At 70.8% G+C, this 56,328-nt stretch carries 51 protein-coding genes, 4 pseudogenes and 1 riboswitch (2 of these 56 only partly in view); of the genes and pseudogenes, 26 read left to right on the top strand and 29 right to left on the bottom strand.

Translation table 11 applies throughout. The features are described from left to right. A protein-coding gene (locus IF67_RS0119880; RefSeq protein WP_030987468.1) for a DUF6421 family protein crosses the window boundary here: on the bottom strand, window positions 1–798 show its 5' portion. The gene continues 600 nt to the left of window position 1, outside the view; only the first 798 of its 1,398 coding nucleotides appear in the window; its start codon is at window positions 796–798; the stop codon falls past the left edge of the window. Between the two features lie 519 nt (window positions 799–1,317). Between IF67_RS0119880 and IF67_RS0119875 the strand changes: the two genes are divergently transcribed. The 4 genes from IF67_RS0119875 to IF67_RS0119860 all read left to right on the top strand — a co-directional run bounded on the left by IF67_RS0119875 (window position 1,318) and on the right by IF67_RS0119860 (window position 4,773). Then, entirely contained in the window at window positions 1,318–2,001 is a 684-nt protein-coding gene (locus IF67_RS0119875; RefSeq protein ID WP_030987467.1) for a glycerophosphodiester phosphodiesterase, read from the top strand. A gap of 182 nt (window positions 2,002–2,183) precedes the next feature. Further along, window positions 2,184–3,065: an ABC transporter substrate-binding protein gene (locus IF67_RS0119870; RefSeq protein ID WP_030987465.1), complete on the top strand. Its 882-nt coding sequence runs from the start codon at window positions 2,184–2,186 to the stop codon at window positions 3,063–3,065. Window positions 3,066–3,079: 14 nt separating this feature from the next. Then, entirely contained in the window at window positions 3,080–3,964 is an 885-nt protein-coding gene (locus IF67_RS0119865) for an amino acid ABC transporter permease (RefSeq protein WP_030987462.1), read from the top strand. Further along, window positions 3,961–4,773, top strand: coding sequence for an amino acid ABC transporter ATP-binding protein (locus tag IF67_RS0119860; protein ID WP_063754364.1), 813 nt, complete (start codon window positions 3,961–3,963; stop codon window positions 4,771–4,773). The genes IF67_RS0119865 and IF67_RS0119860 overlap by 4 nt, the downstream gene beginning before the upstream one ends. A gap of 72 nt (window positions 4,774–4,845) precedes the next feature. Here IF67_RS0119860 and IF67_RS0119855 read toward each other — a convergent pair whose 3' ends face one another. Then, window positions 4,846–5,379, bottom strand: coding sequence for a GNAT family N-acetyltransferase (locus IF67_RS0119855; RefSeq protein ID WP_030987458.1), 534 nt, complete (start codon window positions 5,377–5,379; stop codon window positions 4,846–4,848). 140 nt (window positions 5,380–5,519) lie between these two features. Between IF67_RS0119855 and IF67_RS0119850 the strand changes: the two genes are divergently transcribed. The 5 genes from IF67_RS0119850 to IF67_RS0119830 all read left to right on the top strand — a co-directional run bounded on the left by IF67_RS0119850 (window position 5,520) and on the right by IF67_RS0119830 (window position 9,351). Further along, window positions 5,520–5,906, top strand: coding sequence for a VOC family protein (locus IF67_RS0119850; protein ID WP_030987456.1), 387 nt, complete (start codon window positions 5,520–5,522; stop codon window positions 5,904–5,906). Between the two features lie 235 nt (window positions 5,907–6,141). After that, entirely contained in the window at window positions 6,142–6,801 is a 660-nt protein-coding gene (locus IF67_RS0119845; protein ID WP_030987454.1) for a DUF5134 domain-containing protein, read from the top strand. A 139-nt stretch (window positions 6,802–6,940) separates the two neighbouring features. Beyond that, entirely contained in the window at window positions 6,941–7,876 is a 936-nt protein-coding gene (locus IF67_RS0119840; RefSeq protein ID WP_030987453.1) for a M56 family metallopeptidase, read from the top strand. A gap of 48 nt (window positions 7,877–7,924) precedes the next feature. Continuing rightward, window positions 7,925–8,656: a phosphatase PAP2 family protein gene (locus IF67_RS0119835; RefSeq protein ID WP_030987452.1), complete on the top strand. Its 732-nt coding sequence runs from the start codon at window positions 7,925–7,927 to the stop codon at window positions 8,654–8,656. After that, entirely contained in the window at window positions 8,653–9,351 is a 699-nt protein-coding gene (locus IF67_RS0119830) for an HAD family hydrolase (RefSeq protein WP_030987451.1), read from the top strand. The genes IF67_RS0119835 and IF67_RS0119830 overlap by 4 nt, the downstream gene beginning before the upstream one ends. Before the next feature lie 31 nt (window positions 9,352–9,382). On the opposite strand, the gene IF67_RS0119825 is transcribed toward IF67_RS0119830, so the two are convergent. Together IF67_RS0119825 and IF67_RS0119820 are read right to left on the bottom strand one after the other, a co-directional pair. After that, window positions 9,383–9,781, bottom strand: a complete 399-nt coding sequence (locus IF67_RS0119825) for a VOC family protein (protein WP_030987450.1) — start codon at window positions 9,779–9,781, stop codon at window positions 9,383–9,385. Between the two features lie 331 nt (window positions 9,782–10,112). After that, window positions 10,113–12,332: an NADP-dependent isocitrate dehydrogenase gene (locus tag IF67_RS0119820; RefSeq protein ID WP_030987449.1), complete on the bottom strand. Its 2,220-nt coding sequence runs from the start codon at window positions 12,330–12,332 to the stop codon at window positions 10,113–10,115. 557 nt (window positions 12,333–12,889) lie between these two features. Between IF67_RS0119820 and IF67_RS0119815 the strand changes: the two are divergent. Then, window positions 12,890–13,225, top strand: a pseudogene (locus tag IF67_RS0119815) (SDR family NAD(P)-dependent oxidoreductase); the annotation flags it as partial. 149 nt (window positions 13,226–13,374) lie between these two features. On the opposite strand, the gene IF67_RS0119810 reads toward IF67_RS0119815, so the two are convergent. The 3 genes from IF67_RS0119810 to IF67_RS0119800 form a co-directional block, all read right to left on the bottom strand. After that, window positions 13,375–13,923 (bottom strand): hypothetical protein, encoded by a 549-nt coding sequence (locus tag IF67_RS0119810; protein WP_030987446.1) that lies wholly within the window; start codon window positions 13,921–13,923, stop codon window positions 13,375–13,377. Between the two features lie 154 nt (window positions 13,924–14,077). Beyond that, window positions 14,078–14,893, bottom strand: coding sequence for a DUF3761 domain-containing protein (locus IF67_RS0119805; protein WP_030987444.1), 816 nt, complete (start codon window positions 14,891–14,893; stop codon window positions 14,078–14,080). 195 nt (window positions 14,894–15,088) lie between these two features. Then, entirely contained in the window at window positions 15,089–15,673 is a 585-nt protein-coding gene (locus tag IF67_RS0119800) for a hypothetical protein (protein WP_234341189.1), read from the bottom strand. A 424-nt stretch (window positions 15,674–16,097) separates the two neighbouring features. Here IF67_RS0119800 and IF67_RS0119795 point away from each other — a divergent pair, with 424 nt between their 5' ends. Both IF67_RS0119795 and IF67_RS0119790 read left to right on the top strand, forming a co-directional pair. Further along, a complete protein-coding gene (locus tag IF67_RS0119795) occupies window positions 16,098–17,390 on the top strand; it encodes a sensor histidine kinase (protein WP_078889514.1) in 1,293 nt (430 codons plus the stop codon). Beyond that, entirely contained in the window at window positions 17,387–18,043 is a 657-nt protein-coding gene (locus IF67_RS0119790) for a response regulator (protein ID WP_030987439.1), read from the top strand. The genes IF67_RS0119795 and IF67_RS0119790 overlap by 4 nt, the downstream gene beginning before the upstream one ends. A 30-nt stretch (window positions 18,044–18,073) precedes the next feature. Here the strand turns inward: IF67_RS0119790 and IF67_RS0119785 are convergent, their stop codons facing one another. Together IF67_RS0119785 and IF67_RS0119780 are read right to left on the bottom strand one after the other, a co-directional pair. Continuing rightward, the gene (locus IF67_RS0119785) at window positions 18,074–18,880 is read right to left on the bottom strand and encodes an ABC transporter permease (RefSeq protein ID WP_051818271.1); all 807 of its coding nucleotides are present in this window, start codon (window positions 18,878–18,880) and stop codon (window positions 18,074–18,076) included. Window positions 18,881–18,921: 41 nt separating this feature from the next. After that, complete coding sequence (locus tag IF67_RS0119780) at window positions 18,922–19,839, bottom strand: ABC transporter ATP-binding protein (RefSeq protein WP_030987435.1); 918 nt, start codon at window positions 19,837–19,839, stop codon at window positions 18,922–18,924. A 630-nt stretch (window positions 19,840–20,469) separates the two neighbouring features. On the opposite strand from IF67_RS0119780, the gene IF67_RS0119775 reads away from it, so the two are divergent. Beyond that, the gene (locus IF67_RS0119775; RefSeq protein WP_234341188.1) at window positions 20,470–21,411 is read left to right on the top strand and encodes a hypothetical protein; all 942 of its coding nucleotides are present in this window, start codon (window positions 20,470–20,472) and stop codon (window positions 21,409–21,411) included. An 83-nt stretch (window positions 21,412–21,494) separates the two neighbouring features. Next, window positions 21,495–23,015: an amino acid permease gene (locus tag IF67_RS0119770; protein WP_078889513.1), complete on the top strand. Its 1,521-nt coding sequence runs from the start codon at window positions 21,495–21,497 to the stop codon at window positions 23,013–23,015. A gap of 208 nt (window positions 23,016–23,223) precedes the next feature. Here the strand turns inward: IF67_RS0119770 and IF67_RS0119765 are convergent, their stop codons facing one another. Next, window positions 23,224–24,360 (bottom strand): substrate-binding domain-containing protein, encoded by a 1,137-nt coding sequence (locus IF67_RS0119765; protein WP_030987431.1) that lies wholly within the window; start codon window positions 24,358–24,360, stop codon window positions 23,224–23,226. Between the two features lie 559 nt (window positions 24,361–24,919). Between IF67_RS0119765 and IF67_RS39345 the strand changes: the two are divergent. From IF67_RS39345 to IF67_RS0119735, 6 genes and pseudogenes are all read left to right on the top strand, one after another. Next, window positions 24,920–27,489 (top strand): annotated as a pseudogene (locus IF67_RS39345) (ATP-binding protein). Next, the gene (locus IF67_RS0119755; protein WP_030987430.1) at window positions 27,470–27,946 is read left to right on the top strand and encodes a roadblock/LC7 domain-containing protein; all 477 of its coding nucleotides are present in this window, start codon (window positions 27,470–27,472) and stop codon (window positions 27,944–27,946) included. The pseudogene IF67_RS39345 and the gene IF67_RS0119755 overlap by 20 nt, the downstream one beginning before the upstream one ends. Window positions 27,947–28,105: 159 nt before the next feature. Next, a complete protein-coding gene (locus IF67_RS0119750) occupies window positions 28,106–28,522 on the top strand; it encodes a DUF742 domain-containing protein (protein ID WP_030987429.1) in 417 nt (138 codons plus the stop codon). After that, window positions 28,470–29,084 carry a GTP-binding protein gene (locus IF67_RS0119745; RefSeq protein WP_030987428.1) on the top strand — a complete coding sequence of 205 codons (615 nt, stop codon included), beginning with the start codon at window positions 28,470–28,472 and terminating at the stop codon, window positions 29,082–29,084. Before IF67_RS0119750 ends, IF67_RS0119745 begins: the two co-directional genes overlap by 53 nt. Window positions 29,085–29,383: 299 nt before the next feature. Then, complete coding sequence (locus IF67_RS0119740; protein ID WP_030987427.1) at window positions 29,384–30,055, top strand: DUF4142 domain-containing protein; 672 nt, start codon at window positions 29,384–29,386, stop codon at window positions 30,053–30,055. Between the two features lie 158 nt (window positions 30,056–30,213). Continuing rightward, a complete protein-coding gene (locus IF67_RS0119735) occupies window positions 30,214–30,735 on the top strand; it encodes a MarR family transcriptional regulator (protein ID WP_030987426.1) in 522 nt (173 codons plus the stop codon). A gap of 101 nt (window positions 30,736–30,836) precedes the next feature. On the opposite strand, the gene IF67_RS0119730 is transcribed toward IF67_RS0119735, so the two are convergent. From IF67_RS0119730 to IF67_RS0119715, 4 genes are all read right to left on the bottom strand, one after another. Beyond that, window positions 30,837–31,691 carry an alpha/beta fold hydrolase gene (locus IF67_RS0119730; RefSeq protein WP_030987425.1) on the bottom strand — a complete coding sequence of 285 codons (855 nt, stop codon included), beginning with the start codon at window positions 31,689–31,691 and terminating at the stop codon, window positions 30,837–30,839. Between the two features lie 207 nt (window positions 31,692–31,898). After that, entirely contained in the window at window positions 31,899–33,809 is a 1,911-nt protein-coding gene (locus tag IF67_RS0119725; protein ID WP_199812749.1) for an FAD-dependent oxidoreductase, read from the bottom strand. 447 nt (window positions 33,810–34,256) lie between these two features. Next, window positions 34,257–34,772, bottom strand: coding sequence for a putative immunity protein (locus IF67_RS0119720; RefSeq protein WP_030987423.1), 516 nt, complete (start codon window positions 34,770–34,772; stop codon window positions 34,257–34,259). Window positions 34,773–34,990: 218 nt separating this feature from the next. Next, a complete protein-coding gene (locus IF67_RS0119715) occupies window positions 34,991–35,362 on the bottom strand; it encodes a VOC family protein (RefSeq protein WP_030987422.1) in 372 nt (123 codons plus the stop codon). An 80-nt stretch (window positions 35,363–35,442) separates the two neighbouring features. On the opposite strand from IF67_RS0119715, the gene IF67_RS0119710 reads away from it, so the two are divergent. Continuing rightward, complete coding sequence (locus tag IF67_RS0119710) at window positions 35,443–35,904, top strand: MarR family winged helix-turn-helix transcriptional regulator (protein ID WP_030987421.1); 462 nt, start codon at window positions 35,443–35,445, stop codon at window positions 35,902–35,904. Window positions 35,905–36,249: 345 nt separating this feature from the next. Beyond that, complete coding sequence (locus IF67_RS0119705; protein ID WP_051818269.1) at window positions 36,250–37,347, top strand: PP2C family protein-serine/threonine phosphatase; 1,098 nt, start codon at window positions 36,250–36,252, stop codon at window positions 37,345–37,347. 227 nt (window positions 37,348–37,574) lie between these two features. Here the strand turns inward: IF67_RS0119705 and IF67_RS45015 are convergent. Then, window positions 37,575–37,912: pseudogene (locus IF67_RS45015) on the bottom strand (VOC family protein). A 344-nt stretch (window positions 37,913–38,256) separates the two neighbouring features. Then, window positions 38,257–39,663: a peptidase C39 family protein gene (locus IF67_RS0119695; RefSeq protein WP_030987412.1), complete on the bottom strand. Its 1,407-nt coding sequence runs from the start codon at window positions 39,661–39,663 to the stop codon at window positions 38,257–38,259. Between the two features lie 204 nt (window positions 39,664–39,867). Here IF67_RS0119695 and IF67_RS0119690 point away from each other — a divergent pair, with 204 nt between their 5' ends. Together IF67_RS0119690 and IF67_RS0119685 are read left to right on the top strand one after the other, a co-directional pair. Continuing rightward, the gene (locus tag IF67_RS0119690) at window positions 39,868–40,452 is read left to right on the top strand and encodes a uridine kinase family protein (protein ID WP_030987410.1); all 585 of its coding nucleotides are present in this window, start codon (window positions 39,868–39,870) and stop codon (window positions 40,450–40,452) included. A gap of 475 nt (window positions 40,453–40,927) precedes the next feature. Then, window positions 40,928–42,823 carry an AAA family ATPase gene (locus IF67_RS0119685; RefSeq protein WP_030987408.1) on the top strand — a complete coding sequence of 632 codons (1,896 nt, stop codon included), beginning with the start codon at window positions 40,928–40,930 and terminating at the stop codon, window positions 42,821–42,823. Between the two features lie 77 nt (window positions 42,824–42,900). Here IF67_RS0119685 and IF67_RS45010 read toward each other — a convergent pair whose 3' ends face one another. From IF67_RS45010 to ribD, 12 genes and pseudogenes are all read right to left on the bottom strand, one after another. Continuing rightward, window positions 42,901–43,128: a hypothetical protein gene (locus IF67_RS45010; protein WP_051818267.1), complete on the bottom strand. Its 228-nt coding sequence runs from the start codon at window positions 43,126–43,128 to the stop codon at window positions 42,901–42,903. 98 nt (window positions 43,129–43,226) lie between these two features. Continuing rightward, a pseudogene (locus IF67_RS46300) lies at window positions 43,227–43,799 on the bottom strand (serine hydrolase domain-containing protein); the annotation flags it as partial. A gap of 117 nt (window positions 43,800–43,916) precedes the next feature. Beyond that, window positions 43,917–45,044 carry a hemolysin family protein gene (locus IF67_RS0119675; protein ID WP_030987403.1) on the bottom strand — a complete coding sequence of 376 codons (1,128 nt, stop codon included), beginning with the start codon at window positions 45,042–45,044 and terminating at the stop codon, window positions 43,917–43,919. Continuing rightward, window positions 45,041–46,414 (bottom strand): hemolysin family protein, encoded by a 1,374-nt coding sequence (locus tag IF67_RS0119670; protein ID WP_030987401.1) that lies wholly within the window; start codon window positions 46,412–46,414, stop codon window positions 45,041–45,043. The genes IF67_RS0119675 and IF67_RS0119670 overlap by 4 nt, the downstream gene beginning before the upstream one ends. Window positions 46,415–46,588: 174 nt before the next feature. Then, window positions 46,589–47,041, bottom strand: coding sequence for a PH domain-containing protein (locus tag IF67_RS0119665; RefSeq protein WP_030987398.1), 453 nt, complete (start codon window positions 47,039–47,041; stop codon window positions 46,589–46,591). A 58-nt stretch (window positions 47,042–47,099) separates the two neighbouring features. Next, window positions 47,100–47,948 carry an ATP phosphoribosyltransferase gene (gene hisG, locus IF67_RS0119660; protein ID WP_030080817.1) on the bottom strand — a complete coding sequence of 283 codons (849 nt, stop codon included), beginning with the start codon at window positions 47,946–47,948 and terminating at the stop codon, window positions 47,100–47,102. A gap of 54 nt (window positions 47,949–48,002) precedes the next feature. Continuing rightward, the gene (locus tag IF67_RS0119655) at window positions 48,003–48,275 is read right to left on the bottom strand and encodes a phosphoribosyl-ATP diphosphatase (protein ID WP_030080818.1); all 273 of its coding nucleotides are present in this window, start codon (window positions 48,273–48,275) and stop codon (window positions 48,003–48,005) included. A gap of 82 nt (window positions 48,276–48,357) precedes the next feature. Continuing rightward, window positions 48,358–48,843 (bottom strand): 6,7-dimethyl-8-ribityllumazine synthase, encoded by a 486-nt coding sequence (gene ribH / locus IF67_RS0119650; RefSeq protein WP_030987396.1) that lies wholly within the window; start codon window positions 48,841–48,843, stop codon window positions 48,358–48,360. An 80-nt stretch (window positions 48,844–48,923) separates the two neighbouring features. Further along, window positions 48,924–50,294 (bottom strand): bifunctional 3,4-dihydroxy-2-butanone-4-phosphate synthase/GTP cyclohydrolase II, encoded by a 1,371-nt coding sequence (locus tag IF67_RS0119645; protein ID WP_030987394.1) that lies wholly within the window; start codon window positions 50,292–50,294, stop codon window positions 48,924–48,926. Continuing rightward, window positions 50,291–50,944: a nicotinamide mononucleotide transporter family protein gene (locus tag IF67_RS0119640; protein ID WP_030987392.1), complete on the bottom strand. Its 654-nt coding sequence runs from the start codon at window positions 50,942–50,944 to the stop codon at window positions 50,291–50,293. The genes IF67_RS0119645 and IF67_RS0119640 overlap by 4 nt, the downstream gene beginning before the upstream one ends. After that, entirely contained in the window at window positions 50,941–51,576 is a 636-nt protein-coding gene (locus IF67_RS0119635) for a riboflavin synthase (RefSeq protein ID WP_030987391.1), read from the bottom strand. Before IF67_RS0119635 ends, IF67_RS0119640 begins: the two co-directional genes overlap by 4 nt. Before the next feature lies 1 nt (window position 51,577). Then, entirely contained in the window at window positions 51,578–52,705 is a 1,128-nt protein-coding gene (gene ribD, locus IF67_RS0119630; protein ID WP_030987389.1) for a bifunctional diaminohydroxyphosphoribosylaminopyrimidine deaminase/5-amino-6-(5-phosphoribosylamino)uracil reductase RibD, read from the bottom strand. Between the two features lie 150 nt (window positions 52,706–52,855). Beyond that, window positions 52,856–52,986: riboswitch (FMN riboswitch) on the bottom strand. A 174-nt stretch (window positions 52,987–53,160) separates the two neighbouring features. On the opposite strand from ribD, the gene IF67_RS0119625 reads away from it, so the two are divergent. Continuing rightward, window positions 53,161–53,931, top strand: a complete 771-nt coding sequence (locus IF67_RS0119625; protein WP_030987387.1) for an SDR family oxidoreductase — start codon at window positions 53,161–53,163, stop codon at window positions 53,929–53,931. Window positions 53,932–54,137: 206 nt separating this feature from the next. On the opposite strand, the gene IF67_RS0119620 is transcribed toward IF67_RS0119625, so the two are convergent. Then, window positions 54,138–55,403: an ROK family transcriptional regulator gene (locus IF67_RS0119620; protein WP_030987385.1), complete on the bottom strand. Its 1,266-nt coding sequence runs from the start codon at window positions 55,401–55,403 to the stop codon at window positions 54,138–54,140. A 70-nt stretch (window positions 55,404–55,473) separates the two neighbouring features. Between IF67_RS0119620 and IF67_RS0119615 the strand changes: the two genes are divergently transcribed. Beyond that, a protein-coding gene (locus tag IF67_RS0119615) for an MFS transporter (RefSeq protein WP_030987383.1) crosses the window boundary here: on the top strand, window positions 55,474–56,328 show its 5' portion. The gene runs 372 nt beyond the window's last position; the window shows 855 of its 1,227 coding nt (coding positions 1–855); its start codon is at window positions 55,474–55,476; the stop codon falls past the right edge of the window.

Here is a 56,328-nt window from a genome sequence, read left to right as displayed (position 1 = left end):
CGGGTCGAACGGCAGGTCACCGTGGCTGTGGGTGCGGTCGTGCACCATGTCCCACAGGACGAACGCCTCCTGGCAGCGCTCCTGGTCGTCGAGCATCTCGCGGATGTCCTCGGGGAGTTCGACACCGAGGGTCTCGATGGCGGCCTCGCTGACCCGGCGGAAGCGGGCGGCCTCGCGGTCGCAGAAGATACCGCCCCAGCTGAACCGCTCGGGGGCCTCGCGCACGGCGATGGTCTCCGGGAAGAGCACGGCGGAGTGGGTGTCGTAGCCGGCCGTGAAGTCCTCGAAGGCGATGCCGCAGAAGAGGGCGTTGTCGTAGCGGGTGCGCTCCAGCTCGGCGAGCCAGTCCGGCCAGACCATCCGCAGGACGACGGCCTCGAAGTTGCGGTCCGGGTTGCCGTTCTGGGTGTACATGGGGAACAGCACGAGGTGCTGGAGGCCGTCGGCGCGCTGCTGGGCGGGCTGGAAGGCGAGCAGGGAGTCCAGGAAGTCCGGCACGCCGAAGCCGCTGTCGGCCCAGCGGCGCAGGTCGGCGACGAGCGCCTGGTGGTAGGCGGCATTGTGCGGCAGCAGCGGGGCGAGCTCCTCGACGGCCGAGGCCATCCGGTCGGCCTCCGCGCGGACGGCGTCGGCGGTGGGCGCGCCCGCCGCCTCCAGGTCTATGGAGCCGTCCTTGGACTGCCAGGGGCGGAGGGTCTCGACCGCGTCCTTGAGTACGGACCACGCCGGGTGCTGGACCACACTCTCTGCGGTCGTGGTGGCCCCCCGGACACCCACAGGCGAAAGAATTTCCGTCATGACTGCCCTCCGGCGGTAGATCGTGTTGTCGGAACACGGTAACCAGCCAAGGATCGCCCGCTCAAGTGCGCCAGGTGAAAATTATTCTGTCAGCACCCCGCGCTTACGCAGGTTTTTCCTGTGGGTGACGGCCTGGGCGAGACTTCCTGCCAGTATTGCCAAGGGTTTCGGCGGTTTCTCCGGTACTGCACCGGCAAGGAAACCTCCTGAGCATGTGGCATATGCCATACGGCCGGCGAGGGGCCGGCGCCCCGACCGGCCCCGGCGTCGGCAGCGCCCCGGCGTCGGCACCGGTACACCGTCAGCGCCGCGAGGACTCGCCCACGCGAGGGTGAGGCGGTCTGAAGCCGGATATGGCGGGTACCCGTACTGGACACACCTCGGCCCCGTCCGGCAGCCCGTTTTCCGCCGGTCGGTCCCGTTAGGCTGTGCGCCATTTCGTAGCGCCGTTGCCGCCAGCCGACGGTCGACACCGATACGAGCCGACACCAGCACCGAGCCGACAGAAGCGAGGCAGCCTTGTCCTTTCTCACCATCGGACACCGCGGGATCATGGGCGTGGAGCCGGAGAACACCCTGCGGTCCTTCGTGCGCGCCGAGCACGAGGGCCTCGATGTCATCGAACTGGATCTGCATCTGAGCAAGGACGGCGCGCTCGTGGTGATGCACGACGCGGACGTGGACCGGACCACCGACGGTGCCGGGCCGATCGTGGAGCGCACCCTCGCCGAGCTCCGCGAACTCGATGCCGGCCAGGGCGAGCGGATCCCCGTCTTCGAGGAGGTCGTGGACGCGGTCAAGGCACCGCTCCAGGCCGAGATCAAGGACGTGGCGGCCGCGCAGGCGCTGGCGGAGGTGATGCGCTCGCGCGATCTGATCGGCCGGATCGATGTGATCTCCTTCCACGACGAGGCGCTGGCCGCGATCCGTACCCTGCTGCCCGGCGTACGCACCGCGCTGGTCGGCAGCCGTTACGGCGCCGATGTCGTCGACCGGGCACAGTCCGTCGGCGCGACGATGCTCTCGCTGAACATCCGCCGGCTCACCCTGGAACTGGTCGAGCGCGCGCATGCCGCGCATCTGAAGGTCGTGGGCTGGACGGTCAACACCCACGATCAGCTCCGCCTCGCCCGCGGGCTCGGCCTGGACGGTGTGGTGACCGACCAGCCGGAGATCCGGCGGGCGGTCCGCTTCACGGCGTGAGGCGGCGCTTTCACGGCGTGCGGCGGCGCCCGACGGGTTGAGCGGGTGGGGCGTGCCGAGCCCCCGGTCCCACCCCGCAACCGGGAAACGTGCAGTTCACAGCGGCGCAATCCGCTTCCACCATCTGGACGTTTTCCCCGTTGATCTCGACAGATGGCCTCGCGCACTGCCAATCTCCCGCCATGCGCCTCGCCAACCGCCCTCTCCGCCTTGCCGCTTGCGCCACCGTCGCGCTGCTCACCGCGGCCGTCGGCTGTGCCCCGCAGGACGAGTCCCCCGGTGGCCCACGGGCCGCCGGGCCGGGCAAACAGAGCTGTGACCGCGGCAAACTGGCCACCGTGGCCGACGGCAAGCTCACGGTCGGCACCGACAAGCCCGCCTATGCGCCCTGGTTCCATGACGACGACCCGGCCAGTGGCAAGGGCTTCGAATCGGCCGTCGCCTACGCGGTCGCCCGCCAACTCGGCTACGCCAAGGGCGCGGTGCGCTGGCAGACCGTGCCGTTCAACAACGCCTTCGCGCCCGGCGAGAAGAAGTTCGACTTCGACATCAACCAGATCTCGATCAGCCCGGAACGCAAACGGGCCGTCGCCTTCTCCTCCGGCTACTACGCCGTGCGCCAGTCGGTCATCGCGCTCAAGGATTCCCGGGCCGCGCATGCCAAGAGTCTCTCCGATCTCCGGCATCTCAAGCTCGGCGCGCAGGTCGGCAGCACCAGCCTGGACGTCGTCAACGACACCGTCCGGCCGACGCAGCCTCCCGCCGTCTTCCAGAAGAACGACCTCGCCAAGTCCGCGCTGAAGAACGGCCAGGTCGACGCGATCCTCACCGATCTGCCGACGGCCTTCTACATCACCTCGGCGGAGGTGAAGGACGCCGAGGTGGTCGGGCAGTTCGCGGCCACCGGCGGCGACGGGGAGCAGTTCGGCCTGGTCCTGGACAAGGAGAGCCGGATCACCGGGTGTGTGACGGCCGCGGTGGACGCGCTGCGCAAGAACGGCACCCTTGCCGCGCTGGAGAAGAAGTGGCTGACCGACGCCGTGTCCGTGCCGGTGCTCAAGTGACGTACGGAGAAGGTGTGTTGAAGACCTCGGCGGCACAGGACGGGGCCGACGGCGGCTATGTGCCCTCGCCCCGGCGGATCGAGCGGGAGCGCTTCAAGCGGGCCAGGGCCCGCCGCGCCACCGCCGTCGCCGCGCTGAGCACCCTGGTCACCGCCGTCGTCCTCTACCTCGTCATCACCGGCTCCCCCGGCTGGCCGCGTACCCGGGAGACGTTCTTCAGCGCCGAATACGCCCGTAAGGCGCTGCCGAAGGTGCTGGAGGGGCTGCTGCTGAATCTGCGGCTGCTGGTGGTGTGCGGGGCGGCGGTGCTGGTGCTCGGGCTGCTGCTGGCGGTGGCCCGGACCCTGCGCGGCCCGGTGTTCTTCCCGCTGCGCGCCCTGGCCACCGCGTACACCGACTTCTTCCGCGGACTGCCGCTGATCATCTGTCTGCTGATGGTGGTCTTCGGGGTGCCCGCGCTGCGGCTTCAGGGCGTGACCACCGATCCCGTACTGCTCGGCGGCTCCGCGCTGGTGCTGACGTACGCGGCCTATGTCGCCGAGGTCTTCCGGGCGGGCATCGAATCGGTGCACCCCTCACAGCGGGCCGCGGCCCGGTCGCTGGGGCTCTCCGGCGGACAGACGCTGCGCTTCGTGGTGCTGCCGCAGGCGGTACGGCGGGTGGTGCCGCCGCTGCTGAACGATCTGGTCTCGCTCCAGAAGGACACCGGGCTGGTGTCCATCGCGGGTGCGGTGGACGCCGTCTACGCCGCGCAGATCATCGCCGGCAAGGACTTCAACTTCACGCCGTATGTCGTGGCCGGGCTCGTCTTCGTGGCGCTGACCATCCCCATGACGCGGTGCACGGACTGGGTCACGGCCCGCATGGACCGCAGGCGCGCCCAGGGAGGACTCGTATGAGCACGACGGACGACACCGCGCGGCCGGCCGACGAGACCGTCGGGAAGGCGGCGCCCGGCGACGGCCCGGTGCTGCGGCTGGAGTCCGTGCGCAAGACGTACGGACGCGGCACGGTCGTCCTGCGGGAGGTGGATCTGGCGGTCCCGCCGCACACCGTGACCACGCTGATCGGCGCCTCCGGGTCGGGCAAGTCCACGCTGCTGCGCTGCGCGAACCTGCTGGAGGAGATCGACGACGGCGCGATCTTCCTGGACGGCGCGGAGATCACCGATCCGCGGGCCGACGTGGACGCGGTGCGCCGCCGGATCGGGGTGGTCTTCCAGGCCTACAACCTCTTCCCGCACATGACCGTGCTGGACAACATCACGCTGGCGCCCCGCCGGGTGCACGGGGTGCCGCGTGCCGAGGCCGAGGCGCGGGCCCACGAGCTGCTGGAGCGGCTCGGGCTCGGCGGGCGGGCCGGGGAGTACCCCGACCGGCTCAGCGGCGGCCAGCAGCAGCGGGTCGCGATCGTCCGCGCGCTGGCCGGGCGGCCCCGGCTGCTACTGCTCGACGAGATCACCGCGGCGCTCGACCCGGAGCTGGTCGGCGAGGTGCTCGGCGTGGTCCGCGATCTCAAGGAGGACGGCATGACCATGGTCATCGCCACCCATGAGATGGGCTTCGCGCGGGAGGTCGCCGACCAGGTGTGTTTCCTGGACGGCGGGGTGGTGCTGGAGCGCGGCACCCCCGAGCAGGTCTTCGGCGATCCGCAGCACGACCGCACGCGGCAGTTCCTCCAGCGGATCATCCAGGCGGGACGACTGTGAGCGACGGCCGGGCCCTTCCGTGGGCCCGGCCGTCGAACTCCCGTCCGCCGGCCCAGGGGGGTGTCCCTCCCCTCAGCCGAGCGGCTTCACCAGCAGCTCGAATTCCAGGTCGGCGCGCTGCGGAATGCCGAACCGCTCATCGCCGTACGGGAACGGGGTGAGCTGCCCGGTACGCCGGTAGCCACGGCGCTCGTACCAGGCGATCAGCTCCGAGCGCTGCCGGATGACCGTCATCCGCATCTCGCGGGCGCCCCAGATCTCCTGGGCGGTCCGCTCGGCCTCCGCGATGATCACCTTGCCCAGGCCCCCGCCCTGGAGCTCCGGACGCACCGCGAACATGCCGAAGTACGCATGGTCCCCGCGGTGTTCGAGCTGGCAGCAGGCGATCAGCACGCCCTCCCGCTCGGCGACCAGCAGCCGGCCGCTCTCGCCCCGCACCACGGCGGCGACACCCTCGGGGTCGGTGCGCTGTCCCTCCAGCAGGTCCGCCTCCGTCGTCCAGCCGGCCCGGCTCGCGTCCCCGCGGTAGGCCGACTCGATGAGTCCGACGAGCCCGGGGACGTCGGCGTCGTGGGCGGTACGGAAGGTCAGCTCGCTGGTGGGCATGGTGCGTGGGGTCCTCTCGGTGCCGGACGAAGGGCTGAAAGGAGGCTAACAAGCGGTATGTGTGTCGCGTCAGGGCCCTTCGGCACGGCATTCCGGCCCGGCCTTCCGGCGGCGCGGAGCCGGCCGCGTAGGGTCCTGCCATGGTGCACGTACTGAGCAGCAGGGTGCTGTTGCGGCCGTCCGACCCCGAGCGGTCGCGGGCGTTCTACGGCGAGGCGCTGGGTCTGGAGATCTACCGGGAATTCGGTACGGGACCCGAGCGCGGCACGGTCTACTTCCTCGGCGGCGGCTTCCTGGAAGTCTCCGGCCGGGCGACCGCGGCGGCCACGGAGACCCTCCAGCTGTGGCTCCAGGTGGCGGACGCGGCAGCGGCACACCAGGAGCTGCTGGCACACGGGGTGGAGGTGCTGCGGCCGCCCGTACAGGAGCCGTGGGGGCTCATCGAGATGTGGATCGCCGACCCGGACGGCCATCGGATCGTGCTGACGCAGGTCCCGGCGGACCATCCCCTGCGCTACCGGCCCTGAAGGCCCCCCTTCGCCCGTACAGCCGCCGGCTCCTCGGCCGACCGACGGGGTCGTCGGTCCGGCGCCTCCGGCATCTCCGTCGGCCACCGGGCCGCGGCACTCGCCCACACCGCGTCCGCCGTTCCGGCACTCTCCGCGCTCCCCCTCCGTGCGTCCGTGCGCTCCCGTGTGACGGGCGGCGGCCGGGCATTCTGCACCCGATCGGTACGGCAGGCGGTGCTCGGGGAGGTACGGCGTGCACGAACCACCGTTGGTCGGCTGGCTGCTGGTGCTGCTGTGTGCCGCGGCCGGTGTGTACTGCCTCGTCCGGGCGCGTACCGGCCCGGCCGGGGACCGGGAGGATGCCCGCGGTGAGGGGCTGATGGCGCTGGGCATGGCGGCGATGGCGCTGCCCGCGTCCGCCGTGACACCGCCGGAGTGGTCGCCCTGGCTGTTCACCGCGCTCTTCGGGGCGGCGGGGGTCTGGGCGCTGGTACGGCGGCATCTGCATCACGCGATGGGCACGTTCGCCATGGCGTACATGGCGCTCGCGATGGCCGTGCCCTCGGCCCACATGAACCCGACGGGCTCGATGGGTGCGGCGGGACCGACGGGCTCGACGGGTCCGATGAGTCCCACGAGTTCGATGAGTTCGCTCAGTTCGATGAGTTCGATGAGTTCGATGGAGCACGCCGGGCCGGGGGGAGTGCCGTTGCTGACGGGCCTGTTGCTCGCCTACTTCACGGTGTATGTGATCGCCGCCGGGATCCGGCTGGTGCCGGGCGTGCGGGCGGCGGAGTCCGTGCCGGAGGGGGCGGGGGCGGAGCGGCCGGGGGACGCCGGGCCGTCCGGGGTGCTGCGGGCCTGCCGGGTGGCGATGGGCATCGGCATGCTGGCGATGCTGCTGACGGTGTGAGCTGCGGCGATGCCGTTGTGAACGGGTTCGCGCCCTCGGCACGCGGGGGCGGCGGTTGACCAGTGTGACATGGGTGGCATACGTCACATCCGACGCCGGGTCGTACCACCGAGTAGCAGTGCGCTCATAGGCTGACGGCATGATGGTCCCTCTCGCGCTGATGATTCTCGGCGTGCTGGCCGCGGCAATGGCGCCACGGCTGATGGCCCGTTCCGACTGGCCCGACCGTGAACCGGTGCTCGCCCTGTGGGTGTGGCAGTGCGTGGTGGCCGGTGTGCTGCTGTGCTGTGTGCTCGCGATGTCGCTGAGCGCGGCCGCCACCTGGGAGGCTGTCCGCAGCCCGGTGTTCGGCTTCGCCCCCCGGGTGGTCGTCGAGGCGTATGCGCTCCAGGGGTACGGGCCGTGGGCCGGGGTGCTGGCCCTTCTGCTGGCCGGCGGCGGCGCCTGGACGGCCTTCACACTGACCCGCGAGGTACGGGCGGCGCGCGCCCGCCGTCGGCTGCGCCGCGCCGAACTTCTGCGCCGCTCACCGCTGCTGCCCGGCGAGGAGCCCCTCGGAGAGCGCCTGGTCGTCCTGGAGGGCGACCGCCCGGAGGCCTGGTGGCTCCAGCACTCCTCGGCCCAACTGGTCATCACCACCTCGGCGTTGCGGAGGCTGAAGGGGCGTCAGCTCGATGCGCTGATCGCCCACGAGCAGGGCCATGCGCGGGCCCGGCACGATCTGCTGCTGTACAGCGCCTCGGCGCTGGCCGTCGGCTTTCCGCAGGTCCCGGTCTTCGCCGCGTTCCGCGATCAGGTGCACCGGCTGGTCGAGCTGGCCGCCGACGATGTGGCCTCGCGCCGCTTCGGCCGGCTGACGATCGCCCTGGCGCTGGTCGAACTCAACGAGGACCGCGGGGTGTTCGGCCCCTGCCCGGCCCAGCTCGCCCAGGTGCCACAGCGGGTGGACCGGCTGCTGGCCCCCGCCCCTCGCTTCACCCCCGGCCGCCGGCTCCGGATGACGGCAATGGCGGCGCTGGTGCCGGCCGTTCCGTTGCTGGTCACCTTCATTCCTGGGCTGAGCGCACTGAGGTAGGGCGCGGCGCCCTCGCCCGGGGCACCCGGTATCGGTGAGGATCGCTGTATGCCATCGACGCCGCTCCCCACCACCCGTACCCCCGACGTGGACGCCGACAGCCACCGGGCATCCGCCCCCGCCCTCCCCTGCACGCTGCTGTGCACGCTCCTCTTCGGCCTGCTGCTCACCCTCGTCGTGGTGCAGTGGGGCCCCTTGATGTCCCTGGACACGGCCCTCTCCGGCGCACTGCACCGGACGGCCGTCGCCGCGCCCGGCTGGACCCGTCTGAACCGGGTGCTCTCGGACTGGGTGTGGGACCCATGGACGATGCGCGCGCTGCTCGCGGCGGCGGTCGTGGTGCTCGTACGGCGTGGCGAACGGCGGCTCGCCGTCTGGGTGGTGGCCACCGCGCTCGTCGGTACGGTGCTCCAGCAGGCGGTGAAGGCCCTGGTCGGCAGGGACCGCCCCGCCTGGCCGGATCCGGTGGCCTCCGCGGGCTACTTCGCGTTCCCTTCCGGGCATGCGCTGACCGCGCTGGTCACGGGTGGCCTGCTCCTCTGGCTGCTGCGACTGGCCGGGGCGCGCCCGCTGTGGCGGTGGACGGCCCGGACGGTGATCGCGGTCTCGGTCGTCGGTGTCGGCTTCACCCGGGTGTACCTGGGCGTGCACTGGACCTCGGATGTCGTCGCCGGCTGGCTGCTGGGCGGGGCCCTGGTGACCGGGTCGGCGGCGGCGTACTCCGCGTACGTGTCCCGGCTGGATCCCGGCGCCGCAGAGCGGGCAGGATGGCGGTCATGACGGCGATCGAGGGTGTGCTGTTCGACTTCTCCGGAACGCTGCTGCGTATCGAGTCCGCCGAGTCATGGCTGCGCGCGGTGCTGACCGCGTCCGGCACGGCCATGGACGAGGCCGACATCGCCCGCTCGGCGGCCGCGCTGGAACGGGCCGGCGCGCTGCCCGGCGGCTCCTCGCCCGTCGAGATCCCCGCCGATCTGGCCGGTCTGTGGGAGATACGCGATCGCGACGCCCGCCACCACCGCGCGCTGTACACCGGCCTGGGCCGTCAAGTGCCGCTGCCCGAGCCGGAGTTGTACGACGCGCTCTACGAACGCTCCAGGACGGCGGAGGCCTGGCAGCCCTACCCCGACGCCGCCGAGGTGCTGGCCCGGCTGCACCGGCGCGGCATCCGTATCGGCGTACTGAGCAACATCGGCTGGGATCTGCGGCCGGTGCTGCGCGCCCACGGCCTGGAGCGCTATGTGGACATCTGCGTGCTGTCCTACGAGCACGGCCTCCAGAAACCGGATCCGCAGCTCTTCGCCCTCGCCTGCCGGGAGTTGGGGCTCGACCCGGCCGCCGTCCTGATGGTGGGCGACGACCGCACGGCGGACGGCGGCGCCACGGCGGTGGGCTGCTCCTTCCTGCCCGTGGACCATCTGCCGGTGGACCGGCGCCCGGCCGGGCTGCGGCCGGTGCTGGACCTCGTGGGCTGAGGAGCCCGGGCGCGGGCCGGACCGCGCCGGGTCAGACCGCGCCGCGCAGCTCCAGCCACTGCTGGAGCTCGACGATGTTTCCGTCGGGGTCCTTGAGGTGGGCGACCCGCATCCGGTCCGTCATCGGGGCCGGGCCGTTCACCAGGACGGCGCCGCGCCCGGTGAGCTGCGCGCAGTAGCCGTCGAGGTCGTCGACCCGCAGGACGACCAGGGACCGGTATCCGTCCGGCGCCGTCCCCAGCTCGCCGAGGACCTCGGCCATCCCGTCGCGCTCCTGTAGTGCGATGCCCGCCGAGCCGCTTTCGCAGCTGAACTTGGCATACGGACCGTCCGGGGCCTCGAACTGCGGCTGGAGGCCCAGGACGTCCCGGTAGAAGCGGTAGCAGCCGCGGAAGTCCGTGACGAGCAGGCGGACTTGGGCGAGTTCCATCGATACCCCCGTGAGCGATCAGCAGTGAGCCTACGGGCCGACGCTACCCCTCACGGGGCTCCGCCCCTCCCCCGGCCCAGCCGCCCACTGCCGCAGCGCCGCGAAGTCGAGGAAGAGGAGAGGCAGCGTGGGTTCCACGGCGTCATGATGCGCGCGCGGGGCCGGAGCAACCGCTTCCGACCGGCGGAAATCGAGGACGGAGTGCCGGGCCCGCCTCGGCGCCCCCGCCGCGGGGCACGGACCGCGGCACGGACCGCCACTGCCCGCGAAAACGGAACCGCCCCGGCCGGCAGGGTGCCGGCCGGGGCGGAAGGACTCCGCGGCTATCGCATCAGCTGAGGGTCTCGAGGGCCTGGTTGAGGGTCGTCGACGGCCGCATGACCGCCGAGGACTTCGCCACGGACGGCTGGAAGTAGCCGCCGATGTCGACCGGCGAGCCCTGCACCGCGACCAGCTCGTCGACGATGGTCTGCTCCTGCTCGGTCAGCGTCTTGGCGAGTGCCGCGAACGCCTCCGCGAGCTGGGCGTCCTCGGTCTGCTTCGCCAGCTCCTGCGCCCAGTAGAGCGCGAGGTAGAAGTGGCTGCCGCGGTTGTCGATGCCGCCCAGCTTGCGGCTGGGCGACTTGTCCTCGTTCAGGAAGGTGCCGGTGGCGCGGTCGAGGGTGTCGGCGAGCACCTGGGCGCGCGCGTTGCCCGTCGTCTGCGCCAGGTGCTCGAAGCTGACCGCGAGCGCGAGGAACTCGCCCAGGCTGTCCCAGCGCAGGTAGTTCTCCTTGACCAGCTGCTGGACGTGCTTGGGCGCGGAGCCGCCGGCGCCGGTCTCGAACAGCCCGCCGCCGTTCATCAGCGGGACGACCGAGAGCATCTTCGCGCTGGTGCCCAGCTCGAGGATCGGGAACAGGTCGGTCAGGTAGTCACGCAGCACGTTGCCGGTGACAGAGATGGTGTCCTCGCCACGGCGGATGCGGTCGAGGGAGAACTTGATCGCGTCGACCGGCGACAGGATCTCGATCTGGAGGCCCTCGGTGTCGTGCTCGGGGAGGTAGGCCTTGACCTTCTCGATCAGCTGCGCGTCGTGCGCACGGCCCTCGTCGAGCCAGAACACCGCCGGGTCGCCGGTCGCGCGGGCGCGGGTGACGGCCAGCTTGACCCAGTCGCGGATCGGCAGGTCCTTGGTCTGGCACATACGGAAGATGTCACCGGCGCCGACGACCTGCTCGAGCACGGCGTTGCCGCTCTCGTCGAGGACCCGCACGGTGCCCGTGACCGGGATCTCGAAGGTCTTGTCGTGGCTTCCGTACTCCTCGGCCTTCTGCGCCATCAGGCCGACGTTCGGCACCGAACCCATCGTCGACGGGTCGTACGCGCCGTTCGCGCGGCAGTCTTCGATGACCGCCTGGTAGATGCCCGCGTAGCTGCTGTCGGGCAGGACCGCGAGGGTGTCGGCCTCCCCGCCGTCCGGGCCCCACATGTGGCCGGAGGTGCGGATCATGGCCGGCATGGAGGCGTCGACGATGACATCGCTGGGCACGTGCAGGTTGGAGATGCCGCGGTCGGAGTCGACCATGGCGAGCTCCGGGCCCTCGGCGAGCTCGGCGTCGAAGGACGCCTTGATCTCGGCGCCGTCGGCCAGCGACTCGAGGCCCTTGTAGATGCCGCCGAGGCCGTCGTTCGGGGTCAGGCCGGCCGCCGCGAGGGACTCGCCGTACTGGGCGAACGTCTTCGGGAAGAAGGCGCGGACCACGTGGCCGAAGATGATCGGGTCGGAGACCTTCATCATCGTGGCCTTCAGGTGCACGGAGAACAGCACGCCCTCGGCCTTGGCACGGGCGACCTGCGCGGTGAGGAACTCGCGCAGCGCGGCCACCCGCATCACGGAGGCGTCGACGACCTCGCCCGCGAGGACCGGTACCGACTCACGCAGAACGGTGGTGGAACCGTCGTCGCCCGACAGCTCGATGCGCAGCGCGCCGTCCCGGTCGATGACCGCGGACTTCTCGGTGGAGCGGAAGTCGTCGACGCCCATGGTGGCGACGTTCGTCTTCGAGTCGCCCGTCCAGGCGCCCATGCGGTGCGGGTGCGCCTTGGCGTAGTTCTTCACCGACGCCGGCGCCCGGCGGTCGGAGTTGCCCTCACGCAGGACGGGGTTGACGGCGCTGCCCTTGACCTTGTCGTAACGGGCGCGGATGTCCCGCTCCTCGTCGGTCTTCGGGTCGTCCGGGTAGTTGGGCAGCGCGTAGCCCTGCTCCTGAAGCTCGGCGACCGCGGCCTTGAGCTGCGGGATCGAGGCCGAGATGTTCGGCAGCTTGATGATGTTCGCGCCGGGCGTCTTGGCCAGCCGGCCGAGCTCGGCGAGGGCGTCCTCGATGCGCTGGCCCTCCTCCAGGCGCTCGGGGAAGCTCGCGATGATGCGCCCGGCCAGGGAGATGTCACGGGTCTCCACGCTGACGCCGGCCGTCGACGCGTATGCCTGGACCACAGGCAAGAACGAATACGTCGCCAGGGCCGGGGCCTCGTCAGTGTGGGTGTAGATGATGGTCGAGTCAGTCACCGGGTGCTCCGCTCCACGTCTGCAACATTGCTCGACATCAAGATATCTCGTGACCGGCCCCCTCTCGACAGGACCCCGCCCCCGACAAAAGCGGAGGAAGCGGTTCCGAACGGTTTCCACCGGTGAAATCCGGCTGCCCGTCCAGCGGGGCGGCCACTCCGGCCCAGGTCCGCCCCCGGTCTGCTTCCGATCCGCTTCCGGTCTGCTTCCGGCCTGCTCCGGGCGCCTCGGGCAGGTGACAGGCCGGGCCGCAGTGCACCGTCGACCGGTATCAGCCGGTCCACGGCGCGATCTCACCCCCCGGCGGCTTCGTGACGCATGACATCCGCCGGTCTCGCGGCACATGACGGCCGCCCGCTTCGCAGCCGGCGATGGCCGTCGGACGTCATGACCCGCGGTAGCCACCGGCGGACGCCCGACAGGGTTGCCGGGCGCCGGCACGGAGCCATGATCGTCCCAGCGGACGCCCCGGGCCCATCCGCTCCCCACGGGCCCGGCCGCCCCGCACCGGCCGACATCAGGAGGACCGCCCACCGTGACCGCCACCGCGTACCTCGATCGCCTCGCAGCAGTCGGTCCGGGCGTTCGGCAACAGCGGCGCGTACGGTGTGTCCAAGGCCGGGCTCACCGCGCTCACCCGTTCCCAGGCGGAGGCCTGGTCCCGGTACGGGGTGAGCGTCAACGCGATCGCCCCCGGCTTCGTCCGCACCCCGCTGAACGAGGCGGTCTTCGCCGACCCCGGGCGCACCGAGGCGATGGCGCGCCGGACGATGACCGGGCGCAACGGCGAGCTGGACGATTTCGCGGGCGCGGCGGTGTTTCTGGCCGGGCCGGGGGCGGCGTATGTGACGGGGCAGACGGTGTTCGTCGACGGTGGTTTCTCGGTGACCTGACCGCCGGGCGCCGCCGACGGGACAGACCGAACGGGGCGGCACGGGCGACTGAGGGCACGGCCGTGCGGCCGATGGGGCAGGCCGAACGAGCGGCACGGGCGACTGAGGGCGCGGTCGAAGAAGGCCGCGCCCTGGGCCGTGGCGGCCGGTCAGCGGGCCTTCGTCCACTCCTTGCAGCCATTGGTCTCGAACGTCTCCCCCCTGTTGACCGTGACGCGGGCCGGACCCTGGGGGGTGCCGGTGGCGATGATGCTGTCCATTTCCCCGCTGGAGTCCTTGGCGCGCGCCCAGTAGCACAGCGGGACATCGGACGCGGCGGGGCCTCCGGTCCTGTAGGTGCCGGCGGCGATGTCCTCCCCCACGAGGTAGCTGCCCTGGCCGACCGTGGCGTCCGGAGGCGCGGGCACCTCCGCCCGCTCCACGGGCTTCGCGCCGCTCTTCGCGTTCTCCGCCCTGGCCTTGGCCGTCTTGGCGGTGACGGTGACCGTGACAGTGGGGCCGGGCTTCGCCACGGTCTTCTTGCCGCCGTCGTTGCCGCTTCCGACCGCGGCCCCGAGCCCGAAGACGATGCCCGCGCACACCACACCCACTGCGATCTTGAGTGCGGCGTGGTTCTTCTCCGGCGGCTCGGCGACCTGCGGCGGCGCGAACGGGTGGGGCGGCCGGCCGGACGGGGCGGGCGGCTGCGAGTGCGACATGAACAATCCCCCTGACATCTGTGATGGTGTCGTGATGACCGCCCAACGCCGTTGAAGGTTGTACGGCTATGTGCCCTCGCGTGCCGCGGCACCCCTTATTTCCCGTCGGTCCCGTGCCGGGTTATTTCCCGTCGGTCCCGTGCCGGGCGGTTGGTCAGGCCGGAAGGCTCCTCAGCCAGACGGCGACACCGTGGTGATGGCTGCATGTGCCCCGCCGGTGCCCGCTGTAGCTGTACGTCCCGTCGTTGCAGCGCGCGGAGGCGCCTGCCGGGGCTTGCGGCTGCTCTTCGCCACCGCTCGCGGAACCGCCGCTGCCCTCGGAGCCCGTCCCTCCGGAGGAGCTGGAACTCCCGGAGGAACTGGCACTCCCGGAGGTGGCGCTCCCGTCCGCACCGGAACCACCGGAGGAGTCGCCCTCGTCCACGCCCGAACCGCCGGAGGTGGCGGAACTGCCGGTCCCGGTCGGTTCATCCGTGGGCTCGGCCCCGTCGTCGCCGCCCGTGACCTCTGCCCCATCAGGATCGTCGCAGCTCTCATCGGCCTTCACGACGGCGAACGTCAAGGTTTTGGTGTCCTGCATGACGGCCCCGGCGGCCGGCTCCTGTTCGCAGACCTGCCAACTCCGGTCCCATACCTGCATACGTTCCCGCATGGACAGATCCCGGCTCTTGAGCAGGTAGATGCCCGCACGCTGTGCCGCGTCCTGCGCTTCCTGCAGGTTCTGGCCGGTGTAGTCCGGCACCGTGATGGTGTCGCCCTGGCTGCCGGACGCGTCGGACTCACCGTCGGACGCATCGGACTCGCCGTCGGACGCATCGGAGACGGACGTGGTGGCGGACTTCGTTTCGTCGTCGCCGTTCATCAGGTTGACGCACCCGCCGACGAGCAGCACGAAGACCGCAATGACCGCGCAGCCGAGCCTGGCGTTCTTCTTGTCCTCCGGCGACGTCGACCCCTGGTTTCCCGTCATATGGCCCCCTGCCTTGCGACTGCACGCTCCCCTGCGTGCATGGCCCTGCCCACGGTCGCGAACCGCCGCCCGGCTGAGACCGGAGAGACAAGTGGTGTGAGCGTGAAGCGAGGTAAGCGTGAAGCCGAGCTCCTGCCGGACGACAAGACCCCGCCGCTCTTCGGACGCGACGGGGCTTCCTGCCGCTTCAGGCCGTCAGAAGTTGCCGTTGGAGAGGATCTCGCCCTTGGCGTCGTAGATGGTGACGAGGCCGTTCTTGGATTGCTTCCAGTCGGCGAAGACGGAGGCGATCAGCTTGCCCTCGCTCTGGTGGGGGCCCACCATCCCGCCGGTGAAGTCGGTGTAGATGTCGACCGAGTCGAGGATGTCGTTCTGCTCTTCGGCGCCTTGGACTTTGGTGACGTGCCCGATGGCGGCCTTCTCGTTGGCGCTTCCGTTTTTCGCGACAAAGGCCTTGAACTGGTCGACCGGTGACTTGTGGGCCGCCTTGGGCTTCTCTTTCGGCTCGGCCTCGGCCGGCTCGGCGTCGCCCTGCGCCTTCCCCTTCGCCGGTGCGGTGGCGGCCTTGCCGGGCTTGCCGGCCTGGGGTTCGGCGTCGCTGCCGCCCACGGCGGCGGCGACGATCCCGATCAGGACGAGCGCACCGACGGCACCGCCGCATCCGATGCCGACCTTCGCAGCGGCGCTCTTCTTCTTCGGCGGTGGCGGCGCATACATGCCGGCCGGCATCGGCGGCTGCTGTCCAGGCTGGTCCGGATACTGCCGATTCATCTGATTCATCACGATCCCCCCAAGGTGTCTGGAACCGGGAGAGTAGCGAGTGATTGAACATCGAAATAGATGAAGTGAAGAACCTGTGATGATGTCGTGACCGAAAGGGGTGGACCAGACACGGTGCGCGAAGGGCGAAGGGCGGCTTGGCGGCGCGACCGCAGCCGACAGCAGGGTCGCCTTCACCTCACCCCGGGGCGGCGGGGCGCGAGGGCGCCACTCCCCGTACCGGCTCCGTACCGCACCGCAGCCCTACCGTCCGGTACACCGATCGACCGATGCTTCGAAGGCCGGATTGCTGCATGCTGGTCCAACTGACCGAGCAATTGGTTGATTTCAGAAACATCCGCACGGGCGACCAGGCAGAAACGGGCAGGGCACGGCCCCCCACCGCCGGTGAAGACCCCACACACCGCTGGAGGATGGAGCCGCCATGCGACTTCGCGACGCCATACGGGCCGAGCCGCGGGTTCCAGGCCCCCCTCCGGCCCCGTCTCCCCCGCCCGCGAGCGCCCACCGCTCCCCGTCCGCCGACGGGCGCCGGTGGCGCCCCACGCCCCTCCCCGCACGGCCGCTGTGGTGGGAGAACCGCCGGGGCATGGTCTTCGACGTCCTGGTCGCGCTGGGCTGTGCGCTGTTCCCCACTGTCCTCGTGGACGTCCAGGGGCAGTACCCGCTCGGGCTTCCCGCGGCGGCCTACTTCACGCTGGCTGCCTTGACGGGGCTGGCAGTGGTGGTGCGGCGGCGTTGGCCGACGTGGCTGTGCGTGGCCGTGATCCTGGCCCTTCCTGCCGAGGTCTGCTTCCCGGCGCTCACCGTCTGCCTGTACTCCCTGGCGAAATACGGTCGCAGCCGACGCACCCTGGCTGCGGTGTCCACGGTGGCGACCGTCGCCACCGGCGCCTACCTGCTCCTCACCGACCAGCGCGCGCTCACCGTCGAGGACCTGGCGTCCGGCATACCGCTCCTGGGCCTTCTGCTGGTGGTGCCGGTCCTGGCCGGCCTGTACGCGAGGGCGCGGCGGACGGTGGTGGAGAACCTGCGCGAGAAGGCCGAACGGCTGGAGCGCGAGCAGCGCCTGCTGGCCTCGCAGACCCGGATGGAAGAACGGGCCCGGATCGCGCGGGAGATGCACGATGTGGTCGCCCACCGGGTGAGCCTCATGGTCATTCACTCCGGAGCCCTGGAGGTCACCCCGGCGGACCGCGATCACACCACCCAGGCCCGGCTCATCGGCGAGATCGGCCGGCAGGCGCTGGACGAGTTGCGTCAGGTACTGGGCGTACTCCGCGTCGACGAGAGCGAGAAGGCGGCGCCCCGCGCCCCGCAGCCGACTCTGAACGACCTGTCCAGGCTGGTCGACCAGTCGCGCGCCGCGGGTATGCGGATCGAACTGACCACGTCCGGCCCCTCCCGGCCGCTGGACGCGACCGCCGAGCGCACCGCGTACCGGCTGGTCCAGGAAGCACTGACCAACGCACACAAGCATGCGGGAGGAGCCGCCACCCTCGTCCGGCTGCGGTACGTGCCCGACGAGCTGCACATCACCGTGGACAATGAGGTGCCCAGCGCCCCGTCGACCGCACGTCTGCCCAGTGGGGGCCACGGCCTGGTCGGCCTCCGTGAGCGGGTCACCGTCCTGGGCGGGTCCTTCGAGGCCGGCCCGAGACCGGACGGCGGGTTCCGGGTCTCGGCCGTGATACCCACGAGGGAAGAAGCACCATGAGCATTCGCGTTCTGCTTGCCGACGACGAGGACCTGGTCCGGTCCGGCTTGAGCATGATCCTGGAGGCCGACCCCGGCATCAGCATGGTGGCCGAGGCCGGCAACGGGGTGGAGGCCGTGCACCTGGCCCGCCTGCACCGGCCCGATGTGGTGTTGATGGACATCCGTATGCCGGTCATGGACGGGCTGGCCGCGACCGTGGAGATCAACCAGTTGCCCGCCCCGCCCAAGCTGGTGGTCCTCACCACCTTCGATCTCGACGAGTACGTGCATGCGGCCCTGGAGGCCGGCGCGATGGGGTTCCTGCTCAAGAACACCCCGCCCCGCGACCTCGCCCGCGCGGTCCGGACCGTCCACGACGGGGATGCCATGCTGGCCCCTTCGGTGACCCGCCGGCTGATCTCCAACTTCTCCGCCCGCGGTACATCGAGGGCCAACGACGCACGGCGCCGCATATCCGTCCTGACCGAACGCGAGGGCGAGGTGCTGCGCCTGGTCGGCGAGGGCATGTCCAACGCCGAGATCGGCGCCCGCCTGCACATGAGCGAGTCCACCGTGAAGACCCATATGAGCCGTCTTCTCGCCAAACTCGAGTGCACCAACCGCGTCCAGGCCGCGATCCTTGCCCACGATGCCGGCCTCCTCGCGGCGTAGCGTGAGGCGGTGCCCACGACGCCCGCCTCGTCAGGCGTCGCGCTTGTCCAGCAGATACAGGGCACCCGCCATCGCGGCCGCCGCCCAGGCGCACAGCACCCCGAATCCGGCCCATGGACCGAGACCGCCCAGCATCGGGCCGGGCTGCATGATCGCCCAGCCGGCGCTGCCGGGCACGAGGCTGCCGGGCAGGAAATGCCCGAGGCCGCTGAGCACCGGGGTGGCCGCGAGCGTCGGCACCACGAAGACGAGCGTGAACATCACGACGATGCCGCCGACCGTGCTCCGGAGCATGGCGCCGACCGCCAACGCGAGCACGGCCAGCGCACTCAGGTAGAGCCCGCCGCCGAGAACCGCCCGGACGACTGACGGATCGGTGACCGAGCCGGCGACAGCGGGGGCGGAAGAGTACTCGACGGCGAAGCAGACGATGCTCAGCAGCACCCCGGTGACCAGCACCAACGCGGCCGTGACCAGGGCCTTGGCGATCAGCCACGGTCCGCGCCGCGGTACGGCCGTCAGCGAGGTGCGGATCGTCCCGGTGCTGTACTCGCTGCCGATGGTCGTCACCGCGAGCACCACGACGGCGAGCTGGCCCACCCCGAAGCCGATATGACTGTTGATCACCATCTGGGCGATGGGCTGGGGGCCTTCCTTGTCGATGACCGTGGCCATGACGGCGCTGATGCCGACGGCCACCGCCGCAGTGGCGAGCAGGCAGCACACGGTGGCACGGACAGTGCGGAGCTTGGCCCACTCGGACCGGATCAGCTGGGGGAAGACGGGGCCGGGGGGAAGGGCGGACCGGTGCCCGGTCGCGGGGATGGTCAGGGACATGGGGCTACCTCCTGGGTCGGGATGTGGCTGCGGCGCGCATCTCAGGCCGGTGGCAACGAGTCGGCGCGGTACTCCACGCTGTCCTCGGTGAGCCGCATGAACGCCGTCTCCAGCGAAACGCGCTGCCGCGACAGCTCGTGCAGCGCGGCCCCGCACGCCGCGGCGGCCGCCGATACCTGCACCGGATCCAGGCCGGTGACCAGGAGCGCGCCTTCGTCGTCCGCGGTGACCTCCCCGCCGGCCTCCCGAAGTCTTCCGGCGAGCTGAATGGCCTGCGGAGAGCGGACCTTGACCATGTCCCGTGAACCGCCCGCGAGAAATTCCCGCACCGCGGTGTCGGCAATCAGCCTGCCCCGGCCGATCACCACGAGATGGTCGGCCGTCACCTCCATCTCGCTCATCAGGTGACTGGACACGAACACCGTGCGGCCCTCCGCGGCGAGCCCCCGCATGAGATTGCGGATCCAGCGCACGCCCTCGGGATCGAGGCCGTTGACCGGCTCGTCGAAGAGCAGCACCTGCGGATCGCCGAGAAGAGCGGCGGCGATCCCGAGCCGCTGTCCCATCCCCAGTGAGAAACCGCCCACCCGTTTGTGCGCCGCCTTCGCGAGGCCGGCGATCTCCAGGACCTCCGCCACCCGCCTGCGGCCGATCCCGTTGCTGTACGCAAGGCCCAGCAGATGCCCGTGCGCCGTGCGGCCGGGATGGACGGCCTTGGCATCGAGCACGGCACCGACCTCGTTCATTGGGTGGCGCAGCTGGTGGAAGGGCTTGCCGTTGACCAGCGCACTGCCTGCTCCGGGGCGGTCCAGGCCCAGGAACATCCGCATGGTCGTGGACTTGCCCGCCCCGTTCGGGCCCAGGAAACCGGTCACCCGGCCGGCATGCACGGTGAAGGACAGCTCGTCCACCGCCGGCTTCCCGCCAAAGCGTTTGGTCAGCCCCCTGGCCTCCAACATCCCGACGCTCACGAACACACTCCGTTTCCCGCACCAGTGCGCTGGACTTCTCCGTCCCCAGCACCGTAGGAACGCGGCCCCGCCCGGCGGATCGCCGGAAAGGCCGGACTCCGCCGCCCGATCGTCCCGAGGCGCGACCCGCCCGCTGCGACTTTCGACGGACCACCGGGTACGCCGGCCGAGGGACACCGCCCCGGGGGCGCCCGGCCACCATCCCCCGCGCCGAACCCGTTACCGCGCCCGCGGCGCCGACTGTGCCCCCTCGGCACGGAGACGCCCATAGCGGTCAAATCGCCCTACGGCGCGCTCGACCGGGCCCCGGAGGGGAGTGCGCACACCCCCCCACCCGCCCCCCTAAGAAGCAATCGCACGAGCTTTATCAGCGAAGGAATGTGCGCCACCGTGCGTCAGTGAATAGTCTTCTTTCTCAAGTCAGCACTTCATGAACGAAGTTGACAGTCAGCTTGCGCAACTCATGCATCCCCACGTACAGGAGATTCCGGTGATTGCCCCTCAAGGTCGCATCGGGCTTTCGCCTGGGCACGAGAAGGCACCACAGCACGGACCGGATCGCCTTGCGCACGGTGAGGTACTGCTACCCCCGCCCGAGAAGACTGTGACGGGACGGCCGTGAGACGCCAACCGGCCTTCGACCGGCATCCGGCGCGGGACGACTCCCGGTTGCGCGCAGTGGCGGAGGACGCCGCGATGGGCAGATGGGAAGGCGCACGCGAACTGCTGGCCGCGACCGGTGCCGACTGGGACCGCCGTATCTTCCGTCTCCAGGTGCTCGCCCGCGCCGGGGCACGGCTCACCTTCGCCGACACCTGGGCGCAGGCCGAACCCCGTTCCCCGCATGCCCTGGCCCTGCTCGCCACCGTCCAGGCCCTGCGCTCGATGGCTCTCCCACGGGGGCAGGGCAGCGGCTCGGAGATGGAGGAGGCGTGGCAGAGCTGCCATGCCGCCGGTGATGCCCTGCCGGCCGATCCGACACCGTACGTCGTCATGCTCGCCCTGCTGCGCTACCACTCCCCCGACCGCGACCGGCAGTGGCGGGAGACCATGCAGAGCGTGTGGCAGGAGGTCGAGGAACGTGACCCGTGGAACAGGGAGGCGCACCACGAGCTCCTCACCTACATGTTTCCCGACTGGCACGGCGTGGCGGGCGAGATGTTCCACTGGGCGCAGGAACGGTGCGCCCATGTCCCCCGTGGGATGCCGCTGCACGTCCTGCCGCTGGTCGCGCTCGCCGAGTCGCACCGTACGCGGATGAAGAAGGAGGGCCACCGGTACGGCCTGACGGTCCATCCGTGGACGGACAACCCGTCGACCCAGCAGGCGTGGGTGAACTGGTGGACGTACCGGGCGCCTTCCATGCCGCACGCCGCGTTCCACGATGACGCCAACTACCTGGCCCACGCGATGTCCTTCGCCAATCAGCACCGGGCGGCGGCCGAGGTGTTCGACGCCATCGGCCCGTACGCCACGGATGTGCCGTGGAGCTACTGCGGAGACGCTCAGCAGCTCTTCACCCGTCATCGGAAGTGGGCGGTCAAGGGGTCCGCACCGTAGCGCCGCCCCGAGGCCGAGCAGACCGATGTTGTGCCGCAATGCACCGCGCCACCACTAGGAGAGGCCCAGCCATGCCATTGGACATGCCAAGCGTCACGCAGACCGAGGAGGAACGCCTCGCCGAACTCGGCATCACCCAGACGTTGGACCGCTCGATGTCCGGGCGGCAGAATTTCGCCGTCTCGTTCACCATCATCAGCATCCTGTCCGGCTGCCTGACCATGTACGGGTTCGGCATGAACACCGGCGGGCCGGCCCTGATCATGTGGGGCTGGGTCCTCGTCGGCCTGATGACCCTGTTCGTCGGCCTGGCCATGGCCGAGGTCTGCTCGTCCTATCCGACCTCCGCCGGCCTCTATTTCTGGGCGCACAAACTCGCCCCGCAGAAGTCCGCTCCGGCCTGGGCCTGGTTCACCGGCTGGTTCAACACACTCGGCCAGGTGGCCGTCACCGCGGGCATCGACTTCGGCGCCGCGTCGTTCCTCAACGCCTACCTGAACCTTCAGTTCAGCTACGCCGCCACCCCCGCCCACACGATCACGCTCTTCGGTGTGATCCTTCTGCTGCACGCCGTGGTGAACACCTTCCGCGTGCGCGTCGTCGGCTTCTTCAACACGATCTCGGTGTGGTGGCATCTGATCGGCGTCGTGGTGATCGTCGGCGCCCTGCTGATCATTCCCGACAAGCACCAGTCCCCTGGTTTTGTCTTCACCGAGTTCGTCAACAACACCGGCTGGGGCTCGGCGGTCTACGTCGCGCTCATCGGTCTCCTGATGGCGCAGTACACCTTCACCGGCTATGACGCGTCCGCCCACATGACGGAGGAGACCAAGAACGCCTCGGTCGAGGGGCCGAAGGGGATCGTCCGCTCGATCGTCGTGTCCTGGGCGGCCGGCTTCGTGCTGCTCTTCGGCCTGACCTTCGCCATCCAGTCCTACAGCGGCGCCCTGGAGTCGGACACCGGTGTGCCGCCGGCACAGATCTTCATGGACGCACTGGGCGCGAGCACCGGCAAGCTGATGCTGCTCGTCATCATCGGCGCGCAGCTGTTCTGCGGTATGGCTTCCGTGACCGCGAACTCCCGCATGATCTATGCCTTCTCGCGCGACGGGGCGCTGCCGTTCTCCTCCGTCTGGCACAAGCTCCACCCGGGGACCCGCACCCCGACCAACGCCGTGTGGCTCGCGGCCGGCGGCGCCTTCCTCCTCGGTCTGCCGTACCTGTTCAACACGACCGCGTACGCCGCCGTCACGTCCATCGCGACGATCGGCCTCTACATCGCGTACGTGGTGCCCACCCTGCTGCGTCTGCGCCAGGGGGAGAACTTCCGGCGCGGTCCCTGGCACCTGGGGCGCTGGTCCAGGCCCGTGGGCCTGATCGCGGTCAGCTGGGTCGTGATCATCACGGTGCTGTTCATGCTGCCCCAGCTGAACCCGGTGACCATCGAAACGTTCAACTACGCGCCCATCACCGTGGGTGTGGTGCTGGTCTTCGCCGGCACCTGGTGGCTCGTCTCCGCCCGCAAGTGGTTCCTCAACCCGCGGCACCCGCGGAACAACCCGTCGCAGACGCCGGTACCGGAGCGGGCGGCCTCCACTCCGTAGGCGCCCGGCCCGACCTCACCGGCCAACGGCCCGCCCGCCCCGTCCCAGGACACACTCCCTGCGGACCGGGCGGCGGGCCGTACCCGTGATCTTCTTCGGCGTCATCGAGGTGGCGACCCTGCCGACCGCACCTCTCAGCCGCTCCACAACAGAACGCATCCGAGGGCGCTCACGCCATCCCTGACCGGGAGAGCACGTCGCGCACCCCTCACTCGCCCCAGATCTTGCGGTAAGCCTGCCGGTAACCCTCGGAGTCCCAGGACAGTGCGCCGCCGCTGTTGGCCGCGGTGGCGATGTGGACGGGGGCGACGTACCCGCTGTCCGGGGCGCCGGTGAAGGCGCGGTTGAACTCGTCGATGATCTGCCAGCCCTGTTCGGAGAGGGGCTCGGGCACGGTGGCGGCCTGGAACTCCTTGCCGTTGACGCGCTGGAAGGCCGACGGATCGCCGTCACCGGCACCGATGTTGAAGGGGGCGCCGGCGCCGTCCTTGCCCGCGGCACGCAGGGCGGGCGCGGCATGCTGGAAGTACAGGTCGTTGATGGCGGCGGAGTAGGTCCACTTGCGGCCGAAACGGGACAGCAGGGAGCGGACTTCCTTGATGGAGCGGCTGTTGACCTGGGGAATGGGCATGTTGGTGTAGCTCAGCAGCTTGGTGCCGGAGCAGGCGGCGAGTTCCTTCTTGATCAGGTCGGACTTGCGCTTCGCGAAGGGCACCGAGGCGTCGGTGAACAGGACGACGCCCGCGCGGCCGTGGGAGCGGGCGATGATCCAGTCGGCGCTGATCTTCGCGACGTCCTCGACCCGGGAGGTGATGTTGCTGAAGAGCTGCGGATCCTTGCTGGGCCCGGGAGCCGGGGCGGCGTGCCAGCCGATCAGCGGGATTCCCGCTGCATGGGCCTTCTTGACCTCCTCGGGGGCTGTCCCGGGATCAAAACCGCTGATGACGATGCCGTCCGGCTTGAGGCGGATCGCCTGCTGGAAGGCGGCCCGGAGACCGGCGGGCGTGCCCTGCCCGTTGAGGGTGCGGGAGTGCCACCCGACGATCTTGGCGGCTTCCTGGACCCCTTGGGCGACCCCGGCGACGCCGGGGTTGGTCAGCGTCTGGGCGATGTAGACGACGCTCTTGCCGTGGACGGCCTCGGGCCCGGTGGTGGGGCCCCTCCAGGGGGCGTTGACCTCTTCAGCCTTCTTGACGGCTTTTTCGGCTCTGGAGAAGGCAGCAGGGCATCCGGGCTTGGCGGAGTTCCTGTGGGACGCGGTGGTGCCGGCGCCGGGTTCGCAGCCGGTGGCGGCCATGACCAGGAGCGCAGCGGCTGTCACGACCGCCTTGCGGGTGGGGTGCACGGGTCTCCTCGCAGGGCAGGATGAGGATACGGGTTGGGGTGGGGGGAGACAGATTACGGGTGGCGATGTTCCGAGGGGCAGCCACCTTCGACTGGCACGGCCACGCCGCCGACGCCGGACCCGGTGAGCAACAATTCGGCCGCCGCGCTGCTCCCCTCCGGGCAGTGGCACATCGACCCACACGGCCCACCGCAAGGGAGTAACGGGCCAAACATGACAAAGAGCTGAATACCGTTTGGCCATTGGTCGTCATGTGTTGCCTGTGCGTGCACAAGCGGTAATGTTCACGGCCGGTCAGGCATGTGGCGCAAACCTTTCGCTCTCATTCGGGGTGAACTTCGCGAGCATCACATTCCCCCCCCGTCGTCGGCGGTCGGCACCAACACCACCTCGGTCACCGCTCAGGAGAAGTCGTAAGGAGGCCTGGGTGTCTGTGGACGCAGTGGACCCGCCACACGAACCGGACCCGTCCAGGCGTTCAGCGTCGAGGCCGCCGTTCCGTCAGCAGGCGGGCGCTTTCCTGGACCGATGGCCGTTCCGGCGCAAGCTCAACGTTCTGGTGATCGCACCCGTCGCCGTCGTCGGCGTGCTGCTGGCCATCGGTGTCAACACCCAGGTGGAGAAGGCCCGGGACGCCGGCCGGAGCGCGGAGCTGGTGCGCGACAGCGAGCAGGTCACGAGGCTGATCAACGACGTACAGGCCGAACACCGGCAGGCGCTCCTGCTGTCCGTGGAGCAGGAGTCGGCCCGGGCCGGCACCGCCCTGCCGTCCACCACCGCCTACCGCCGGACCCAGCGGGACACCGATGAGCAGGTCACCGCCGTGCGTTCCGCGTTCGGGGAAAGGCTGCCGAAGGACGAGGCGCGGGCCCTCCAGTTCATCCGGGGCCTCACCGTGCTGCGCGACAAGGTCGAACGGGGCTCGGTTCCGGCCGCGAGCATCGACCCCGCGTACGCTGCCGCCGTCGGCTACCTGATCGACGGCATCGGCCTGGACCGCTTCGCCGGCACCTCGTCGTCCTCGGTCACCCGTCTGCTCGACACGGTGCTGCGCGCCGACGCCGCCCACGCGGCCTACGAGAGCGGGGTGTTCTCCGCCCAGACCCGGGATGCCAACGCACTCACCGAGTACACCCGTGCGGTCGGCGCCCACAAGCTCTACGAGGAGCAGGCCGCGCGGTTCGGCAGGATCGCCGACCCGGAGCAGGTCCTGCGCCTTGAGGGGATCGCGCGGGATGCCGAGGAGAACGGCATCGAGGCCCGGTTCGCGGAGCTCCAGATCGATCCGGGCTCCCTCCAGGGCCAGACCCCGGATCAGCTGCGCAAGGCGATCGCCGCCGGAACCCGGCAGGCCGAGGCCCGCCTCGACATCACCAGGTCGCTGATCGAGCAGATCGCCACCCGGGCCGACGGTCTCTCCCGGAGCGCCCTGCACAACGCGCTGGCGATGCTCGGCGTCGCCCTGCTCGGCTTCGCCTGCTGGCTGTCCTTCTCCGTCCTGGTCCGGCGCTCGGTCGTACGTCCCCTGGCGGCCCTGACCGGCGCCGCCCAGCAGGTGGTCGACGTGGCCGGCGAGGAGCTCGCCAAGGTCGAGGACGACGAGTCGACGGAGCGCACCCCGCTGCGGGCGCGGCCGATCCCCGTCCCGGTCCGCGACGAGATCGGCGACCTGGCCGAGGCGTTCAACCAGGTGCAGGTCACCGCCGCGGCGCTGCTGGAGCGGCAGGTGGTCAGCCGCCGCAACGTCGCCGAGATGTTCGGCAACGTCGGACGCCGGGTCAGCAACCTCACCTCACGCCAGCTCATGCTGATCGACGCCGTGGAACGCGAGGAGACCGACCCCGACGTCCTGGAGCGGATGTACCGCATCGACCACCTCGCCGTACGTCTCCAGCGCAACGCCGACAGCCTGCTGCTGCTCGCCGGAATCCGCGACCCCGAAGTGGACGCCCGGCCGACCACCCTGGTCAACGTCATTCGGGCAGGGCTCGGCCAGATCGAGGGATACCAGCGGGTCTCCCTGCGGTCCGAGACGGAGGTCACCGTCGCGCCCGACATCGTCGACGATCTGACCCTGATGCTCGCCGAACTGCTGGAGAACGCGGTCTCGTTCTCCCCGTCCGCCACCCCCGTCGAGGTGGTCGTCCGGCCCGGCACCGACATCACCGCGGACGGTGGTGCCCTGATCGAGGTCATCGACCATGGCCTCGGCATGAGCGCGGAACGCCTCGACGAGGAGAACTCCCGGCTGGTCCGCCGGAACGGCTCGACCTCGTACCGACCAAGGTCCTCGGCCTGTTCGTGGTCGGCAACCTCGCCCGGCGCTCGGGCATACGGGTCACCCTGAGCCGTACGCCGGGCGGCGGGGTCACCGGCACCGTCTGGCTGCCCTCCACGCTGCTGCTGGCCGTGAATCCCGCGGCCACACCGGTCCCTGCCCCGGGCCGGGGCGCGGACGTGGACCCGGACGTGAGCGTGGACGCGGGCGCGGGCGCGGCCATGAACCTGGACGTGGACCCGGACGTGGCCGAGACCGAGTCCGCGGTCGCGTCCGAGACCGAGACCGAGACCGCGTCCGAGACCGAGACCGCGTCCGAGGCCAAGATCAAGGACGCGGCCACAACGGAGTCCGCATCCGAGTCCGAAACAGGGTCCGAACCTGAGTCCGCATCAGAGCAACCGGCAACGCCCGAGCAGGAGCCCCGCGCTCCCGCGCCCGGGGCCGGGCCGGCCTCCGCCACTCCCCTGCCGGTGCGGGCCCCCGCCGCCAGGCTCGAACGGCGGCCGGCCGCCCCCTCGCCGCAAGGCGAGCTCCCCCGGCGCCTCCCGCGCCGCACGGACGCGGACCAGGCAGGTCCCGTGCCCGAGCCGCGCCCGGCACGGTCCGGCCGGCCGCTGCGACGGCGGGTACGGGGAGCGACGCTCGATATGACCACCCCAACGGCCGACCGTGGGGCCCAGTCCGTGCGCCGGCCGGTCGACGCCGACGCGGTCCGTACGGAGCTCGACGAATTCGAGGCCGCCGTACGCAGGGCAGAGCAAGAAAGTGCCGCTGCCCCGAGGGACCCAGCGCCCTCACCACACCAGCACCCCCGGAAGGAGTCGGGCAGTGACCACGCCGACAGGTAAGAGCGGTTCCGAGCGGGAAGAACCCACCGATCTGACAGCCGCCGCGGCCGACTTCACCTGGCTGCTCGACCGGTTCGCCACCCAGACCGCCGGCGTCGTCGACGCCATCGCGGTGTCCTCCGACGGCTTGCTGATCGCGGTCTCCCAACTGCGCGAGCAGGCCGACTCCGAACGGCTCGCGGCGATCGTGTCAGGCATCACGAGCCTGGCCGCCGGTGCGTCCGGCAACTATGGACTCGGCGGCCTCAACAAGGTCATCATCGATTTGGAGGGCGGCCATGTGCTGGTGTCCTCCATCGGCTGCGGTGCCGTCCTCGGCGTGGTGACCTCGAAGGAGGCGAAACTCGGCAACATCGCCTACGAGATGACCCTCTTCGCCAACCGGGCCGGGAGCGCGCTCACCCCCCAACTGGTGCTGGAGCTGAAGAAGAGCGCAGGCGCCGCACCGGCCCGCTGACCCGTCCCACACTGCGACACCGCGGAGGCAGGGGCAGGCGCTGAGAAGAGGAGCAAGATGGCCGCCGGTGGACCAGGACCGGACGAGAGTGGGGGTCCCCCCTGCTCATGGTGGTCCCCTCGCTCGAGCGAAGCCGAGAGTGGGGGAGGAGCCGAGAGCTTGGGGGAGGGCAGCGCCCCGGATCCGACGGAACCCGCCGGCCGCGCTCCCGCGATCCGGCCTTTCCTGCTCACCGCCGGCCGGGTGGCGGGGGGCGGCGCCGGCCCCCCGCTCCCGGTCGAGGCCCAGGTCGTGGCGACCTCGTCCGGGCTCTGCGTCCTGGACTCGCTCGCCTTCGAACAACACGACATCGTCGCCGCCTGCCGACGGCCGCAATCGGTGGCGGAACTGGCCGCCCGGCTGCGACTCCACCTCAACGTGGTCCGGGTGCTGGCCAAGGACCTGTGCACCGCCGGACATCTGGCGGTCCACGTCCCGAACGCCGGCACAGCCCAGGACATCTCCGTACTGCGAAGGGTTATCGATGGCCTCCGTACCGTCCCCGACTCACGGGAGGCACTCCGTGACAGCGGTTGAACAGCCGCCGGTACCGGTCAAGTTGGTCATCGCCGGCGGCTTCGGCGTCGGCAAGACCACGGCCGTGGGGGCGATCTCCGAGATCCGGCCACTGACCACGGAAGCCGCCATCACCGAGGTCGCGGCAGGCGTGGACGATCTCTCGCACACCCCCGGCAAGACCACCACCACGGTCGCCATGGACTTCGGCTGCCTCACCATCGACCCGACGCTGAAGCTCTATCTGTTCGGCACGCCGGGGCAGGACCGGTTCGGGTTCATGTGGGACGACCTGGTCGAGGGCGCTCTCGGCGGCCTGGTGATCGTCGACACCCGCCGCCTGGACGACTGCTACGCCGCGGTCGACTACTTCGAGCACAAGGACATCCCGTTCGCCGTCGCCGTCAACGCGTTCGACGGTGCGGTCCACCACGACCTCGACGAGGTGCGGTGGGCGCTGGACGTCTCCGAACACGTACCGCTGATCGTCTTCGACGCACGCCACACGGGCTCGGTCCGGGACGCCCTGCTGGTCGTCCTCGAAGTCGCCCTGTCCCGCGCGGAAAGCACCGCGAGGAGCTGACTGCCGAACCCCCTTCCGGGCAGGCCCGCTGATCCCCCTGCCCGGAATCCGCTATGCCGTCTCCCCGACGAGGTCCGCCCCCGTGGGCCGGGCGAGGCGGGCGAGGCGGGCGAGGCGGGCGAGGCGGGCGAGGCGGGCGAGGCGGGCGAGGGTATCCGATGACGGCTGCCCGCTCCCCCCTTTTTGCGCATCATCGCTGAATCGATTCGTTTGCCCAGTGCAAACGTTAGCGTGACCCGTGCCCCAGCAGTCTCGGGTGCCGCAGTGTCCGCGCACCGTCACGCACTCCAGGAGGCACGATGAAATCTCACGCACGGAATTCCCAGCCCTCATCCAGTCGAGGCCGGCTGATAGCCGGTGTGGTCGCTCTCGTGGCGGTCATCGCCACCGTGTCCGTGTGGCTCTCGCAAAGAAACAGCTCGGCCGACGAGGCGGTCTCCGCCCATGTCCCGTCAGCGGAGGCCGGTCCGGCAGCACCGCAGTCATCCAACACGGGCGCAGTCACCGCGTTGGACAAGACCTTCCTCACCAAGGTCCGGCAGGCCGGACTGTGGGAGATGCCGGCGGGCCGGCTCGCCCAGACGCACGCATCGAGCGAAGCGATCAAACGGGCAGGCATGCACCTACTCGACGGACACAGCAAACTCGATCAGCTGGTCCGCGAGGACTCCGAGGCGCTGAACGCGCCCATCCCCGACGAGGCAACCGCCGAACAGCAGGGCTGGGTCAACCAGTTGAAGAAGGCCCGGGGCCGCGCCTTCGACCAGCTTTTCGTGGACCTGCTCCGTGCGTCCCACGGCAAGGTGTTCATCACCATCGGCGAAGTCCGCGCATCCACCAAGAACACCCTGGTCAGGCGACTGGCAACACAGACCAACAACACTGTCCAGGACCACATGGACGTCCTGGAGGACACCGGCCTCGTCACGGACGCCACCCTCGACGACGTCGCCTCCACCATTCCCAAATAACGGTCCGCCCCGCCATCTGCCCAACGGCCAACGGCCAACGGCTCAACGGTGCAAACGGCAGGGCCCGCCGTGTCCGCCCCCTCACATTTCCCCCTCCCCACGCTCTTTGCTCCACGCAAAGGCTGCCAAGCGTGCGCCCGAGCGAGGTAGAAATGAGCATGATCGAGCGCGAGGGGGGACCGCCGGACATGGGCGACGTCGATGCGGTGACCCGGGCGGTGCTGACAGCCTCCCGAGTGCTGGTCAGCGTGTCCGCACGCTCACTGGCCGCAGCCGAGGACAAGGCCACGCTGCCCCAGTTCCGCCTGCTGGTCGTACTGTCCGTGCACGGCGCCACCAACCTGTCCACACTGGCCGAACTCCTCGGAGTCAACCCCTCCACCGCGATGCGCATGATCGACCGGCTGACCGGCGCAGGCTTCGCGAACCGGCAGGCCAACCCGGGCAACCGGCGCGAAACCCTGATCCAGTTGACGCAGGACGGGCGCCGCATCGTCGAAGAGGTCACGGCCCGCCGCCGGAAGGAAGTCGCAGCGATCGTCGCTCGCATGGACCCCGCACAGGGCGCGGCGCTGGTCGATGCCCTCACCGCATTCACCGAGGCGGCCGGCGAACCGGCCGTGCCGTCGGCCGGTCACGATGCGTACCCCTTGGGCTGGACCGAACCACCCGCCCTCTGACCAGCGGGAATCCGTGGCAGCGCGCTACCGCCGCTCCCTCCCCGCAATGCCCCTGGTGGGCTCGTTCACGGCGAACGAGCCGAAGCTGACTTGACGGGGAGTCAGCGCGCCGCGATGTTCGCGAGCAACTCGGCGGCGGGCTTCGGGTGGACGAGCCAGCGCAGGTGGCTCCCTTCGAGGGTCCGCACCTCGAAGGGGTTGTCGGGTGTGAGCGCATCGGCTTCGCGGATCATCCGGTCCTGCATGGCGAGCGGAATGCTGGCGTCGTCGGCCAGGCGCACATAGGTCTTGGGAATCCGGCCCCAGGTCGCGGCCTGCGCCCGGTCGGCAGACGTACCGACATCGAGATTCTCATCGGGCTGGAAGGTGTTCAGGAACGCACGGAACTCATCATCGGTGAGGTCGGCGGCGAAGGCTTGCCGGAACGCGGCGAGCACCACCGGGTCAGCGGTTCGGAAGTTGGTCCGGAGCAGACCGAGTTCGGCCGGATTCCCGACGACCGCCGGAGCGAAGGCACCCGGGTCGACGTCCGCCATCTCCGGCCCGGCGTAGTAGTCGCTGACGTCCAGGCCGACCGGGCACCAGGCGGAGACGTAAGCGAGCCGGTCGACCAGCTCGGGCCGGGTGTTGCCGACCGCGGTGATCGTGCCGCCACCCCTGCTGTGGGCGACAAGGATGGTCGGCCCGTTCCGCTTCGCCCGTTCGAGGACTTCGATCACGCGGGCAACGTTGTCGGCGAGTGTGACTCCCTTGATGCTCCCCGGTTCCGCGGCGAGCGCGTGGAGATCCTGAGGTGCCTGGTAGGCCGCGGGGAATGTCGCCTCGAACCCATGGCCCGGAAGGTCGACCGCAACCGAGCGGTGCCCGAGCAGGGCGAGCTCGGCCTGGAGCGGCGCAAACGAGAACGAATTCGCAAAGGCCCCGTGAACAAGGACAAATGTCGGCAGATTCTGCATACCTCAGCCTCCACCAGAACGATCTTCGGAGCAAGGTCACATCATGCAGTTCCGCTGATCGTTACGACGAACATTCTCTCCCAAGGGGCGGGGCGTGCGCCGGGCTTGGTGGCGGCACTGTGCGCACGCATCCACGTGCTGAGCGGACGGGCCCAGTCCGGTGTCCCGGCGAGTGGGGCACCGGACCGGGGCGTCCCGTCTTCCCTGTCAGCCCGTGTGGACCTTCAATGCCGTCCGGACGGCGGATTCGAGGGCGCCTTCGATCCAGGCGGGTTTGATGGACGTGTGGTCCCCCGCGAAATGCAACGGCCCTTCGGAGGCGGGGACGTCGGGGAACAGTTCCGTGTGCTGTCCGGGGAAGAGCACGGAAGCCTCACCGTAGGCGTAGTGATCGCGCATCCACGACTGGGTCTTGCACTTGTTGGTGAAGAAGACCTCGCACCGGCGGCCGAAGACAGCCTGCACTCCGGCGAGCGCGCGCAGATACCGCTCCTCGTCGGCGAAGGCGTCCCATTTGAGGGCGTCGTCGGACCAGCTGTAGGAGGCGAGCATGATGCCTCCGTCGCTGCCCTCCAGAGGGTGCGCGTGCTCGAAGTACATGAAGCGGTTGGAGTTGTCGCTCACGGTGCCGCCGCCACGGACATGAGCGGCATCCGGTTCGCCGCTCACGACGGGCCGGAAGACGGCGAAGCACTTCTTGAGTTCGTCGGGGATCGTCACCCCCAGGTTCTTCACGGACTTGTGCGCGCCGAGGTACTTGCCGTGCTTGACCCCGCCCGCCTTGTACTTCTCATAGAGCTTGTCCTCGATGGAGTTCAGCGCCTCCTTCCACTGCGCCTCGGTGAACTCCCACCAACGGCGGGAGAACTCCAGCAGCACCTTGGTCGCGGCGTCGTAGTGCAGTTCCGTGATGGCCCGGCGCTTGCCGTAGGCGAGCGGAGGGTCGAAGGTCACGTGGCGCAGTCCGGAGAAGGGGACGGTGATGATCGCCTCGTCACCCTCGAAGACCTCCGTGACACCCCCCTCGCCGGTCTGGCAGTCCTCGGAAACGGTGTGCACCCTGACCTTGCCGCCGTGGTGTTCGATGCGTAAGGCGCGCCTGTCGAGCCGTACCTTCCCCTTCACAGGCGCGTACAGCGCGTCGGCGAGCAGCGCGGTGCCGCCCTTGATCTCCCAGAACTTGGTCTTGGGGTCGATGAGCGCGGCGGACAGGAAGCTGTGCGTGAAGGAGAGATGCAGCCTGGAGGTCAGGTTCTGGATGGTGCCGATGAGGTCGATGGTCCTGGTGTCGAGTCTGGCGACTTCGGTGAGATACCGGTACATGGACCAGTGGCCGTACTTCTTGAGAACCTCGGCCCATCCGTTGACGAGGGCCGTCCCCTCCTTGCCCCGGATGAGCCGGTGTGCGGGTTCGAGGGCGTGCGCGAGGATGGCAGAGGCGGTCTTCGTGCGATGGGAGCCCGTGACACCGAAGGTGTCGTTGATCTTTTGGGGGTTCTTCTCGTAGTCGGCACGGCGCATGTGGATGCCATTGACGTGGATCCAGGTGCGGTTGGCCTGCTTCGTCGGGTCGTCGACCTCCACGTCCACCAGGTAGAACTCCTGGAGCGCGAGGCCGAGTTTCTTGATCAGTGCCATGAGGAGCGGGTGGCTGTCGGGCAGCCGCATGGCCCCGGCTTCGGCGTACTGCCTGGGGTCGGCGAAGGGCTGCTCCCCCTTCTCGTGGCCGCCCTTGCGGAACGTCTTGATGCGGCCGCCGACGCGGTTGCCGTTGGCCTCGATCACGACGACATCGTGGCCTGACCGGTTGAGCAGGTTGGCGGCGAGCAGGCCGGCCGGTCCGGCCCCGACGATCAGAACCCGCTTTGTAGCTTTCGCCCCGCCGGCGGGCAAGCCGTTCTCGATGGCCTTCAAGTAGGCCGGGACGAGGGGCCTGTCGTGCTCGTCGTAGACGGCAATGGCGCGGGCGACCGTGGTGTACGCCTTGGGATCGACGCCGGGCAGCACCGCGCCCGGCGCCGTCGAGGGTGCGGTGGCAGGGCTCAACGCGGTCGCGGGCGCGGCGGAGACGGCGGTGAGCCCGGCAGCGAGCGCCGAGGCACCGGTCGCCGTGACCACGGAGCGCCGAGAGGGCTGCGCGCCGTGCGACCGAGGCGAGGGGTGCGAGGCACGTGAAGCATCCGTCGCGAGTTGCTCCGCGCTCGATGCGCCCGTGTTCTCCGTGCTCGGAATGCTCACGTCTGGGGTGCTCACGCCTGGGGTGCTCATGTCTTGTGTACTCATCGGGCATCACACTTGGCATACGAGCGACGCAGAGCCAGCGCATTCACACGGACGAGGACGGTAAACCACTCGAACCGCTACATGACGCGGCTCCCCCGTCAACGCCCTGACGAGAACCGGACGTTCGCAGCCCGCCGTCCCTTCCCGAGGCACCCTGACCAGCAAAATTCACCTCGTCTGCGCGGGCCATGGCCACCCGTCGGCGCCGTCCACCTCACCCTCGGCCGGACGCCACGAACGCCCCCGTACGCCTCCCCCGCAAGAGAGCGCCCCCACGCGCGCTCAGCAGTCAAACACCGACCAGCAGATGTCGTTCCGCAATCGCTGGTCGTCAAGTACGAGCTCGCGAATCTCCTCCGGGAGCTGGTCACGCTGCCACTGGCACTCGCGTCGCCCTGCGGCCTCATCCTCCCCTCCCGGCGCGACAGCACGTGCGGCCTTGATCGCGTAGGCGGCCGCACCGAGCTCATGTGCGGCGACATGTGCGACGACCCCGGCCTGGCCGGCGGCGTACGCGGCATGCCGTGCTGCGCCACGCAGGTCTCGGGCCGCGCCCATTGCATGGCCTCCCGCCGCGCGAGCCTGGGTCATCTTGACCTCGCCACGTACCCAGGCGCGGGCATGCTCGATCGCTTGACGCGGCCGTGGGTCCTCAGGCCGAGCCGACTCGAAGAGGCCAAGAACGTGCTCCGCGCAAGATGCCGCCCAGAGAGCGAGGAGATGGTGATCCGAATCAGTGAGGGTCCCACCGCGCCGGAGCGTCACGAAGCGAGGGTCCCGGACCTTCGGCAGGATCATGATGGGCACTCCTTCTGCTGGCATCCGCCCCACACCCGAGGGCACGCGCCGCGACCAGCACGCCCCCCAGGCAAAGCCTGCAAACCCGGTGGTCGATCCGCAAGCCTGTCGACCACACCGCGTGCCAACTGAGCGCGCTTCCCCTCCCCCTTCCTCCAGTAGCCGGGTGCCGACGGGAAAGGAGAGGGACCCGTCCGGGGGAAGGGCCGCGGTTTCGTTCAGCCTCCGTGGGCGGTGAGTGTGTATCCCTCCGGACCCTCGAAGGAGAACATCGGCCCGAAGGGGCTGTCCGCCATCGGCGCGAGGATCTTGATGCCGTTGGCGACGAGCTGGTCGTGGAGCTGATGAGCGTCCGGAGTCCGGAACCAGAGCACCACGCCGAGGCCCGGCCGAGGGGCATCGGCGAGGTTGACGCCCGGGAGGAGCGCGCGGACCGCGAACGGGGTCGGCTCGGTGTCGAACACGACCGCGTGCGGGGGCGAGACCGCGGCCCGGCGCAGTCCGAGATGCTGCTCGCAGAAGGCCGCCGCGGCTTCCAGGTCGTGGACCTGTAGGGCGACGAAGTCGGGACCGTCGATGGCGACAGGCATGGGTTTCCCTCACTCTTCAATGTCAGGACTTTGACATGGGGAGATTAGGGCGCCGGAATCGGCTATGTCAAAATGCTGACATGAACGAGAGTGTGCCGACGGAGCCGTTCCGCCCTGCGGACGACGTCACCCACCACGTGGGATATCTGCTCAAACGTGCCCAGGCCGCCCTGCGCGGCGCCATGGACAAGGTTCTGCGGGAGCACGGGCTGACCGTGCCGCAGTACGCCACTCTCGAACTGCTGGCCCTGCACCCCGGCATGTCGAACGCCGACCTCGCCCGCGCAACCTTCGTCACCCGGCAGTCCGGGAACGTCGTCCTGCGGGGCCTACAGGACGCGGGACTGCTCACCCGCCCCGCCACTGCCGATCATGGCCGGGCCCGGCCCGCCCGCCTCACCGAAGAAGGCCACGTACGTCTCGCCGCGGTCCAGGACTCCGTGTACGCAATCGAACAGCGCATGGTCGAGGCGATCCCGCCCCAGCGCATCGCGGCGCTCCGCACCGACCTCGACCGCATCGCGGCAGCTCTGGAGGACTGACCCGCCGGCCGGCGCGAAGACACCCTGATGACGGCGGCCAGATGCGTGTGCGCGGCCGCCCGCCCGCCTGCCCGCCTGCCCGCCTGCCCGCCTGCCCGCCTGCCCGCCTGCCCGCCAAGGATTTCCGGGGCCTCTCGCCGAGAAGTACGCGGTCACCACGTCCGACGCCGGGGGCTCATGCAATCTGCACGATTCCCGATCCGCGCCGCCCTGCCCGCCCACACGCTCAACCGGCCAACCACAGCGCTCACGGCACCACCAGAGCCGGCGAGCCGGTACGGGGCAGGCGGCCGACTCCGATCCGTCAGAGCGCTATGTTCCGTTTGCGTAGATATTCTGTGAAGTGTGATCGAGTCTGGACGGCCGCGGCCCCGTCGTCGCCACGGCCGGCGGAGGTTTGTGCGGCTGTCGCCGGTGATCCTGACCGTCGTCATCGCAAGCCTGGCGTACGCCACTCCCCCGGAAATGGCCTTCAGCCGCCTCCTGCCCGCGGCGCCGGCCCTCGCCGCCGCCATGTGGCCGGTACTCCCCACCGTCCTGCTGGGGACGGTCTGCCTCTTTCTCATGATCGGCCTCAGCATCGTGTTCCCCGGTCTGGGGACGTGGTGGACGGCTGCGGGAATCATCGCGGTCACCGTGGCGGCCGCGTACGGAAGTCATGTCCGGCTCCAGCGGGAGCGGACCCTCTTTCAGGTGCGGCTCGTCGCCGACGCGGCGCAGCAGGTGGTGCTGAGTCCGATGCCGCGCCGCTTCGGGAGCGTCGAGATCGAGTCGCTGTATCTCGCGGCCGCGGCGGAGGCCCGTATCGGCGGAGACTTCTACGAGGTGGTCGACACGCGGTACGGGGTCAGGCTGCTCATCGGTGATGTGCGGGGCAAGGGCTTGCCGGCAGTGGGGGCGGCCGCGGCGATCGTCAACTCCTTCCGGGAGGCGGCCTACGGCGAGGCAGACATGGTCAGCGTCGCGCGCCGGCTGGACGCCAGCAGCACCCGTTACAACGCCGCCTTTCCCCCCGAGGGGCCGATGGAGCGTTTCGCCACCGCCCTTCTTGTCGAGATCCCGCACGGGGGCGGGCGTATCGAGATCCTCAACTGCGGACACCCCCCGCCGCTGCTCCGGAACCGCGGGGAACTCCGTGCCCTGGAGCCCACCACCCCCTCGCCGCTGCTCAACCTCGCGGAGCTGATCGGCGATCACTACACCATCGACACCTTCGACTTCGCCCCCGGTGACCTGCTGCTTCTCTACACCGATGGGGTCGCCGAGGCCCGCGCCCGCGACGGCGGGTTCTTCCCGTTGGCGGCCTGGATGCGCCAACAGCCCCCGACGCCGCCCCACGAGCTGCTGACGGCTCTTCACCGCGACCTCCTCCGCTACAGCAGAGGACGCCTGGACGACGACATCGCCGCCCTCGCAGTGCGCCTGCGCGAACCCTCGGAGTAGGCCCGGCCCGGATCGCGGCCAGGTGATGTCTCCATCCGGTGTGCTGCCGGTGCCTCCCACGGACGACCTCGCTGTCGATTCCCTACCGAGCGATCCGACACGGGGTACCTGGTCGTCAGGGATGGCGGTGAGGGGGCTCGCGGGTGCGTACGCGACTGCGGCCCGGCGCAGGTCCCAGGCGCGGCTGCCCCGGACGATTCCTTCGGTGGATGGCCCCTCGGCAGCCGTCAGCCGAACTGCTCGGCCAGTCCGACGATGATGCCCTCGGGGCCACGGACGTAACAGAGCCGATAGATGTCCTCGTACTGCTCCAGCTCACGACGAGTTCGGCACCGTGGGTGCGCAGACGGGCCAGGACGTCCCCGATGTCATCGACGGCGAACATGATGCGGCGAATGCCCGGCGTGTTCACCGGCGCGTCTTTCGGCTCGGCGCTGATGGCCTTCGGCCTCTGGAACTTCGCCAGCTCGACTCGGCCGTGGCCGTCCGGGGTCCCCAGCGTGGCGCTGTCCTGTCGGACGTCGTCGACAACGATGAGGACGTCGTCCATCCGCTGAATCGCCAGGCTGTATCTCCTTGGTGCGCTACGGCGGCCACGGCGGCCGCATCTGCCCCTGAGACGAAGCCGACAGGCCCTCAGCGACACCCCCTCCTGCCCGTCGCCTTCGGAACTCCGAGCTCGGTCAGGCGCATGGAGTCTCAGTGAGCAGCCTGCACCACTCAACCCCACCGGCTCATCGGCGAGTTCGGCGGTGCTGCCGCTGCGGCTACCGACCACATCACCACCGCGGCGACTTCGCCCTGTCGCAGAACAAAATCACGGTGGACCCGGTGCGGCCGCCTCTCCCCCGACGGCAGTGCGCGCTGCCTGCCGTCAGGGCATCAAGGCCACCTTCGGGATGCACCTGCTCAGCGGATTCCCAGCTCCGCCAGAACCCGGCGCTGAGTTGGTGCCGGCTTGGCCGGGAAGTACAGGTAGCAGACCCCGCCGCTCGCGCCGACGACCTTGCCTTCGGCGTTCTTCCGCTTCGTCCGCAGCCAGATGTTCTCGAACTGACGGCGCTTGTAGACGTGCCGGACTGCGGCGTTGTCGGGTGAGGCCGGGTCGTTCGCGATGACGTCGCCGTCCTTGGTGAAGCCGATGACGGTCATCAGGTGGCCGGCGGTGCCGTAGCCCGCGCCGTCGAGTTCTGCCTTCAGGAAGGACTGGGACGTGATGACCGGGATGCCCGCGTGGATGAGGCGTTCGGCGTCCGTGAGGGAGGACAGGCGGGTGACGATGCCCTGTAGATCCCGGTAGGTGGCGGCATAGGCGGCGTTGAAGGGCCAGTTGCCGCAGCCTTCGTACTGGTAGTCGAAGGTGTGGCGGGCGGCGTGGCAGACCTGGGGGTCGGCGTAGTCGGGGTTGACCCAGGACAGCTGCTGCTGGGTGGGCCTGCGGCCCCAGTGTTCGATGATCATCTGGGAGGAGGTGGGGCTGCACCATGCCTCGCCGCCGTTGTCGTACTCCGGGTACTGGCCCTTGTGGATCTCCTGCGAGTAGCGGGGGACGGCCAGCTCACGGCCGACGTGACCGGGCGCGGACGCCGGTACCTCGAAGCGGTCGGGGACGTCCGAGCCCATGGCGCCCAGCCGCCAGACGGTGGGGGTGAGGGTGCCACCGGGCTTGCGGTAGAGGGTGACGCGGAGCTCGTAGGAGGTCAGGCGGAGGCCGCTCGCCGGGGTGTCGATGGCGAAGGTGTCCGTGGAGATGCTGCTCTTGCCGTCCTTCTGGCCGTCGACGGAGGTACGCCGGATGTCGGCGTCGCTGTCGCCGGCGGTCCAGCGGCCCATGACGTACCAAGGGGTGCGGCCGCCATCGGTGTAGGTGCCGCGTAGTTCGACGGCGATCCAGGTGCCGGACGGGGTGTGCGCGTTCCACGAGGCAATGACCTCGGTGGCGGGGACCCTGAGGCTGTGGACCGGAGAGGTCCAGGTGGCGTACTCCCAGGTGGCGGTCCTGCCGGTGTGCGGATCTTTGTAGTCGGAGGTGCCGGCCGGGTGCGCCAGGCGGATGCCGGGCCGGGCGCCGTGCGCGACGGCGGTGCCCTTGGCGTGGCCCTTGGTCCAGTCGGATGCGGTGGTCCAGGCGTGATAGTCCACGAGGCTCTTCGGTCGGCGCGCGGCGGTGTCCGGGGTGGCCGGGGTGGTGGCGGTGGCCGGGGCCGGGGCGGTTCTGCGGGAGGTGCCGGCGGCCTGCGCGGAGGGGGCGGCGACACCCGCCGCGGCGGCGAGGGCGGCGGCCAGGACGGTGCGCCGGGGCGCGGAGCTGGTCATGGTGGAGGTCCCCCAGTCGGATGCGTACGAGTGGGTGCGGAGGGTCGGGCCGGGCCCCGGGCGGGCACGGGCGGGTCGGCAGTGGCTCAACTATTCCGGTTCCGGGCCTGCTTCGGAAGGCGCTGCGGCGCGCGTCGCCGCACGAATATTGGTGTGGACCACTGGCGGGAGCAGTGGTGTGGGACCCCCGCGTACGCTGGCGCAATGGATCGCGATCTGGCTCCGCTCGCCGCCCGGCTGCGCGCCCTGCCGCCCTCCTGCGGGCCGGTGCGGCTGATCGCGGTGGACGGGCACGCGGGGTCGGGCAAGAGCACGTTCGCCGGTCGGCTGGCCGATGCGCTGGGCGGTGCGCCGGTGGTGCACACCGACGATCTCGCCACCCATGAGGAACTGTTCGCCTGGAGCGAGCGGTTCGCCGCCCAGGTGCTGGGTCCGCTGTCCCGGGGCGAGACGGCGCGGTACGGCGTCTACGACTGGGTGCGCGGCGAGTTCACCGAGGAGCGTGCGCTGGCGCCCGCGCCGCTGGTGCTGGTCGAAGGCGTGGGCGTGGGGCGGCGGGCACTGCGGCCCTCGTTGGCGTGCCTGCTGTGGATGGAACTGGCGAGCGAGCATTCCTGGGAAAGAGGACAACTCCGGGACGGACCAGGGCTCTCCGCCTTCTGGAGTGGCTGGATTCCGGCGGAGCGCGCGCACTTCAAGGCGGACCCTTCGCGTCCGTATGCCGATTTCCTGGTGCACCAGGAACAGAAGGGGTACGAGGTGCTCATGGGACCTTCCGCGGCGCCGTGACGGGCCCCGCATTTCACGCTCTGTGACGGACAGCGGCCGAGTGGTCGAACGGCGCCGACAGGGTCCCGCCGAGTGCCCCAACTCGGCTTGACCTGGGGGCCGTACAGGACTTACGTTCTCAATGTGCGGTTCTACGGACCGCCCGCAGATGCGAAGCCCCCGGTTGTTCCCCCGTGATCGGGGGCTTCGTTCTGTGCTAAATCACCTCTTGCCGCCGCTCGGCGCCGCCTCTCCCTCACCCTGGGTCACCGCATTCTTCGCGCCGCCGTGCCGCACCCCGTCTTCCGTTCTTGCCCCGTACCGCCCTCTACGGCCTGCGCCGATCCCGCGGGTACGATGCGAGTCTGTGCCATCGCAGGCCAGGACCGATATGCGCGCGGAGCCGGTCAACTCCCGCCTGCCGTACGCCGGTTCACGAAGCCTCGGCCGGCACGCGCCCGGCGGTACTCGGGGGGACGTTTTGTGGGGGGACGGGATGGATGTCGGCACTCAGGGTTCGCCCGCCCCGGCCGAGCTCGCCTGGCTGCGCGCGGTGGACGCCTACACCGTGGGCGCCTATCCGCAGGCGGAGGAGGAGTTCCGGGCCGCGGTGCGACTCGACCCGTCGATGGCCGACGCCTGGCTCGGTCTGCACGCCCTGCGCGCCGACACCTCCATAGCGCTGCTGCGGATGCACCGCCACCGCGACCGTTTCGGTGACATGCGCGCCCGCCACCGACGCACCCTCAACTCCTGGTACTGGCTGGGCTGGTGGGTGCAGCCGGTGCTGGAGACCGGCCGTGATCTGCTGCTCGCCCACGCCTCCCACTGGCTCGACGGCCGTCATGTCGCCGAGCTGGACCAGGCGCTGGCCGGCTGCCCGCCGGTCGACACCGACCCCCAGGTGCGCTTTCTGCACGCCTGCCGCGCCTATCTCGTCAAGGACTGGGACCAGCTCGTACGGCACACCGAGCCGCTGCTCGCCGATCCGGTACTGGGCATCGAGGCCGGGCTGTTCGGCGGTATGGCGCGGGTACGGCTGGAGATGTACGGGCAGGCCGAGCCGCTGCTGTCGGCCGCGTTGATGCGCTGCCGCAGCGAACAGCCGCAGCGCAAGGAGCTGCGCTACTGGCTCGCCCGCGCCCACGAGGGCACCGGCCGCAGCGCCGCGGCGCTCCCCCTCTACCGCGCGGTGCACCGCGTCGACCCGGCGTTCATGGACACCGCGGCACGGCTCGCCGCCATCGCGGAGGGGGACGGCCTGGACGAGGGCGCCGATCTCGCGACGGTCTCCGCGTCCGGCTTCGGCCAGGAGGCCGGCGGCGATCTGGCCCCGCTCGATCCGGTCGACGGCCGTGAGCTGCTGGTGACCGGCGAGGCGGACGGGCCCGACGACGAGGTGGGCCCCGCCCCGGCCGGGACCGATGCCGCGGCCCGGGTCAAGGCGACGGCGCCGGTGCCACGCGGCGCCGAACGGCTGCCCGCCGGGCCCGCCGATCCGGTGCTGCTGGAGAAGGCCCTGGCGGAGCTGGAGCGGATGGTCGGCATGGAGCCGGTCAAACGGCAGGTGCGCGCGCTGTCGGCCCAGCTGCGGATGGCGCGGCTGCGGGCGAGCCAGGGCCTGCCGGTCCAGCCGCCGAAACGACACTTCGTCTTCTCCGGCCCGTCCGGCACCGGCAAGACGACCGTGGCCCGGATACTGGGGCGGGTCTTCTACGCCCTGGGGCTCCTGGGCGGCGATCATCTCGTGGAGGCCCAACGGTCCGATCTGGTCGGCGAGTTCCTGGGCCAGACCGCCGTCAAGGCCAATGAGCTGATCGACTCGGCGCTGGGCGGGGTGCTGTTCGTCGACGAGGCGTACAGCCTGTCCAACTCCGGCTACAGCAAGGGCGACGCCTACGGCGACGAGGCACTTCAGGTGCTGCTCAAGCGCGCCGAGGACAACCGCGACCGCCTCGTCGTCATCCTGGCCGGCTACCCCGAGGGCATGGACCGGCTGCTGGCCACCAACCCCGGCCTGTCGTCCCGCTTCACCAGCCGCGTCGACTTCCCCAGCTACCGGCCGCTGGAGCTGACGGCGATCGGTGAGGTACTGGCCGCCGAGAACGGCGATTGCTGGGACGAGGAGTCCCGCGACGAGCTGTGCAGCATCAGCGGCCATGTCGTCGACCAGGGCTGGATCGACGAGCTGGGCAACGGCCGTTTTCTGCGCACCCTCTATGAGAAGAGCTGCGCCTACCGCGATCTGCGGCTGTCCACCTGGCACGGCACCCCCACCCGCGACGACCTCGCCACCCTCCGGCTGCCCGACCTGATGCAGGCGTACGGCGAGGTCCTCTCGGGCCGCGGCCCGGACGTCCAGGGGCCGCCGCCTAAGGGGCTGGATCTCTAGGGGTGTCTCCCCGAGGCGCCTGGCCCGCGGGCTCCCCTCAGCTGTGCAGCGGGACCGTGAGACGCACCCCCGGCAGATCACTTTGTCCGGGCCCCGGAGTTCCCGTCGCCGCCGGCGTGGGAGAAGGCGGCTTGCACGATGCGGAGTACGTACGGCATCTCGCTGCTGTCCGGTGGAGCCGTGTAGTTGAAGGAGTAGACGAGGCGGCGGCCTCCGCCGGGGGCGGCGAATACGGCGTTGGTGTAGCCGGGCTCCGTGCCGGTCTTGCCCCAGAGCACGGTGTGGTCCGGGAGGGTGACACGCATGATCCCGCCCGCGCTGAAGCAGGGCACTCCCTCTGTACGCGGCCCGGCTGGGACTTCGGCGGCTGTCGCAGCGCCGCGCCGACCACCTCGGCAGGTGTCCAGGACCGGAACCGGTGCCCGACGAACCATTCGTTCGTGCCGTCTCCGGCGAGCGCGGCCTCGGCGGGTGGCAGGCCACTCGTGTGGGCGAGGAGCTGTCGGATCGTCACGTCCTTGAAGGCGGCCGGGATCAGGTCGGGCAGCCGGGGCCGGGCGGGGGCATCGAGGTCCACACGGCCCTCGGCGGCGAGCTGGAGCAGGACCGTGGCAGTGAAGACCTTCGAGATGCTGCCGATGCGGAAGTACGAGCGGGGGTTGACGGGTGCGCGGGTCGCGATGTCCGCCACTCCCGCGGTGCCGGCCCAGGCTCCCCCCGGGCCGCGGACCTGGAGCAGAGCGCCGGTCACCGCGCGCTCCGGCAGCCCGGTGATGGACGCGCGCAGTGCCGCGGGGTCGAGTGGTGGCAGCGGGGCGGCTGCCGTCGTCCGGTCAGCGGCGGATACGGTGGGAACGGGTGTGGCGAGGACGGGTGTGGCGGGGGCGGCAGCCGCGAGGGCACATGCGGCCGTTAACGACACGGCGGCCGCCACCGGCCCTCGGCGCCAATGAGCTGTTTTCCGTAATGCCTTCATGCCTGCGAGCTTGCCGCTCCGCGTTGATGCAGGGCATCAGGGACGACCCCTGACCGGTCCCGGAACCGGGCCGGGGATCTCCCTGATGCCGCCCCCGAAGCAAGGCGCCCGCCCGCCTCAGCGCGCCATGGCAGGACCCTCGGCCGGCAGCGTTGCCTCCTCACGGGGCTCCCTGACCCGGTCGCCCGCGCCTCTGCGGTCGCGGGCGGCGGGGGCCCGGCGGTGGGCCGGGTCGCGTACCTCGCCGACCAGCATCTCCAGGACGTCCTCCAGTGCGACCAGGCCGAGTACCCGGCCGGTCGCGTCGGCGACCGCCGCCAGATGGGAGGCGGCCCGGCGCATCGCCGTCAGGGCGTCGTCCAGAGGAAGTTCGGCGCGCAGCGTCGTCATCGGATGCCAGATGCGCTGGGGCACCGCGCGGTCGCGTTCCTCCAGGTCGAGGACGTCCTTGACGTGGAGATAGCCCATGTACGCGCCGCCGGGGGCGCACACCGGGAAGCGGGAGTAGCCGGTCCGTACGGTCAGCTCCTCCACCTGGCGGGGGGTCACGGTCGGCTCGACGGTGACCAGTCCCGCCCGGTCGAGGAGGACGTCCGTGACGGGCCGGCTGCCCAGTTCGAGGACGTCGGAGAGCTGTTCCTGTTCGGCCGGGTCGAGCAGGCCCGCCTGGCCCGAGTCCTCGACGAGATGGGTCAGCTGCTCACTGGTGAAGACCGCCTCCACCTCGTCCTTCGGCTCCACTCGGAAGAGCCGCAGCACCCCGCGGGCGCAGGCGCCGAGCAGCGCGGTCACCGGACGGCACAGCCGGGCGAAGGCGACGAGGCCGGGGCTGAACCACAGGGCGGTCTTCTCGGGCGCCGCCATCGCCAGGTTCTTCGGGACCATCTCGCCGATGACGAGGTGGAGGAAGACCACCACCGCCAGGGCGACGACATAGCCCAGCGGGTGGACGAGCGCCGCGGGGAGACGGACGGCCTCGAAGACCGGCTCCAGGAGGTGCGCGACGGTCGGCTCGGCGACCGCGCCGAGCGTGAGGGAGCAGACGGTGATGCCGAACTGGGCGGCGGCCATCATCTGCGGGAGGTTCTCCAGCCCGTGCAGCACCTGCCGGGCCCGGGTCGAGCCTTCGGTCGCCAGTGGTTCGATCTGGCTGCGGCGTACGGAGACCAGGGCGAACTCGGCGCCGACGAAGAAGCCGTTGGCGAGCACGAGCAGCACCGCGAAGAGCAGTTGGGCCAGTGTCATCGGGCCACCTCCGCGCCCACCACGACGGGCTCACGGGGCGCCTCGGGGACCGCGGGCGCCGTGACGGTGGCGGTCCGTACGAGCCTTATCCGCTCGGCGCGGTGGTGCGACACCAGCCGCACCCGCAGCCGCCAGCCGTCGAGTTCCGCGATATCGCCGGGGGCCGGGATCCGGCCGAGTATGTGTGCCACCAGTCCTGCCACCGTCTCGTACGGTCCTTCCGGGGCGTCCAGGCCGATCCGCCGCAGGGTGTCCACCCGGCAGCCGCCGTCGGCGTCCCAGGCGGGGCGGCCCTCCTCGGGCGGGGCCTGGCCCAGTTCGGGCAGGTCCACACCGTCGTGCTCGTCGCGGACCTCGCCGACGAGCTCCTCGATGATGTCCTCCAGGGTGACCACACCGGCCGTGCCGCCGTACTCGTCGACGACCACCGCTATCGGCTGTTCCCTGCGCAGCCGCTCCAGCAGCGGCTGCACGGGCAGGGTCTCGGGCACCAGCAGCGGCGGCACCGCGATCCGTGCCGCCGGGATGCGCAGCCGGTCGTGCGCCGGGACGGCCAGCGCGTCCTTGAGGTGCACCATGCCGACGATCTCGTCGAGGCGGGTGTGGTAGACGGGGAAACGGGAGAGTCCGGTGGCGCGGGTCAGGTTGACCACGTCCTCGGCGGTCGCGGACGCCTGGAGGGCGCTCACCCGTACGCGCGGAGTCATCACGTTCTCCGCGGTCAGGTCGCCCAGCGAGAGGGTGCGGACGAACAGGTCCGCGGTGTCCTGCTCCAGGGCGCCGGCGCGGGCGGAGTGCCGGGCGAGCGAGACCAGTTCGCCGGGCGTGCGGGCGGAGGCCAGCTCGTCGGTCGGCTCCACGCCCAGGGCGCGCACCAGACGGTTGGCGACGGTGTTCAGCAGGGTGATCACCGGCCGGAAGAACCGGGAGAAGGCCTGCTGGGGACCGGCGACGACACGGGCGACGGACAGTGGCTTGGAGACCGCCCAGTTCTTCGGCACCAGCTCCCCGACGACCATCTGGACCGCGGAGGCCAGCAGCATGCCGATGACGACGGCGGTGCCGGGGACCGCACCCGCGGGCAGGCCGGTGGCGGCCAGCGGGCCGGACAGCAGCTCGGCCAGCGCGGGCTCGGCGAGCATACCGACCACCAACGAGGTGATCGTGATGCCCAGTTGGGTGCCGGACAGCTGGAAGGAGAGTTCCCGCAGGGCGGAGACGACGGTGGGGGCGCGGCGGTCGCCGTCGGCGGCGGCCCGTTCGGCATCCGCCTTCTCGACGGTGACGAGTCCGAACTCGGCGGCGACGAAGAAACCGTTGGCCAGGATCAGGACGAGAGCCGCAGCGAGCAGCAGCAGGGGGCCGGTCATGCCGCCGCCTCCGTGGTATGCGGGGGTTGGGGAGGGGCGGCGCAGGTACTACAGGACGATCCGTCCATTGCCGGAGGGAGTCACTCCTCGGGTCGCGGTGGGCCCACTGAGGGGCAGGGCGCAGGGTGCGCCCCGGAGAACAGAGTAAACAGCGGGAGCCTGATTAGGGCAGGCTCAACCGGCCGTGTGGTCGACAGCACCGTGCTTCTCGGTGAGGTCGCGCAGCGCGCGGGCGTCCCGGATGGCCTGGTCCTTGGCGATGCCGGGCTGGATGCCCATCGCGGGCAGGCTGGTGCCGTCGGCGAGGTCGAGATGGACCCAGGGGTCGCCTTCCCGGAGGTTGACGCGCAGCACCTGGGCCCAGGCCAGTTCGCGCCTGGTGGTGAGGTTGATCACCGTGACGCCCTCCTGCCGCGCCACCACCTTGGGGCGGCTGAGCAGCAGGAGGACGGCGAGCACCAGCAGTCCGGTGACGATGAAGCTCAGCCGCTCGCCGCCGCTCAGCTTCGGCAGCAGCAGCGCGATCGCGGTGAGGGCGGCGAGCTGGGCGATGCCGACGGTGTACAGGACGACCCGGGTGCGGGTCGGCCGGAAGGTCACCGGGAGGCTGGGCAGGGGCGCGGACACGTCGTGGGTCTTCCGTCGGGGGGTGAAGCGGTGGGTACGGGTGGTCGGCGGCTGCCGGTCACAGCCGGCAGGCGTGGATGCCGGTGGTCAGGATCGCGCGGGCGCCGAGGTCGTAGAGCTCGTCCATGATGCGCTGGGCGTCCTTGGACGGGACCATCGAGCGGACCGCGACCCAGCCCTCGTGGTGCAGCGGGGAGACGGTCGGCGACTCCAGGCCCGGGGTGAGGCCGACGGCCTTCTCGACGTGCTCGACCCGGATGTCGTAATCCATCATCACGTACCGGCGGGCCACCAGGACGCCCTGCATACGGCGCAGGAACTGGCGCACCTTCGGGTCGTCGTCCGGCGCGCCGGTGCCGCGGATGACCACGGCCTCGGACTTCAGGATGGGCTCGCCGATGATCTCCAGCCCGGCGTTGCGCAGGGTGGTGCCGGTCTCCACGACATCCGCGATGATCTCGGCGACGCCGAGCTGGATGGCGGTCTCCACGGCGCCGTCGAGGTGGACGACGGAGGCGTCCACGCCGTTGTCGGCGAGGTGCTGCCGGACCAGGCCGGAGAACGAGGTGGCGATCGTCATGCCGCCGAACTCGGTGACGTCCTTGGCGGTACCCGGGCGGGTGGCGTAGCGGAACGTCGAGCCGGCGAAGCCGAGCTGGAGGATCTCCTCGGCCGGCGAGCCGGAGTCCAGCAGCAGGTCACGGCCGGTGATGCCGATGTCGAGCTTGCCGGAGCCGACGTAGACCGCGATGTCGCGCGGCCGCAGGAAGAAGAACTCGACCTCGTTCTCGGCGTCGACCAGGACCAGTTCCCTGCGGTCCTTGCGCTGGCGGTACCCGGCCTCATGGAGCATCGCCGACGCAGGCTCGGACAGTGAACCCTTGTTGGGGACAGCGATGCGCAGCATGAGAGCGATTTCCTTTGCAGCTAAGGGGTGTTGCGGTGGGTGCAGGGGGGTGGATCAGAGGTGGGCGTAGACGTCGTCGAGCGAGATGCCCTTGGCGACCATCATGACCTGGAGGTGGTAGAGGAGCTGGGAGATTTCCTCGGCGGCGGCCTCGTCGGACTCGTACTCGGCGGCCATCCACACCTCGGCGGCCTCCTCGACGACCTTCTTGCCGATCGTATGGACACCGGCCTGCACCAGCTCGGCGGTACGGGAGGTGGCGGGGTCGCCCGTGGCGGCCTTCTTCTGGAGCTCGGAGAAGAGCTCCTCGAACGTCTTCTTGGACATGATGGTGACTACCCTACGCGGAGATGAGACCGCGGCGCGCAGCGCCTCGGCCGAAGCGAGCCGACGGGTGACGGGCGGGCTGTCAGCGCCAGGGCTCGGACACCGTGCGCAGGGTCGCGGCGGTCGCGACCGCGGCGGTGACCGCTTCGTGGCCCTTGTCCTCGGTGGATCCTTCGAGGCCGGCCCGGTCGAGCGCCTGCTGCTCGGTGTCGCAGGTCAGCACGCCGAAGCCGACCGGTACGCCGGTGTCCACCGACACCTGGGTCAGGCCCTGGGTGACGCCCTGGCAGACGTAGTCGAAGTGGGGGGTGCCCCCCTTGATGACCACGCCGAGGGCGACCACCGCGTCGTAGCCGCGGCCGGCCAGCACCTTGGCGACGACCGGGAGCTCGAAGGCGCCGGGCACCCGCAGCAGGGTGGGCTCGTCGATGCCGAGCTCGGTCAGGGCGCGCAGCGCGCCGTCCACGAGGCCGTTCATCACCTGCTCGTGCCATTGCGCCGCGATGACGGCCACCCGCAGGTCGCCGCAGCTCTTCACGGTCAGTTCGGGTGCGCCCTTGCCGCTCATGGTTCTCCTCTTACGGGTGATGGTGCCGGTCTTACGGGTGGTGGCGTGGTGCCGGGTGGTGCTGACGTGGTGCCGGGTGGCTACTGGTTGTCGCAGGTGGTGGCGCCAGGGGGCGCGGCGTCGGCCGCTCCGGTGGTGGGGGCCTCCCCTGCTCGTGCCGAGGGGGGAACGGTGCCCGTACCGGGGTCCAGCCAGGGCAGGTCGTGCCCCATCCGGTCCCGCTTGGTGCGCAGATACCGCAGATTGTGTTCACCGGCCTTGACGGGCATCGGCTCGCGGCCGGTGACGCGCAGGCCGTGCCGCACCAGGGCGGTGGTCTTCTCGGGGTTGTTGGTCATCAGGCGCAGCGAGCGCACGCCGAGGTCCCGGAGCATCTGCGCGCCGGCGGCGTAGTCGCGGGAATCGGCGGGCAGGCCCAGTTCGAGGTTGGCGTCGAGGGTGTCGCGGCCGCGCTCCTGGAGTTCGTACGCGCGCAGCTTGGAGAGCAACCCGATGCCGCGGCCCTCGTGGCCACGGAGGTAGATCACCACGCCGCGGCCGGCTTCGCTGATCTGCTTCAGCGAGGCCTCCAGCTGGGGGCCGCAGTCGCAGCGCAGCGAGTGGAAGATATCGCCGGTCAGGCACTCGGAGTGCACCCTGACCAGGACGTCCTCGCCGTCGCCGAGCTCGCCGGCGACCAGCGCGATGTGCTCGACGCCGTCGACGGTGGAGCGGTAGCCGTACGCGGTGAATTCGCCGTGTGCGGTGGGCAGCCGGGTCTCGGCCTCGCGGCGGACGGTGGGCTCGGACGACTGCCGGTAGGCGATCAGGTCCTCGATGGAGATGATGGACAGTCCGTGCTTGCGGGCGAACGGCACCAGCTCCGGCAGCCGCAGCATCGTGCCGTCCTCGCCCGCGATCTCCACGATGGCGGCGGCCGGGCGCAGTCCGGCCAGCCGGGCCAGGTCGACACCGGCCTCGGTGTGGCCGTTGCGGACCAGCACCCCGCCGGGCCGGGCGCGCAGCGGGAAGATGTGGCCGGGCCGGACGAAGTCGCCGGCGGCCGATTCCCCGGAGGCGAGCAGCCGCAGGGTGGTGGCGCGGTCGGCCGCGGAGATGCCGGTGCTGACGCCGTGCGCCGCGGTGGCGTCGACGGAGACGGTGAAGGCGGTCCGCATCGACTCGGTGTTGTGCTCGACCATCTGCGGGAGTTCCAGCCGGTCCAGCTCCGGGCCCTCCATGGGGGCGCAGATCAGGCCGCGGCACTCGCTCATCATGAAGGCGACGATCTCGGGGGTGGCCTTCTCCGCGGCGACCACGAGGTCGCCCTCGTTCTCGCGGTTCTCGTCGTCCACGACGACGACGGGACGGCCGGCGGCGATATCGGCGATGGCCTGCTCGACGGGATCGAGCGCCAGGGAACCCGTCTCGTCGGCGTTCTCGGTGTCGTACCAGCTCTTGAGGGCGGTCATGCCGCTGCTCCTTCCAGGACGGTGCGGTCGGCGGCGCGCGAGCGCAGCCACCAGTCGCGCATGCCCCACACGACGAGGGCGAGATAGACGACGTAGACGAGGCCGGAGAAGACGAGCCCGCTGCTGAAGGCGAGCGGGACGCCGACGACGTCGACCAGCAGCCAGGCGAACCAGAACTCGACCAGACCACGAGCCTGGGCGACCATCGCGGCGAGCGTGCCGACGAAGATGTAGGCGTCCGGCCAGGGGTTCCAGGACAGCTGCGGGATCAGGGTGAACAGGGTGCCGACGGCCGCGGTGCCCAGGGCGGTGCCGCCCAGCAGCAGCATCCGCTCGCGCCGGCCGGCGAAGCGTACGGCGATCGAGCCGTCCTGCGCCTGCTGCCGGCCGCGCTGCCACTGCCGCCAGCCCCACAACGCCACGCCGATGACGAGGAGTTGCTTGCCGACCCCGCCGCTGAGGTGGGCGGAGGCGTAGGCGGCGACGAGGATCACGCCGGAGAGGAACTGGGCGGGCCAGGTCCAGATGGAGCGCCGCCAGCCGAGCGCCAGGGCGGCCAGACCGATGGTGTTGCCGATCATGTCCGACCAGATGACGTGCTGCCCGAAGGCCGTGAAGGCCTGGCCGTTCAGCGTATCGAGGACGCTCACCGTTCCATCTCCTTGATTTCCTCGAGGTCCTGGAGATCGGCGGAACCCCGGCCGAGCAGCCGCTCGACGTACTTGGCGAGGACGTCGACCTCGAGGTTGACGGGGTCGCCGGCCTTCTTGATGCCCAGGGTGGTCAGGTCGAGGGTGGTGGGGATGAGGCTGATGGTGAAGTAGTCGTCCCCGGCGTCGACCACGGTCAGGCTGACGCCGTCGACGGTGATGGAGCCCTTCTCGACGACATAGCGGGACAGCGCGGCCGGCAGCGCGACCTTGACGATCTCCCAGTGCTCACCGGGGATGCGCTCGACGATGGTCCCCGTCCCGTCGACATGGCCCTGGACGAGGTGTCCGCCCAGCCGCCCGCCGAGCGCCATCGGGCGCTCCAGGTTGACCCGCGAGCCGGCGGCCAGCGCACCGAGGCTGGAGCGGTTCAGGGTCTCGGCCATCACATCGGCGGTGAATTCACCGTCGGCGGTGTCCACGACCGTCAGACAGACGCCGTTGACGGCGATCGAGTCACCGTGCTTGGCGTCCTCGGTGACGACGGGGCCGCGCAGCCGGAAGCGGGAGGAATCACCGAGGTTCTCCACGGCGACGACCTCACCCAGTTCTTCGACGATTCCGGTGAACACTTCAGTTCTCCTCGTGGAGGGCGTGGCGGATGGGGGTGGCGGTGATGCGCAGGTCGGGTCCGAGCCGTGCGGTGTCGGTCACGTCGAGCCGCAACGCCTGGGCGATGGTGGTGATTCCGGCGTCGCCGACGGCGGCCGGTCCGGCGCCGAGCAGCACCGGGGCGAGATAGCCGACGACCTTGTCGACGGCCTGGGCGGCGAGGAAGGCCCCGGCGAGCGTGGGACCGCCTTCGAGCAGGACCGAGCGCACCTCGCGCTCGTACAGGGCCTGGAGCAGTGCGGGGATGTGCAGCCCGCGGCCGTCGGCGGCGCGCGGCAGCCGGACGATCGGGGCGAGGCCTTCGAGGTGGCCGGCGTCGGCGTCCTCGGCGACCGCGATCAGCGTGGGCGCGGAGCCGTCCAGGACGCGGGCGCCGGCCTTGACGGCGGTGGCGCCGGAGTCGACGACGACCCGCAGCGGCTGGCTGATCTCGTCGTCGGCCAGTCCGCTGATCCGGGCGCCGAGCTGCGGGTCGTCGGCGCGGGCGGTGCCGGAGCCGACGATGACGGCGTCCGCGGCGGCCCGCAGCCGGTGCACATCGGCGCGCGACTGCGGCGAGGTGATCCAGCGGCTGGTGCCGTCGGCGGCGGCGATCCGGCCGTCGAGGGTGGCGGCGTACTTCCACAGGACGAAGGGGCGGCGGCGCAGGACCGAGGTCAGCCAGGCCTCGTTGCCGGCGGCGGCCTCGTCGGCGAGCAGTCCGCCCTCGACGTCGATCCCGGCGTCGGCCAGGGTGACGGCGCCGCCGGTGGCGGCCGGGTTGGGGTCGGAGACGGCGTAGACGACGCGGACGATCCCGGCGTCGATCAGCGCCTGGGCGCAGGGGCCCGTGCGGCCGGTGTGGTTGCAGGGTTCGAGGGTGACCAGTGCGGTGCCGCCCCGGGCCCGCTCGCCCGCGGCGCGCAGGGCATGGACCTCGGCGTGCGGCCCGCCGGCCCGCTGATGCCAGCCCTCGCCCACCGTGCGGCCCGCGGAGTCCAGGACGACACAGCCGACCACGGGGTTGGGGCTGGTGTGCCCGAGGCCGCGCGCGGCGAGCTCAATGGCTCGGCGCATCGCCGCGGTCTCTACGGGGGCTGCGGTGGCCACCGGGTCCTCCTGCCGCTCAGGGCACGGACTCCGGGGCTGTCTGGATGACAGAAAGCGGAACAACACCACGGGAACACCACGACCGGAAAGGAAGACCCGTCCGGAAAAAACCGGACGCGCCGCCGACGGCGGTGTACCGAAGCTGGCCCGCCGCGCACTGCCTCCCATCCGGACTTTCACCGTCGGTGCAGGAATTTCACCTGCTCAACCGGCCGCTGGCTGCGGACGGGTCGCGGACTGTTACCGCCGGTTCGGAATTACACCGACCCCGGAGTGCGCTGCTGCTTCTTATGTCAGTACAGCTTCAGTCTGCCACGCCCGGTAGTCGCCCATGCGGGCGAAGCGCTGTGGGCTGCCTCACAGCACCCCCGGCGCGCCGCCTGTCACAGCGGCCGCACGTCATTCGTCATAGCGGGAAAGAACCCGCTCCTCACCCTCTCAAGGACTGATCCGCGATGGCGACAATTCTGGTGACCGGCGGCACGGGCACACTCGGGCGGCCCCTGGTCGACCGGCTGCTCGACAAGGGCCATGACGTCCGTTCGCTCAGCCGGCGGCCGCACACCGGCACGGCGCGCCCGCGGCCGCGGTCGTACGCGGTCGATCTGCGCGACGGCACGGGCCTGGCCGAGGCGGTGACGGGCGTGGACGTGATCGTGCACTGTGCCTCGACACCGGCCGGCGGTGACGCGGAGGCGGCCGGGCAGCTCGTGGCGGCGGCGAAGGCGGCGGGGGTCCCGCACCTGGTGTACATCTCGATCGTCGGCGTGGACCGGGTCCCGATCGGCTACTACCGCACCAAGCTCGCGGTGGAGCGCCTGATCGAGGACTCCGGTATCGGCTGGACGGTGCTGCGGACGACGCAGTTCCACCATCTCGTGCTCGACGTGATCAAGGCGGGTGCCCGGTCGCCGGTGCTCCCGCTGCCGACGGGCGTACGGGTGCAGCCGGTCGAGGTGCGCGAAGTCGCCGCCCGGCTGGCCGAGTTGGCGGCCGGGGAGCCGGCCGGGCGGGTCACGGACCTGGGCGGCCCCGAGGTGCTGGACGCCCGCGAGCTCGTACGGGCCACGCTGGAGGCGGGCGGGCGTCGCCGGCTGGTGCTGCCGCTGTGGCTGCCGGGCGCCGCGGCCGCGGCACTGCGCCGCGGCGGGAACCTCACTCCGGAACACGCCGACGGCCGGCGGACCTACGCCGAGTTCCTCGCGGAGCGGGCGGGTGGGGGCTGAGGGGCGGGTGCGGGACGGGTGAGGGGCCGGGGGGCTGACTGGGGGCATGGCCTGACCGGGAGCGTGGGCCCGCGGACGCGTGAGGGGCGTCAACGCGCTCCCGTTCACGTACCGTCGGAATACCCGCCCATCCCCAGCACGTTGTGGCCCGCAAGGGGAGCCCGCACCCCCTACGGGATCTGTTCCCACCCCCCTGAAGGGATGCCTCAGGGACGGGAGGACACCCCCGGCCCCGCGGCCCCGAACAGCTCGTTCTGAGCGGCGTCCCGTGCGGCGAGTACGGCGCCGCGCAGCACCGCCCGCCCGCCGAGCGCCCCCGCGCGTACGTCGGTGCGCAGCGGGGAGAGCCGGGCCAGATGCCCGGCGACCCGTCCGGCGAGTTCCTCGCCGCCGCCGCTGCCGATCTCCCCGCCGAGGACGACACAGCCGGGGTCGAGCACGGCGCACACCGCCGCCACGCCGAGGGCGATCCGTGCGGCCAGCGCGTCGAGGAAGGCGGCACCGGCGCCGCCGACGGCCACCGCGGCCCGTACGACCGCTTCGGCGGGCGGGGCGTCGGTGTCGGGTGAGGGCGCGTCCGCCGCGGCGGGACCGGCGCCGGCCTCGGCGGGCAGGCCGTGCTGCGCCGCGAGTGCGCAGATCGCGGCGGAGCCGGCCAGGGAGTGGAAGCCGCCGTCGCAGCCGCTCGCGGAGGGCAGCGCAGCGGTGCCGGGGACCGGCAGAAAGCCGATCTCGCCGGTGCCGCCCGAGGCGCCGCGCCGCAGCATGCCGTCCAGTACGACCGCGGCGCCGGTGCCATGGCCGAGCCAGAGCAGGACGAAGGTGTCGTGGTCGCGGGCGGCCCCGTCGCGCTGCTCGGCGATGGCGGCGAGGTTGACCTCGTTCTCCAGCAGGACCGGTACGGCCCGCCGCGCGCGCAGCTCGCCGGCCAGCGCGACATGCCAGGACGGGATCCAGTCGGTGCCACCAAGCCGCCCGGTGGCCGGGTCGACCAGGCCGGGGGCGCCGACGGCGATGGTGTGCGGATGCGGGGCGCCCGCCGCGGCGAGGGCCTTGTCCAGGCCGGCGAGCGCGGCGGCGACGGCCGCGCCGGGCGTGTCGTCCGGGCCGATGGGGACGGTGCGCTCGGCGCGCACCTCGCCCAGGAGGTCGGCGACCGCGACGGTGACGCTGTGCGTGCGCAGATCGAGGCCGACGAGATGAGCCCGGTCGGCGACGATCCCGTAGAGCCGGGCGTTGGGTCCGCGCCGCTGTGCGCCGCTCTCGCCGACCACGGTGATCAGCCCGGCCTCCTGGAGGCGTTCGACGAGGTCCGCCACGGTCGGCCGGGACAGACCGGTCAGTGTTTTCAACTGACCTGCCGTCAGAGCACCCTCGGATTGCAGGAGTTGCAGCGCCAGGCGGTCGTTGATCAGCCGTGCGGTGGTCGGGGAGGCGGTGCGGCCGGCGGCCACCGTGCGCGGTGCGTCCATGGCGGGAGTCTTTCATCCGGTCGGGCCAACGCCCTTATTATCAGGCAGGGTTCCTGATAATTTACCGCCCATGGCTGGCAACGGTGTCCCCCATAACGTCCTCCCACCCTCGAACAGCGAGCTGCGCCGCGCACGATGGGCCGTTGCCCTGGTGTTCCTCGTCCATGGCTCGGTCACCGGTAACTTCGCGACCCGCATCCCCTGGATCCAGGACCACACCGGCATCTCAGCGGGTCAGCTCGGCCTGGCCCTCGCCTTTCCCGCAATCGGCGCATCCCTGGCGATGCCGCTGGCCGGCCGGATCAGCCACCGCTTCGGCGCCCGCACCGCCCTGCGCGGTCTGCTCGCCCTGTGGACCCTGTCGCTGCTCCTGCCCGCCCTCTCCCCGGGCCTGTACGCGCTGTGCCCGGCACTGCTGCTGTACGGCGCGACCTCCGGGATGTCGGACGTCGCGATGAACGCACTGGGGGTGGAGACCGAGGACCGGCTCGGTAAGCCGATCATGTCGGGGCTGCACGGCATGTGGAGCGCGGGCGCCCTGCTCGGCTCGGCGGCCGGCACCGTCGCCGCGCACGCCGAGTGGGACGCCCGGCTCCATCTGGCCGGTGCCGCGCTCGTGCTGACCCTGCTCGGTGCGCTCGCCTGCCGGGGCGTCCTGGATCTGCGCAGCCCCGAAGAGCATCCGCCGCCGCGCTTCGCGCTGCCGCCGAAGTCGGCGCTGATCATCGGGGCGATAGGTTTCTGCGCGGTCTTCGCGGAGGGCGCCGGCCTGGACTGGTCGGCGGTCTACCTCCGCGACGAGTTGGGCACCGACGCGGGCCTGGCGGCCGCGTCGACCACCGCCTTCGCCTGCACGATGACCGTCGCCCGGCTGGCCGGCGACAAGGTGGTGGCCCGCTTCGGCGCGGTGCACACGGTGCGGGCC

The organism is Streptomyces sp. NRRL S-1813, from assembly GCF_000719605.1.
In the GTDB taxonomy this organism is placed as follows: domain Bacteria; phylum Actinomycetota; class Actinomycetes; order Streptomycetales; family Streptomycetaceae; genus Streptomyces; species Streptomyces decoyicus.
The sequence above is the reverse complement of the archived record's forward strand: the minus strand, read 5'-3'. Positions and strand labels throughout refer to the sequence as shown.

Coding starts and splice junctions, on each gene's coding strand:
- IF67_RS0119645 (WP_030987394.1), bottom strand. CDS start 50,294: ATGACCGCCCTCAAGAGCTGGTACGACACCGAGAACGCCGACGAGACG.
- IF67_RS0119720 (WP_030987423.1), bottom strand. CDS start 34,772: ATGATCCTGCCGAAGGTCCGGGACCCTCGCTTCGTGACGCTCCGGCGC.
- ribH (WP_030987396.1), bottom strand. CDS start 48,843: ATGAGCGGCAAGGGCGCACCCGAACTGACCGTGAAGAGCTGCGGCGAC.
- IF67_RS0119745 (WP_030987428.1), top strand. CDS start 28,470: ATGGCCTCCGTACCGTCCCCGACTCACGGGAGGCACTCCGTGACAGCG.
- IF67_RS0119850 (WP_030987456.1), top strand. CDS start 5,520: ATGGTGCACGTACTGAGCAGCAGGGTGCTGTTGCGGCCGTCCGACCCC.
- IF67_RS0119800 (WP_234341189.1), bottom strand. CDS start 15,673: ATGAATCAGATGAATCGGCAGTATCCGGACCAGCCTGGACAGCAGCCG.
- IF67_RS0119855 (WP_030987458.1), bottom strand. CDS start 5,379: ATGCCCACCAGCGAGCTGACCTTCCGTACCGCCCACGACGCCGACGTC.
- IF67_RS0119785 (WP_051818271.1), bottom strand. CDS start 18,880: ATGTCCCTGACCATCCCCGCGACCGGGCACCGGTCCGCCCTTCCCCCC.
- IF67_RS0119670 (WP_030987401.1), bottom strand. CDS start 46,414: ATGACCGGCCCCCTGCTGCTGCTCGCTGCGGCTCTCGTCCTGATCCTG.
- hisG (WP_030080817.1), bottom strand. CDS start 47,948: ATGCTGCGCATCGCTGTCCCCAACAAGGGTTCACTGTCCGAGCCTGCG.
- IF67_RS0119735 (WP_030987426.1), top strand. CDS start 30,214: ATGATCGAGCGCGAGGGGGGACCGCCGGACATGGGCGACGTCGATGCG.
- IF67_RS0119740 (WP_030987427.1), top strand. CDS start 29,384: ATGAAATCTCACGCACGGAATTCCCAGCCCTCATCCAGTCGAGGCCGG.
- IF67_RS45010 (WP_051818267.1), bottom strand. CDS start 43,128: ATGCGTGTCACCCTCCCGGACCACACCGTGCTCTGGGGCAAGACCGGC.
- IF67_RS0119835 (WP_030987452.1), top strand. CDS start 7,925: ATGCCATCGACGCCGCTCCCCACCACCCGTACCCCCGACGTGGACGCC.
- IF67_RS0119860 (WP_063754364.1), top strand. CDS start 3,961: ATGAGCACGACGGACGACACCGCGCGGCCGGCCGACGAGACCGTCGGG.
- IF67_RS0119825 (WP_030987450.1), bottom strand. CDS start 9,781: ATGGAACTCGCCCAAGTCCGCCTGCTCGTCACGGACTTCCGCGGCTGC.
- IF67_RS0119710 (WP_030987421.1), top strand. CDS start 35,443: ATGAACGAGAGTGTGCCGACGGAGCCGTTCCGCCCTGCGGACGACGTC.
- IF67_RS0119810 (WP_030987446.1), bottom strand. CDS start 13,923: ATGTCGCACTCGCAGCCGCCCGCCCCGTCCGGCCGGCCGCCCCACCCG.
- IF67_RS0119690 (WP_030987410.1), top strand. CDS start 39,868: ATGGATCGCGATCTGGCTCCGCTCGCCGCCCGGCTGCGCGCCCTGCCG.
- IF67_RS0119770 (WP_078889513.1), top strand. CDS start 21,495: ATGCCAAGCGTCACGCAGACCGAGGAGGAACGCCTCGCCGAACTCGGC.
- IF67_RS0119715 (WP_030987422.1), bottom strand. CDS start 35,362: ATGCCTGTCGCCATCGACGGTCCCGACTTCGTCGCCCTACAGGTCCAC.
- IF67_RS0119840 (WP_030987453.1), top strand. CDS start 6,941: ATGATGGTCCCTCTCGCGCTGATGATTCTCGGCGTGCTGGCCGCGGCA.
- IF67_RS0119695 (WP_030987412.1), bottom strand. CDS start 39,663: ATGACCAGCTCCGCGCCCCGGCGCACCGTCCTGGCCGCCGCCCTCGCC.
- IF67_RS0119685 (WP_030987408.1), top strand. CDS start 40,928: ATGGATGTCGGCACTCAGGGTTCGCCCGCCCCGGCCGAGCTCGCCTGG.
- IF67_RS0119625 (WP_030987387.1), top strand. CDS start 53,161: ATGGCGACAATTCTGGTGACCGGCGGCACGGGCACACTCGGGCGGCCC.
- IF67_RS0119805 (WP_030987444.1), bottom strand. CDS start 14,893: ATGACGGGAAACCAGGGGTCGACGTCGCCGGAGGACAAGAAGAACGCC.
- IF67_RS0119790 (WP_030987439.1), top strand. CDS start 17,387: ATGAGCATTCGCGTTCTGCTTGCCGACGACGAGGACCTGGTCCGGTCC.
- IF67_RS0119675 (WP_030987403.1), bottom strand. CDS start 45,044: ATGACACTGGCCCAACTGCTCTTCGCGGTGCTGCTCGTGCTCGCCAAC.
- IF67_RS0119620 (WP_030987385.1), bottom strand. CDS start 55,403: ATGGACGCACCGCGCACGGTGGCCGCCGGCCGCACCGCCTCCCCGACC.
- IF67_RS0119795 (WP_078889514.1), top strand. CDS start 16,098: ATGCGACTTCGCGACGCCATACGGGCCGAGCCGCGGGTTCCAGGCCCC.
- IF67_RS0119830 (WP_030987451.1), top strand. CDS start 8,653: ATGACGGCGATCGAGGGTGTGCTGTTCGACTTCTCCGGAACGCTGCTG.
- IF67_RS0119870 (WP_030987465.1), top strand. CDS start 2,184: ATGCGCCTCGCCAACCGCCCTCTCCGCCTTGCCGCTTGCGCCACCGTC.
- IF67_RS0119655 (WP_030080818.1), bottom strand. CDS start 48,275: ATGTCCAAGAAGACGTTCGAGGAGCTCTTCTCCGAGCTCCAGAAGAAG.
- IF67_RS0119730 (WP_030987425.1), bottom strand. CDS start 31,691: ATGCAGAATCTGCCGACATTTGTCCTTGTTCACGGGGCCTTTGCGAAT.
- IF67_RS0119780 (WP_030987435.1), bottom strand. CDS start 19,839: ATGTTGGAGGCCAGGGGGCTGACCAAACGCTTTGGCGGGAAGCCGGCG.